The 57,671-nt window shown below is 40.9% G+C and carries 42 protein-coding genes and 1 riboswitch (1 of these 43 running past the window's edge); of the genes, 18 read left to right on the plus strand and 24 right to left on the minus strand.

The annotated features are described in order from the left end of the window. Positions 1-354: 354 nt before the first annotated feature. The 9 genes from ACTHQF_RS16760 (at position 355) to ACTHQF_RS16800 (ending at position 19,486) form a co-directional block, all read left to right on the plus strand. The gene (locus ACTHQF_RS16760) at positions 355-564 is read left to right on the plus strand and encodes a hypothetical protein (protein WP_440432034.1); all 210 of its coding nucleotides are present in this window, start codon (positions 355-357) and stop codon (positions 562-564) included. Between the two features lie 422 nt (positions 565-986). Next, positions 987-7,562 (plus strand): amino acid adenylation domain-containing protein, encoded by a 6,576-nt coding sequence (locus ACTHQF_RS16765; RefSeq protein WP_440432036.1) that lies wholly within the window; start codon positions 987-989, stop codon positions 7,560-7,562. Between the two features lie 10 nt (positions 7,563-7,572). Continuing rightward, positions 7,573-12,810 carry an amino acid adenylation domain-containing protein gene (locus ACTHQF_RS16770; RefSeq protein WP_440432038.1) on the plus strand — a complete coding sequence of 1,746 codons (5,238 nt, stop codon included), beginning with the start codon at positions 7,573-7,575 and terminating at the stop codon, positions 12,808-12,810. Between the two features lie 7 nt (positions 12,811-12,817). Continuing rightward, a complete protein-coding gene (locus ACTHQF_RS16775) occupies positions 12,818-13,525 on the plus strand; it encodes a 4'-phosphopantetheinyl transferase family protein (RefSeq protein WP_440432040.1) in 708 nt (235 codons plus the stop codon). A 138-nt stretch (positions 13,526-13,663) separates the two neighbouring features. Further along, positions 13,664-15,472 carry an ABC transporter ATP-binding protein gene (locus ACTHQF_RS16780; RefSeq protein ID WP_440432042.1) on the plus strand — a complete coding sequence of 603 codons (1,809 nt, stop codon included), beginning with the start codon at positions 13,664-13,666 and terminating at the stop codon, positions 15,470-15,472. After that, the gene (locus ACTHQF_RS16785; RefSeq protein ID WP_440432044.1) at positions 15,472-16,656 is read left to right on the plus strand and encodes a glycosyltransferase family 4 protein; all 1,185 of its coding nucleotides are present in this window, start codon (positions 15,472-15,474) and stop codon (positions 16,654-16,656) included. Before ACTHQF_RS16780 ends, ACTHQF_RS16785 begins: the two co-directional genes overlap by 1 nt. Next, positions 16,646-17,614: a glycosyltransferase family 2 protein gene (locus ACTHQF_RS16790; RefSeq protein ID WP_440432045.1), complete on the plus strand. Its 969-nt coding sequence runs from the start codon at positions 16,646-16,648 to the stop codon at positions 17,612-17,614. Before ACTHQF_RS16785 ends, ACTHQF_RS16790 begins: the two co-directional genes overlap by 11 nt. Positions 17,615-17,629: 15 nt before the next feature. Next, positions 17,630-18,634, plus strand: a complete 1,005-nt coding sequence (locus tag ACTHQF_RS16795) for a UbiA family prenyltransferase (protein ID WP_440432047.1) — start codon at positions 17,630-17,632, stop codon at positions 18,632-18,634. Continuing rightward, a complete protein-coding gene (locus ACTHQF_RS16800; protein ID WP_440432049.1) occupies positions 18,635-19,486 on the plus strand; it encodes a beta-1,6-N-acetylglucosaminyltransferase in 852 nt (283 codons plus the stop codon). It begins immediately after the preceding gene. Positions 19,487-19,505: 19 nt separating this feature from the next. Here the strand turns inward: ACTHQF_RS16800 and ACTHQF_RS16805 are convergent, their stop codons facing one another. Then, a complete protein-coding gene (locus ACTHQF_RS16805) occupies positions 19,506-20,465 on the minus strand; it encodes a hypothetical protein (RefSeq protein ID WP_440432051.1) in 960 nt (319 codons plus the stop codon). A gap of 91 nt (positions 20,466-20,556) precedes the next feature. On the opposite strand from ACTHQF_RS16805, the gene ACTHQF_RS16810 reads away from it, so the two are divergent. Then, positions 20,557-21,849, plus strand: a complete 1,293-nt coding sequence (locus ACTHQF_RS16810) for a glycosyltransferase (protein WP_440432053.1) — start codon at positions 20,557-20,559, stop codon at positions 21,847-21,849. 4 nt (positions 21,850-21,853) lie between these two features. Here ACTHQF_RS16810 and ACTHQF_RS16815 read toward each other — a convergent pair whose 3' ends face one another. The 4 genes from ACTHQF_RS16815 to ACTHQF_RS16830 are packed head-to-tail and all read right to left on the minus strand — an operon-like array spanning position 21,854 to position 26,234. Then, positions 21,854-23,026, minus strand: coding sequence for a glycosyltransferase family 2 protein (locus ACTHQF_RS16815; RefSeq protein ID WP_440432055.1), 1,173 nt, complete (start codon positions 23,024-23,026; stop codon positions 21,854-21,856). Between the two features lie 2 nt (positions 23,027-23,028). Next, positions 23,029-23,943, minus strand: a complete 915-nt coding sequence (locus ACTHQF_RS16820) for a glycosyltransferase family 2 protein (RefSeq protein ID WP_440432057.1) — start codon at positions 23,941-23,943, stop codon at positions 23,029-23,031. A 7-nt stretch (positions 23,944-23,950) separates the two neighbouring features. Next, on the minus strand, positions 23,951-25,648 hold the full coding sequence (locus ACTHQF_RS16825; protein WP_440432059.1) for a GMC oxidoreductase: 1,698 nt from the start codon (positions 25,646-25,648) through the stop codon (positions 23,951-23,953). Position 25,649: 1 nt separating this feature from the next. Continuing rightward, positions 25,650-26,234, minus strand: coding sequence for a gluconate 2-dehydrogenase subunit 3 family protein (locus ACTHQF_RS16830; RefSeq protein ID WP_440432061.1), 585 nt, complete (start codon positions 26,232-26,234; stop codon positions 25,650-25,652). 170 nt (positions 26,235-26,404) lie between these two features. Here ACTHQF_RS16830 and ACTHQF_RS16835 point away from each other — a divergent pair, with 170 nt between their 5' ends. Further along, positions 26,405-27,718 carry a hypothetical protein gene (locus ACTHQF_RS16835; protein WP_440432062.1) on the plus strand — a complete coding sequence of 438 codons (1,314 nt, stop codon included), beginning with the start codon at positions 26,405-26,407 and terminating at the stop codon, positions 27,716-27,718. Positions 27,719-28,184: 466 nt separating this feature from the next. Here the strand turns inward: ACTHQF_RS16835 and ACTHQF_RS16840 are convergent, their stop codons facing one another. The 10 genes from ACTHQF_RS16840 to ACTHQF_RS16885 all read right to left on the minus strand — a co-directional run bounded on the left by ACTHQF_RS16840 (position 28,185) and on the right by ACTHQF_RS16885 (position 39,493). After that, positions 28,185-29,549: an oligosaccharide flippase family protein gene (locus ACTHQF_RS16840; RefSeq protein WP_440432064.1), complete on the minus strand. Its 1,365-nt coding sequence runs from the start codon at positions 29,547-29,549 to the stop codon at positions 28,185-28,187. A gap of 34 nt (positions 29,550-29,583) precedes the next feature. After that, complete coding sequence (locus ACTHQF_RS16845; protein ID WP_440432066.1) at positions 29,584-30,720, minus strand: glycosyltransferase family 4 protein; 1,137 nt, start codon at positions 30,718-30,720, stop codon at positions 29,584-29,586. 11 nt (positions 30,721-30,731) lie between these two features. Continuing rightward, positions 30,732-31,901 (minus strand): glycosyltransferase, encoded by a 1,170-nt coding sequence (locus tag ACTHQF_RS16850; RefSeq protein ID WP_440432068.1) that lies wholly within the window; start codon positions 31,899-31,901, stop codon positions 30,732-30,734. Between the two features lie 31 nt (positions 31,902-31,932). After that, the gene (locus ACTHQF_RS16855) at positions 31,933-33,132 is read right to left on the minus strand and encodes a glycosyltransferase (RefSeq protein WP_440432070.1); all 1,200 of its coding nucleotides are present in this window, start codon (positions 33,130-33,132) and stop codon (positions 31,933-31,935) included. A 23-nt stretch (positions 33,133-33,155) separates the two neighbouring features. Beyond that, entirely contained in the window at positions 33,156-33,770 is a 615-nt protein-coding gene (locus ACTHQF_RS16860) for an acyltransferase (protein WP_440432072.1), read from the minus strand. Positions 33,771-33,876: 106 nt separating this feature from the next. Then, positions 33,877-35,139 (minus strand): O-antigen ligase family protein, encoded by a 1,263-nt coding sequence (locus ACTHQF_RS16865; RefSeq protein ID WP_440432074.1) that lies wholly within the window; start codon positions 35,137-35,139, stop codon positions 33,877-33,879. A gap of 8 nt (positions 35,140-35,147) precedes the next feature. Continuing rightward, the gene (locus tag ACTHQF_RS16870) at positions 35,148-37,292 is read right to left on the minus strand and encodes an exopolysaccharide transport family protein (RefSeq protein WP_440432076.1); all 2,145 of its coding nucleotides are present in this window, start codon (positions 37,290-37,292) and stop codon (positions 35,148-35,150) included. 7 nt (positions 37,293-37,299) lie between these two features. Further along, positions 37,300-37,980: a TolC family protein gene (locus ACTHQF_RS16875; protein ID WP_440432078.1), complete on the minus strand. Its 681-nt coding sequence runs from the start codon at positions 37,978-37,980 to the stop codon at positions 37,300-37,302. A 47-nt stretch (positions 37,981-38,027) separates the two neighbouring features. Continuing rightward, positions 38,028-39,053 carry a sugar transferase gene (locus tag ACTHQF_RS16880; RefSeq protein WP_440432080.1) on the minus strand — a complete coding sequence of 342 codons (1,026 nt, stop codon included), beginning with the start codon at positions 39,051-39,053 and terminating at the stop codon, positions 38,028-38,030. A gap of 53 nt (positions 39,054-39,106) precedes the next feature. Beyond that, positions 39,107-39,493: a response regulator gene (locus tag ACTHQF_RS16885; RefSeq protein WP_440432081.1), complete on the minus strand. Its 387-nt coding sequence runs from the start codon at positions 39,491-39,493 to the stop codon at positions 39,107-39,109. A gap of 388 nt (positions 39,494-39,881) precedes the next feature. On the opposite strand from ACTHQF_RS16885, the gene ACTHQF_RS16890 reads away from it, so the two are divergent. Continuing rightward, on the plus strand, positions 39,882-42,461 hold the full coding sequence (locus ACTHQF_RS16890) for a response regulator (RefSeq protein ID WP_440432083.1): 2,580 nt from the start codon (positions 39,882-39,884) through the stop codon (positions 42,459-42,461). Positions 42,462-42,537: 76 nt separating this feature from the next. On the opposite strand, the gene ACTHQF_RS16895 is transcribed toward ACTHQF_RS16890, so the two are convergent. Together ACTHQF_RS16895 and ACTHQF_RS16900 are read right to left on the minus strand one after the other, a co-directional pair. Next, positions 42,538-43,026, minus strand: a complete 489-nt coding sequence (locus ACTHQF_RS16895; protein WP_440432085.1) for a YMGG-like glycine zipper-containing protein — start codon at positions 43,024-43,026, stop codon at positions 42,538-42,540. A 62-nt stretch (positions 43,027-43,088) separates the two neighbouring features. Beyond that, a complete protein-coding gene (locus ACTHQF_RS16900) occupies positions 43,089-43,346 on the minus strand; it encodes a hypothetical protein (RefSeq protein WP_440432087.1) in 258 nt (85 codons plus the stop codon). A gap of 96 nt (positions 43,347-43,442) precedes the next feature. Here ACTHQF_RS16900 and ACTHQF_RS16905 point away from each other — a divergent pair, with 96 nt between their 5' ends. From ACTHQF_RS16905 to ACTHQF_RS16915, 3 genes are all read left to right on the plus strand, one after another. Continuing rightward, positions 43,443-43,649, plus strand: a complete 207-nt coding sequence (locus ACTHQF_RS16905; RefSeq protein ID WP_440432089.1) for a cold-shock protein — start codon at positions 43,443-43,445, stop codon at positions 43,647-43,649. Positions 43,650-43,795: 146 nt separating this feature from the next. Continuing rightward, entirely contained in the window at positions 43,796-45,190 is a 1,395-nt protein-coding gene (locus tag ACTHQF_RS16910; RefSeq protein ID WP_440432091.1) for an MBL fold metallo-hydrolase, read from the plus strand. A 240-nt stretch (positions 45,191-45,430) separates the two neighbouring features. Then, positions 45,431-46,765 carry an OmpA family protein gene (locus tag ACTHQF_RS16915; protein ID WP_440432093.1) on the plus strand — a complete coding sequence of 445 codons (1,335 nt, stop codon included), beginning with the start codon at positions 45,431-45,433 and terminating at the stop codon, positions 46,763-46,765. Between the two features lie 48 nt (positions 46,766-46,813). Here ACTHQF_RS16915 and ACTHQF_RS16920 read toward each other — a convergent pair whose 3' ends face one another. From ACTHQF_RS16920 to ACTHQF_RS16935, 4 genes are all read right to left on the minus strand, one after another. Further along, positions 46,814-47,992 carry a lycopene cyclase family protein gene (locus ACTHQF_RS16920; RefSeq protein ID WP_440432095.1) on the minus strand — a complete coding sequence of 393 codons (1,179 nt, stop codon included), beginning with the start codon at positions 47,990-47,992 and terminating at the stop codon, positions 46,814-46,816. Further along, positions 47,977-48,918, minus strand: coding sequence for an L-histidine N(alpha)-methyltransferase (locus ACTHQF_RS16925; protein ID WP_440432096.1), 942 nt, complete (start codon positions 48,916-48,918; stop codon positions 47,977-47,979). The genes ACTHQF_RS16920 and ACTHQF_RS16925 overlap by 16 nt, the downstream gene beginning before the upstream one ends. Next, positions 48,911-50,071 carry an ergothioneine biosynthesis protein EgtB gene (gene egtB, locus ACTHQF_RS16930; RefSeq protein WP_440432098.1) on the minus strand — a complete coding sequence of 387 codons (1,161 nt, stop codon included), beginning with the start codon at positions 50,069-50,071 and terminating at the stop codon, positions 48,911-48,913. Before egtB ends, ACTHQF_RS16925 begins: the two co-directional genes overlap by 8 nt. A 106-nt stretch (positions 50,072-50,177) precedes the next feature. Beyond that, positions 50,178-50,738: a pyridoxamine 5'-phosphate oxidase family protein gene (locus ACTHQF_RS16935; protein ID WP_440432100.1), complete on the minus strand. Its 561-nt coding sequence runs from the start codon at positions 50,736-50,738 to the stop codon at positions 50,178-50,180. A 112-nt stretch (positions 50,739-50,850) separates the two neighbouring features. Here ACTHQF_RS16935 and ACTHQF_RS16940 point away from each other — a divergent pair, with 112 nt between their 5' ends. Then, positions 50,851-51,141: a hypothetical protein gene (locus ACTHQF_RS16940; protein ID WP_440432102.1), complete on the plus strand. Its 291-nt coding sequence runs from the start codon at positions 50,851-50,853 to the stop codon at positions 51,139-51,141. On the opposite strand, the gene ACTHQF_RS16945 is transcribed toward ACTHQF_RS16940, so the two are convergent. The 3 genes from ACTHQF_RS16945 to ACTHQF_RS16955 form a co-directional block, all read right to left on the minus strand. Then, positions 51,138-51,827, minus strand: a complete 690-nt coding sequence (locus ACTHQF_RS16945; RefSeq protein ID WP_440432103.1) for an SIR2 family NAD-dependent protein deacylase — start codon at positions 51,825-51,827, stop codon at positions 51,138-51,140. The two genes, ACTHQF_RS16940 and ACTHQF_RS16945, sit on opposite strands and share 4 nt — an antisense overlap. A 74-nt stretch (positions 51,828-51,901) precedes the next feature. Continuing rightward, entirely contained in the window at positions 51,902-52,504 is a 603-nt protein-coding gene (locus ACTHQF_RS16950; RefSeq protein WP_440432104.1) for a DUF6580 family putative transport protein, read from the minus strand. 32 nt (positions 52,505-52,536) lie between these two features. Beyond that, entirely contained in the window at positions 52,537-54,408 is a 1,872-nt protein-coding gene (locus ACTHQF_RS16955) for a TonB-dependent receptor plug domain-containing protein (protein ID WP_440432106.1), read from the minus strand. A gap of 93 nt (positions 54,409-54,501) precedes the next feature. Then, positions 54,502-54,695: riboswitch (cobalamin riboswitch) on the minus strand. Between the two features lie 185 nt (positions 54,696-54,880). Here ACTHQF_RS16955 and ACTHQF_RS16960 point away from each other — a divergent pair. Together ACTHQF_RS16960 and ACTHQF_RS16965 are read left to right on the plus strand one after the other, a co-directional pair. Continuing rightward, positions 54,881-57,337 (plus strand): penicillin-binding protein 1A, encoded by a 2,457-nt coding sequence (locus tag ACTHQF_RS16960; protein ID WP_440432108.1) that lies wholly within the window; start codon positions 54,881-54,883, stop codon positions 57,335-57,337. Between the two features lie 13 nt (positions 57,338-57,350). Continuing rightward, positions 57,351-57,671 carry the start of a peptidase MA family metallohydrolase gene (locus ACTHQF_RS16965; protein ID WP_440432110.1) on the plus strand. The gene runs 2,814 nt beyond the window's last position, so the window shows 321 of its 3,135 coding nt (coding positions 1-321); the start codon lies at positions 57,351-57,353; its stop codon lies off the right edge, out of view.

Raw genomic sequence — 57,671 nt, forward strand, 5'->3', positions numbered from 1 at the left:
TTTGTTGGGCTTTTCGTTTTTCATATCATTTCTGTTTTTGAAAAACTCTCCATGTAAACTAAATTCAGGAATCTACAGTAACAGGTTTTGACGTAAACAGGCGCTGCTTAACCATGATATCGGCATCAAGCTTTCAAAAACGATATTTTTTACGTACCTTTGTGAAACATTAGGCTACTCTCTGGCACAATCTTGTTAACCAATTTTAATTGGCTTTCATTCTCCCGGAAAACATTTCCAACTGAGATTATAAATTTTATTCAGGTCAGTCGCATACTCAAGTGCTCATCTATTAAGATTGACTTTTACGGGAACCGCAGAGAGCAGTTATTTTTTTACTTAAACTACGTATATATGGCTAAGTCTCAAGCAACCTTCATGAAGAAGCAACTCGAAAAAAACAGACAGAAAAAGAAAGAAGACAAGTTGCAAAGAAAAGAAGAGCGTAAGCAAAACCCAGGCGGAAGCGATCTAGAAAGCATGTTAGCATACGTTAACGAATTCGGCGAAATCGTTTCTACACCGCCAGAAAAGAAACCTACCACTCCACCGGAGGACAAATAAAGATACCTGCCCTGACTGCAAAGTTCAGGGCTTTTATTTTCCTGAGCTTTTCAGCCCATTATTAACGCGATAACTATTCCTCAAATTACATCATGTGCAAGCAGCTGTGAAGCCTTGTACCTCGCATGTTCCGGTTCTTGGTTATAGCGTCTGTCCTGATTTTTATTCAGGCGATCTATGCAGGATAAACCTGAATTTCAGCACAAAAGGTAGAACTACGAACAATAAAAGCGTGTTTTAAGCAGGTTAGCACTACGTTCAAAGCTCTTTCTATTAGTTACTCGATTATAGAAAAAAGCTTTACCTTAGCTAAACTGTGTAGAAAAACGTGCTAAATATGAGCATCAGTTTCCTTTGCAACCTGACTAATTCAGCACAACTTTATTCTCGCAGCCTAATTTTAATATAACGTCTCTTAAATTATGGAAGATTGCGCAACGATTGCAGACCTGTTTTCGATCCGGGTAACCAGCACTCCCGATAGCATTGCGTTAGAACTTAACGATCAAAGGTTGAGTTATAAACAGCTCGACGAGCTGTCGGACCGGGTTGCAAGCTTTTTGTCCGACAAAGGTGTGCATGCTGATATGATCATTCCCATCTGCCTAGACAGATCATTTGATATGATTGTCGCAATACTCGGAATTATCAAGTCTGGCGCGGCATATGCACCGATAGACCCCAACTATCCGCCGGCAAGAATAAAATATATTCTCGATGACCTTCATGCTCCCTTTACGATTAGCAAGCGTAATTGCTGCCATAAAATAGATGGCGAAGTGGTTCTCGTAGATCAACTTATAACGACCAATGCTAAATTTAAAAAACATCAGTCTAAGCCTTCCGACCTGCTGTATGTAATTTATACCTCTGGATCTACAGGATCGCCAAAAGGCGTTATGGTTGAGCATCATTCACTTGTAGCTTACATTGAAGCACAATCAGAATACTTCAAGATCACGGAGAACGAAAAAATACTGCAGTTTTCCAACTACTGCTTTGATGCTTCCATTGAACAAATATTTTTGGCACTGCTAAACGGAGCCTGTCTTGTACTCATGAACGAAGAACATTTACAAGATGCGATTTTGTTCTCGAAGTACGTCAAGGAGAAGCAAATCACCCACTTACATGCCACACCTGGATTTTTAGATAACCTGCCTGCAGGCGAATACCCCGATTTAAAAAGAATTATTTCAGCTGGCGATCTCTGCAAGAAGCAGCTTTTCATGAAGTGGGCTGGTAAACTTGACTTCTATAACAAATATGGGCCGACTGAATCAACAATTTCGGTCCTGGAGTATGCTTGTAGCCGCGATGAAGTTATTTCTTCGAAAGTGCTTCCCATTGGAAAACCTATTGGAGACACTAAGGTTTATCTGCTCAACGAACAACTTCAAGAAGTTGCGGTTGGGGAAACTGGCGAAATTCATGTGAGCGGTACGCAGGTTTCCCGCGGGTATCTCAACCAACCAGCATTAACAGCGGAGAAATTTATTCCAAGCCCTTTTGATCCCTCGGATCGGCTATACAAAACGGGGGACCTTGCGCGGTATTTACCAGATGGAAACGTGACATTTCTGGGAAGGATGGATGATCAGATTAAGATCAGCGGATACCGTATAGAAATTGGCGAAATTGAAAATGTGTTGATAGAAGCACCTGGAATTTCCCAATGCGTGATTGTTGCAGACAAAACTTATATACATGGATCCCGGCTGGTTGCTTATGTAGTACCAGAGGATGTTTTCAAAAAGGATGAGGTACGAAGCTTTCTCCTCTCGAAATTGCCGGACTATATGGTTCCGCAGCTGTTCGTAACCTTAGATCAAATACCACTCACCCCAAATTTAAAGGTAGACCGAAAAGCGCTGCCGCATCCGGACGCCTCTGAGCTACTATCGAATACTTTCGTTGCGCCCAAGCATGATACTGAAAAGACGCTAGTGACCATATGGAAGTCACTACTTGGCGTGAACCGGGTAGGTATTGAAGATAACTTTTTTGAACTCGGTGGCACCTCGCTGCTTGCGCAGAAACTGGTGACCAGCCTGAAAACACATGGGCTGCAGCTCCCAGTAACCAAACTGTATGGCAACCCAACTGTTGCGGCCCTTGCCGCATATTTAGATGGCAGGAGCTTACAGCCGCAGCTAGTGAAAACGCGTAAACCGCAATCACGAACAGCGGAAGTGGCAGTGATTGGAATGTCCGGCAGATTCCCCGGAGCTGATGATATTGCTACATTCTGGGACAACCTAAAGAATGGAAAAGAAGGTATCAGCTTTTTTTCAGATGAAGAACTACACCCTTCCATATCAGCTTCGCTGAAGTCTAATCCCGACTATGTAAAGGCTCGGGGGATAATTAACGACCTGGACCAGTTTGATCCTGCGTTTTTTGGCATCAATTACAAGCAAGCGGAGCTGATGGACCCTCAGCAGCGTTTGTACCTGGAAGTTGCTTGGGAAGCACTTGAAAGTTGCGGACATGTGCCAGACAAATTCAAAGGTACGATAGGCGTATATGCTGGCTGCCGGTTTAACACCTACTACAGCAACAATGTCGCTTCCAATGATAACCTCATTGAGCAGGTAGGTTCTTTTCAGGTAGGCACGGTGAGCGACAAAGATTATATCGCTTCCCGAACTGCATATGCCCTAAATCTAAAAGGTCCTGCTGTAAATGTACAATCCGCATGTTCCACTTCCCTCCTGGCAATTGCTCAGGCGGTAGAAGCAATTCGTAATGGACACTGTGACGTTGCACTTGCGGGTGGTTCATCTGTCCTGGTGCCGGTGAAAAGCGGGCACCTATACCAAGAAGGGGCTATTCTCAGTCAAGATGGCCATTGTCGCACATTCGACGACCAGGCGACCGGAACTGTATTCAGCGACGGCGCGGGTGTGGTTGTACTTAAAGACAGGAAATTGGCTGAGGAAGATGGAGACATCATCTTCGGGATAGTAAAAGGAGTTGGTCTGAGTAATGACGGCGCGGAAAAAAGCAGCTTTACTGCGCCCAGTGCAGAAGGTCAGGCGCATGCCATAAGTATGGCCATTCAGGATGCCGGGATTGATCCTGCTGACCTCTCCTATATCGAAGCTCACGGAACAGCGACACCTATCGGCGATCCAATTGAAATTGAAGGCTTAAGCCTTGCTTTTGGAAAGCAGGAAAAGAAGCAGTATTGTGCAATTGGCTCTGTGAAGAGCAACCTTGGGCACTTAACTGCAGCTTCCGGTGTTGTTGGTTTCATCAAAACCTGCCTTGCCTTATACCACAAGCAAATTCCACCAACAATACATTACGAACGTGCAAACCGGCACATCGATTTCACCAACAGCCCCTTCTATGTGAATGATACTTTGTTACCATGGACGTCCAATAAAAAGAGAATAGCCGGGGTAAGTTCATTTGGCGTAGGCGGTACAAACGTCCATTTGATTGTTGAGGAAGCAGAAAATCTCATCGTACAAAGTACGAAAAGCCGACCCGTTCAACTGCTGTGCTGGTCTGCTAAGGCACAGGAAAGTCTCGACCTTTATGGTGAGCGCTTGAGACGATATATAGATAGCAATGAAGAAGTTAATCTAGCTGATGTATCGTATACATTGAACACCAACCGTCAAGAGTTTGATTTCAGACGTTTCTATATCGCTTCCGGAAAGCAAGACTTTGGAGGCCAATTTCAGCAGCACCCTTGGTCAAAACATACCCGAAAGATAAAAAAGGGCCAGACCGCTGAGCTGGTATTTATGTATCCTGGACAGGGAGCGCAGTTTCTTCACATGGGGAAAGATCTTTACGAATCGGAGCATGTGTTCAGACAAGCGATGGATGAAGTTGCTGACCTGTTTTTAGAAGAAACCGGAGCGCATTTGCTCCACATCATCTATCCTACCAGCACTGATGAGGAAGCAGAACAAGTGCTGCGGAATACAAAGTACAGCCAGCCAGCGTTGTTTTGCATTGGCTACGCACTGACGAAGTTGTGGATGAGCTGGGGAATTTACCCAACGGCATTTATAGGCCATAGTATTGGAGAATTTGTTGCTGCCTACTTCTCTGGAATTTTTTCATTGAGGAGTGCTGTTAAATTGATTGCCACCAGGGGTAGAATGATGAGTGACTTACCGGCTGGCAAGATGCTGTCGGTACGTTGCTCGGCAGAAGCAGCAAGGGCTTTTCTTTCCGCAGAAATTGATCTTGCAGCGGCAAACAGCGATAATCTTTGCGTACTGGCAGGAACTAACGAGGCAATCGATCATTTAAGCACACAGCTTGATTCGGAAGGCATCCTCAACCGAGCACTGGCCACAAGCCACGCTTTCCACTCCCATATGATGGATCCTGTTGTTGAACCATTCAGGAAGATCGTTGCAAATATCACGCTGAATGAACCTGTTATCCCAATCCTATCTACGGTAACCGGGACCTGGTTAACGGCTGATGAAGCCATGAACCCCGACTATTGGGCAGGACACCTGCGATCCACTGTAAACTTTGGCGGAGCAATAAAGCAGCTGCTTTCTAGCTCATACGAGATATTTCTGGAAGTTGGGCCTGGTAACACCACAGCTACACTGACCAGACAGCAGGCGGGGAAAATGCCGGTTACAGTTCTCTCCTCACTCGGCAGAGATGCGAATAGTTCTTCTTATTACCCGCTCTTAAATGGTCTTGCTGAACTCTGGCTTGATGGTATAACGCCAGACTGGGCCTCCTTTTATGAAGCTGAAAGCCATGTAAAGGTAATGGACCTGCCAGGCTACGCCTATAACAAAAAGCGCTTCTGGGTAGAACCTAAAATAAACAACCCTTCTGCGGTTATAACCCAGCAAGAAATTCAATATACTCCAGTTCAAAATCATACATCAATTTATATGAGGAAAAATTTACTTACCAATCAAGTCAAAGAAATTTTAGAGAACGCTTCCGGCATTGAGTTGGCAGACGTTTCCTCAGACATGAGCTTCATCGAAATGGGGCTCGATTCTTTATTATTGACCCAGGTAGCCTTAATCTTAAAAAAGCAATTTGCTGTTCCTTTAACATTCCGGCAGCTCAATGAAGAATATGGCACCCTGGACTCGTTGGTAGATTATTTGATTCAGCAATTGCCTGAGGAGGCTCCGGCGGCATTACCCCAGCCTGCTGAGCAGGTAGCTGTAGCGCCTCCTACAATTAACAATGTTTATCCATCGCAAATGCCGCAACCCTCAGTCCAGGGAAGCAATGTAGCAATTGATCTTATTAGTCAACAGTTACAACTATTGGCCAAGCAACTTTCGCTATTGCAAGGTGGACAGATCAGCATGCCGGCCGTTGCAGCACCGGCAGTTATGGCGGCAGTATCAGAACACCGACAGCCAACTGCTCCGGCGAAGCCCCTGGTCGCAGCGGCAGATCCAAATGCTCAACTTAGCGCGGAGGAACGTGCGGAGATCAGCAAACCGTTTGGCGCCGCTGCACGAATTGAGAAGCATTCGGCCAGCCTGAATTCAAAACAGCAGGAATATCTTTCGGATTTGATCTTACGTTATAATGCGAAAACCAGCAAAAGTAAAGCATATACACAATCAAACCGGGCGCACATGGCTGACCCTAGGGTCGTTTCAGGATTTAAGCCTGCGACGAAAGAGCTGGTTTATTCTATTGTAATAAACAAGTCGAAAGGTAGCCGTTTATGGGATATAGATGGAAATGAATACATAGATGCATTAAACGGATTTGGATCGAACATGTTGGGTTATCAACCGGATTTTATCAAGGAGGCCTTGATCAATCAGATTGAACAAGGTTATGAAATCGGACCCCAACATGAGCTTTCGGGTGAGGTATCAAAACTAATTGCTGAGTTTACTGACTTCGATCGCGTTGCCCTTTGTAACACCGGTTCAGAGGCAGTACTCGGAGCAATGCGTATTGCCAGAACCGTGACAGGTCGTACGACTATTGTAGCCTTTACCGGCTCTTACCATGGTATTGCTGATGAAGTTATTGTACGTGGAAGCAAGAAGTTAAGAACCTTTCCTGCTGCGCCGGGCATTCTACCGGATGCGGTGCAAAACATGCTGATTCTGGATTACGGAACGGAAGAGTCACTGCGGATCATAGAAGAACGTGCCTCGGATATTGCGGCCGTACTTGTGGAGCCAATACAAAGTCGTCGGGCAGACTTCCAACCAATAGATTTCCTGAAAAAACTTCGAAAAATCACAGCCGACGCCGAAACGGTGTTGATCTTCGATGAGGTTATATCCGGATTTAGATTCCATCCCGGTGGAGTTCAAGCCATGTTCGGCATTAAGGCTGATATTGGCACCTACGGAAAAGTTGCCGGCGGCGGTATTTCTATCGGTATCATTGCAGGCAAAAAGAAGTACATGGATGCATTAGATGGTGGATTCTGGCAATTTGGAGATCAATCGATACCTGAAGTGGGCGTGACTTATTTCGCGGGAACTTTTGTTCGCCATCCCCTGGCACTTGCCACCGCCAAAGCTTCTTTATTATATCTAAAGGAAGCCGGTCCACAGCTACAGGAAAGGTTGAATGCCAATGGAGATTATATTGCACGCACAATTAACGCCCTTTGCCGAAGATTAAATGTTCCGATGTTCATTGCACAATACGGCTCCCTATGGCGTATAAAGTTCATTGAAGAGTACCCTTATGCAGAACTATTTTTCACTTTGATGCGCCTTAAAGGTATTCATATCCTCGAAGGCTTCGCATGCTTTCTGACTACCGCCCACTCGACAGCTGATATTCAGCAGATCATCCGGTGTTTCGAAGAGAGCCTGGTGGAATTGAAATCCGTTGGCCTGATCCCGCATTACGAGCACCCAAAGCAAACAGTGGATGTAACGGAGGATTTCATGAGTACAATGCCGGTACCGAACGCGAAGTTGGGGAAAGATCAGATGGGAAACCCGGCATGGTTTGTAAAAGATGAAAACAACCCTGGTAAATACCTGCAAGTAAGCAATTAACCTTTTTAGAATGACCAAATATATTCCAGTTGATTTTGACCCCTTTGGCGAAACAAAGGAAATTGAGAGAATTACGCCTACAAACGATTCGCAAAAAGAGATCTGGCTTGCCTGTATGTTCGGCGGCGAGGAAGCTAACCTCGCTTACAACGAGTCCATTTCACTTGACTTCGAAGGAAATCTCCAGGTCGATGATTTTAAGCGTGCTGTTAGGGGGCTCATTCTTCGCCATGAGGCACTAAGGTCAACTTTCAGTGCAGATGGGGAGTGGATTTTTACCTACAAAGATTTTCCAGTCGACTTTGTTCTGGAAGACCTTTCTCCTTTGGGAGCCTCAGCGCGCAGAGCACTGAATGAATCAATAAACAAGGAACTTGCCATTGCGCTCAATCTACAAGAAGGGCCATTGTTTAAGGTATACCTTCATAAACTTGCCGCTAATCTTCACGTATTTACGATTATCAAGCACCACGCGGTATGCGACGGCTGGTCTTCGGGCATCATTCTGGAAGATATAAGCAAGATGTACAATGCCTATACAAAGGGACTTTCAGTTGCGATGGGTAAAGCCTGGCAGATGAGTGACTACGTGAAGAATGAGCGTTTGTTTAAAACTAGCGCGGACTATCAAACCACGGAAAGCTACTGGTTAGATCTTTATAAGGGAAAAATCCCAGTTGTTGACCTGCCTACAGATTACCCGAGGGTATCACCTCGCGGATATAAAGGCATGCGGTTAGACTTTGAACTTGGTAAGGGGCTTTTAGACCAGCTGAAAGTATTGGCTGGTAAATCAGGTGCAAGCCTGGTAACAACATTGCTCACGGCGTTTGAAGTTTTCCTTCATTCAAAAACGCGGCAGCATGAGCTTGTTGTTGGACTACCCGCTTCCGGGCAGGCCGCGTCCGGTCTGAATGATGTTGTGGGGCACTGTGTGAACCTGCTGCCTATAAAGACGGTTATTGATCCGACGCGGTCGTTTAAACAGCACCTTAAAATTCGAAAGAGTGCCATACTTGATGCCTATGAACATCAACGACTAACCTTCGGAGAACTGATTAAAAAGCTTTATATCCCCAGGGATGGCGCTCGCATAACCTTAGTTCCTGTAATCTTTAATATTGATATGGGAATGGATCAGGCGGTTTCTTTTGATGGCCTTAAACATAGCCTGATCAGTAACCCCAGAGCGTATGAAACATTTGATATTTTTCTGAACGCTACAGGGTCAAAAAACAAGCTGGTATTAGAATGGTCTTTTAATACAGGCCTTTTCAAGCCTGAAACTATAGAGATTTTCCACCGGGATTTTACCGCGATCCTGGAGAAGATTGTGCTAAATAGCGATGTTATCATTTCATCCCTGGCCCAGCATGAGGAGCATGAGCTTGCGATATCGGTTGAGCAGAGTGGGTTGAAATTCAGCTCGATAAATGACCTTTTGGAACAGGTTTATAGAAGCTACCCTGCTAAAACTGCAGTTTCCTTCAATGGTCAGCACTTAAGCTACAATGCGTTAAACACAAAAGTTAATCAACTTGCAAACAAGTTAATTGTTCAGGGCGTAATGCCAGGTGATTTTGTTGCTGTCTTCATAGATAGATCTGCGGATATGTTGGTTTCGCTTTTAGCAATACTTAAAGCAAGTGCCGTTTACATCCCCTTAGACCCATCCTACCCTAAGGACAGAATTGAATTCATGCTTGAAGATTCAGGTGCAAACTTTCTGTTAATCTCAAGAAAATATCAAGGGTACTACCAAGATCGTACAACTGAAATAATAGCAGAGATTGAAGACCAAACCGATCTCTCCGTTCCCTTGCCTGATTTTACACCGGTATCAGGGTCTGATCTTGCGTATGTTCTTTACACATCCGGATCCACCGGGAAGCCAAAAGGTGTAAAGATCAGTCATGGCAACTTGTCTAATTTCTTATTGAGCATGCTCGATCAACCTGGCATCAATAAGGACGATAAACTTTTAGCGATTACAACCATATCTTTTGATATCGCTGGCTTAGAGCTTTTTTTACCGCTTATCGCGGGTGCAGAAGTCATAATTGCTGACGCAGCCTCCGCGAAAGATGGTCGAATTCTCGCAGATATGATCACTGAAAGCGGCATCACGATGATGCAGGCTACCCCATCAACCTGGCAGATGTTGATCGACTCAGGCTGGAGCGGATCATCATCCTTAAAGATTTTGGCAGGCGGTGAAGCTTTAACCGACCAAATGGCTAAACACTTACTTCCACGCAGTTCGGAATTATGGAACATGTACGGCCCTACCGAGACGACGATATGGTCCACCTTGAAACAGATAAGACAAGATGATCGGACCATTACAGTTGGTCATCCAATTCGAAACACACGGATATTCATTCTTGATGAACACGGCCGTGAGGTACCGAAGGGGATTGTTGGCGAGGTTTGCATTGCCGGCGATGGCGTAAGTCAGGGCTATTTGCACCGGCCAGAACTTACCCAGGAGAAGTTCATTATTGAACCTGGAAGATCAGTATCGGGTAAACGGATGTACAGAACAGGTGATCTAGGTACCATACTTCCCAATGGAGAACTACAATGCCTGGGGAGAATGGACCAGCAGGTAAAAATTCGAGGCCACCGGATTGAACTCGGTGAGATTGAATCAATACTCTCCACTGCACCTGGCATAAAACAAACCGTTGTTGCGGTAAGTGAAAACGATAAAAAGGAAAAAAGCCTTGTAGCATACGTGACACTTGAGCAGGAGATGGAGCAAGAACAAGCTTTATCCTGGAAGGATCGTTGGGAAACATTGTACAATATTGGTGCAGAGACGAACAAGAATGAGGCCCTGCCCGACCAGAACCTGGACGGGACGCTACTGGAATATTATGAAAACGGCAAAGAACTTGCCGCGCAGTCTGAAGAATGGCTCCGGAGCTCAGTCGAGCGAATCAAAGCCCTGCATCCACGCAGCGTATATGAGATTGGAAGCGGCGCCGGACAGATTTTATATGAACTTACGGACGATGTAGACTATTATCTGGCTACCGATTATGCGCAGACTGCAATTGACAAACTTAATGAGACGCTTTGCTCAAACCCGGAGAAATGGGGTCATGTTGAAGCAAAAGTAGCCAGTGCTGACGATTTCAGTGCCGTGGGAAACCGGAAATTTGACCTTGTTCTATTACACAGTGTGGCGCAGTACTTTCCTGGGGCCGACTACCTGATTGATGTGGTTAAAAAAGCATTAGGCGCTATTGATGGGACCGGGTGTATATTCATTGGTGACATGCAGGGACAAAACTCTTTAGAGATGTGCCATGCGATGGATCATCTTCCGAAAGCGCCAGAAAAGAACACCTTAGCTTTTTTCAAAGAAATTATAGAGAACCGCGTAAGGATTGAGGATGAACTGGTTGCTGACCCAGCGTTTTTCTATGGACTTAGGACTACTTTTCCAGAAATCAAAGCAGTCGATATCCAATTAAGGAAAGGGAAGTCCATCAACGAAATCACGAAATACCATTACGACGTCTGGATATATGTAGGCGCTGAAAAGCCATATGTTACGCCAGCGATCAGTCGAACCTGGCATTCCGATACTAAACTTTCAGATGTAGAGCAAGTTCTTCGCGATAATCCATCTTCAGTTGTGGAGTTAAAAGGTATTTACAACAGTCGAACAGCTAAGGATTGTCATTTGTTGAAATTGATGCATACTGCTAATGAGGAAACGTTGCTTGCTGACATCAAAACAGCGGTAAATGCCGTGACTGAAGGTATGCATCCGGATCTGTTTTGGGCTACAGCAGAAAGGCTCGGCATTAAGGCACACGTTCGTTGGAGTTCAGATGGGACAGATGGTCTATTCGACGTTGTATTTATTCCATCTGCCTTTGGAGCGGTGTTGCCAGATGCTCCATATGGAAGTGGACGCACAATCGATATGGCCAGTCATATCAGAACGCCCTTTTCGAAGGAGCGGATTACAATCTCAAAAGCACAGATCTTAGAATGGAAGAGGTATGCCGGTGAGTTGCTTCCGCCATTTATGGTTCCAGAACAATTTGTCGGACTGAAAAAATTCCCATTAACACCGAATGGTAAGATAGACCGGAAGATGCTTCCAAAAGTGGAGTCTAAACGTATGGAAGCAGAATCAACGGGTGAGCTCCCTTCAACGGAAAATGAGCTTCTGGTGGCTGCTATCTGGGCAGAGGCTCTGGGCTTGGAGAACCTGAAGGTTACTGACGACTTTTTCGAGCTTGGAGGGCATTCTCTTCTTGCCATGAAGGTCATGGTTGCCATAGAGAAGCGTACCGGGAAGCGTTTGCCATTGGCGACACTATTTGACAACTCTACTCTCGGCAAAATGGCGCTTCAATTGGAAGAAGACAAACCAAAGATGGCCTGGAGTGCTCTAGTACCCATCCGTACTTCTGGCAGCAAAAAGCCATTATTCCTTGTTCATGGAGGTGGGATGAATATCCTGGTCTTCAAATCACTTAGCTCCTATTTCGATAAAGACCAACCAATCTATGGTATCCAGGCGCTTGGGTTGAATTACGAGATGGATGTTCCAGATTCGATTGAAAAAATTGTAGAAAAATATCTGGAGGAAATGCTGACGGTACAAGCGGATGGTCCGTTCATGCTTGTAGGATATTCTTTGGGTGGAATCTTAGTGTATGAAATGGCTCGACAGCTGAGCGCAATGGGTAAGGAAGTTTCGATGGTCGGTGTAATCGACACCTACGCGAGCACCGGTGAGGATTTGACTGACACCAAACAGTTACTGAAAAAGGTGACCCGTCAGTTTAATAAGGTGCCTTTCTTCACAAAATCATTTTTGAATTACCCGGCTGAGACACTTTCTTACCAAAAGACAATTCTGAAGAGAAAGCTTAAAGGCGCATTAAAGGCAGAAACAACGGACAGGCAATTTGAGCTTTCTGATTATGAGGCGGAAATCTATGAGCGGTATAGTACTGCTTTGTCAAAATACAAATTGGCAGCCGATGATATTGAAGTTACGCTATTCAGAGCTAAGAAAAGGCTATATTATTTGGATGATAACCAGTATTTAGGCTGGAAGTTATATGCAAAAAAGGGCGTTAAGATCTGGGAAGTTCCCGGAGATCATAAGACGTTTTTATATCCGCCACATGATGAGGAGTTGGTTAGGGTGTTGCAGTCTGCTATTAACTCGATCAACCATTCAGGTGAAAATTCTCGAAAACAGGTTATTGCATAAGAAAATAATGCTTCAGGAATCACCGAACTGGCTGCACTTTTCGGACTTTGGATGCAAAATGCCAGCTGATCTAATCCACATATTCCGGATAGCCACTGAAGCGTGCTATCCGGGTATTGAAAGAGATTATACAAGGGTACTATCTGCGAATGAGTTAAATCGTGCATCGAGGTTCCTTCATATCAAGGATAGGATTAACTATTTAGTCCGGGCGTATTATGTGCGTCGAATTTTGTCCTGTTTTGTACCTGAAGCTCCCGAAGCGCTTCAGATCTCCAGAATTGGGAATAAAAAGCCAGCACTGGAAAACATCCATTTCAATGTAAGCCATAGCCAAGGGTATGTAGTGATCGTGGTAAATTCAAGGCCGATTGGTGTCGATCTAGAGTATATTGACCCTCGATTTGATTTTGACCTGGTGCTAGAACAATGCTTCAATGATGAAGAACAAGCATTTGTGAATGAGGGAAACCGGCGAATTAACTTTTATAGTTTATGGACTAGAAAAGAGGCTGTTTTGAAGGCTACTGGGGAGGGTTTAACAAACGTCTTACGCTCGATCAATTGTTTAGACAATAGCATTAGAAGGCATGATCATTTGTACAACGTGAATAGTTTTTACTTTGATGAACAGTATCTGCTGAGCCTAGCTGCGCTTGATGGCCCAGTGCACTATAGATACTGGGACGTTTGTAGTTTGACAACATACCCATAGCACCTCAAGTAGCTAAGGACAAGGATTGATCTTCAAGGCATTACTTTACATCTTTATACTAAAAGTCTGAGAAAGCTTTTTAGTTATCGAGAAATAATGTGTAATTTGCGACGTAATTTTACATCAATTGTAAACTGCATGATTGCAATTATCGCTCGAAAATTCAAAAACTTACAAACCAACTTAAAGCTTAAAAGAACGATCAAACTGGTATGGTCGGCTGCCAAAGGCTGGATGGTATTTTCGGTGGGTATGATCATCGTGGAAACCGCTCTTTTTCTTGGGTCGCTTTATGCGCTGAAACTATTGGTAGACGCGATTTCGAACCTAGACATTCAGGATCCAAATGCTGAATATCTAATTATAAAACATGTAATTATTGCCGGTGTATTCTCCATTTTATACTCCATTGCACGATTTGTCTCGGCATATGCAATAGAAGTACAGGCTGCCAAGGTAGCTAACTTTATCGACGACAAAATACATCAGACTGCAATTCAAATGGACCTTTCCTATTATGAGAGTCCCTCCTATTATGACATACTGAAACGAGCTAAGGATGCTGGAGCTGATCGTCCTAACCTTGTAATTACGACGCTCTTGGAGATTACTAAAAACGTACTTAATCTTTGCGCAATCGGATCGCTTTTCATTGCAATTAACTGGCTACTGCTTCCGCTTTTATTTGTATTTGCTTTGCCCACCCTTTTTGTTCGTATATATTTTTCGAATAAACAGAATGAATGGCGTATCAAGCACACCCCACTTGAACGTAAGTCAGGGTATTTGAGTAATCTCCTCACATCAGACACTTCAGCTAAAGAAATAAGAAGCTATAGCCTTGGAAACTACTTCAAGCAGCTATATCTAAGCTGCAGAATGGAGATTTTACAGGAAAAACTTAACCTGAGCTATAAGCGGACTTCAAAAGAAATAATCACCACGGGCATTGGGAGTATCGGTTTTTTCACTTGTATTGCGTACATCGCTTTAGGGACAGTAAAAGGAACTAATAGTGTCGGTGATATCGTATTGTTTTTAATGATTTTTCCTCAGTCGTTTAACTTAGTTCAGTATATATCTTCCGGAATTTCAATTCTTTATACCAACAACATTTTCATAAACTCCATTTTTGAACTTTTCGACTTAAAACGTTCGCAAGCTGATGATACGCCTACAAGAGAGATACCCTCGCGTATGAACCTGGATCTTGAAGTTAAAGGCTTGAACTTCACCTATCCTGGTAGTGAGCGTACAACTTTGAAGAACATTTCCCTCCGCATTCCATCGGGCAAAATCATCGCAGTCGTTGGACTTAATGGCGCAGGAAAATCTACCTTGATTAAGCTCCTATGTGGCTTGTATAAAGTTGACTCAGGCGAAATTTCATTAGGAAACATCAATATCAATGAATTTGACGTGTCAGCTTACCGACGACAGGTGAGCGCTGTTTTTCAGGACTTTTCCCGTTACAATTTCAGTGCTGAAGATAACATACGTTTTGGGAACATTAACAAAGAGGTTGTGTATGATGAAATCGTAACAGCATCAAAAAACGCGGGTGCAAGCACATTTGTTGAAAAGCTTCCAAACCAGTACAAAACGATGATGGGAAAGTTATTTGAAGAGGGGCATGAGGTAAGTATTGGACAATGGCAAAAGTTAGCTATTGCGAGAGCACTTTATAGTGAAGCTCGTTTTCTTATTTTAGATGAAGCCACAAGTGCATTGGATGCCTTGGCAGAAAAAGAGCTTTTCGATTCCTTCAGAAAACACATTGGAAACAGAGCTGCCATAATTATCAGTCACCGCCATTCTGCAGTGAAGCACGCAGATTACATATATGTCCTGTCTGGTGGCCAGATACTACAGGAAGGGACTGACAGCGAGTTGTTGAACATGGAAGGTGACTATGCAAGACTCTTCAAAGAAAATGTAGAAGCTTAATGAAGGTAAAAGGTAAAAGATTAGCTATTGTAACATGCTGCCAGGATGATTGGGGTGGAAGTGAAGAACTTTGGTCCAGGAGCCTTACTTACCTGAACAAATCGGATATTGAGGATATAACGTTGTTTAAGAATAAGGTGAACTTGAATCATCCAGAGTTTAAGAAGCTGCAGCATGAAAACATTACTTTCCAGGAGTTAAATCCAAATTTGAAGGGTCTCGGACGCGTGTTATCCAAATCACGTTTTCTTGCCAGACGCTTTGGAGCTCGACTTGGACTCATGGAATACTACTGGGACAAAACTGCACTACGTCTTTATAAGCTTCTAAAAACCAACCGACCTCATCTTGTTGTAATTTCACAGGGTATCAATTTTGACGGACTGGTATATGCGTATCAATGTTTAAAGCTGAACATTCCATATATAATTGTAGCACACAAAGCAGTGAGCTTCTACTGGCCTAATCATGAAGAAAGGCCTTATATGAAGAGAACACTTCTTGAGGCTAAACAGTGTTTTTTCGTATCCAAACATAATCAGAATTTGACAGAGGAACAGTTTGGAATGCGGCTAAAGAACGGTAGCATCATATTAAATCCGGTAAAAACTCAACCTAAACCACTACCCTATCCACATACGGTCGATGGTCTTAAACTTGCATGTGTGGGCAGGCTTTTTGTTATTGATAAGGGTCAGGATATCTTGCTTAGGATACTGGCACAGGATAAATGGAGAGAACGGAATATTTCAGTGACGTTTTTTGGAAGTGGGCCAGACAAAGAAGGACTGAAGGAAATGGCAGCATTGCTAAATGTTAACAGAGTTATCTTTTCTGAGTTTACCAGCGATATACATGAGATCTGGTCTACTCATCATGCCTTAATCCTGCCGTCGAGGAGTGAAGGTCTTCCGTTAACGGTGATCGAAGCCATGTCACTTGGAAGAGTTGTTATTGCTACTAATGCAGGAGGAACGAATGAGATTGTGGAAAATGGGGTGACTGGGTTTATCGGCGATGCTTCAGAGAAAGACTTTGATGAAGCTATGGAAGCTGCTTGGCACAATAGAGGTAATTGGGAGTCGATGGGCAGAGCCGCTGCTTCTCACATTGACAGCACCATACCCCAGCATCCAGAGACAGAATTTGCACACTTTATAATGAACACTTTAAATGAACGGTAAGCCATTAGTTTCTGTAATTATTCCGACGTATAATAGAGGCGATAAACTGTCTGTTGCGATTGACAGTGTGTACAATCAGTATTATGATAATATTGAGCTGATTGTTGTAGATGACGGCTCTAGTGACAATACCGCTGAAGTTCTAGAAAGGTATCCTGATGCGGTGTTTATCAGACAACAACATGGAGGGCAAGCAGCTGCCAGAAACAATGGACTGCAGAATTCAACCGGAACAATTATCGCTTCTTTGGATTCAGATGACTACTGGCATCCAGATTTCTTAACGAGATGTGTTGAGAAGTTGGAAAACGACAAGTTGGATTTTGTATTTGCTAATTGGTCACAACAGGCCAAGGTTGGGAACGATTGGGACTTTTTAAATGGAGATCCTTTTCTGATACCTTATTTCGAGAAAGTTGTAGATTCCTGGGTTGTACTTGAATATTCAGAACTGCGCAAAGTTTATATGGAGGCTTGTCCCTCACCATCTTCATCTGTAGTGATTAGAAAATCGAGCATTGTGTCTGGTTGGGACAACAGAATCAACATCGCCGATGATTGGTGTATGTATCTGGAAGTGATCCTTTCAAAGGAATGCAGGGCCGCTTTTACGCTTGATAAATTATGGAAAAAACGCATCGATGAGATCAACATTTATGATGGACGTAAACGAAATGAGGTTTTAAGACATCTTTACATCTCCGATACCCTGACCATGATGGACAAGTTCAAGAAATTGCTAACCCGGTCTGAAATGTATATCTTCAAACGGAGATATATGGCGAGTCTGGTAGAACTCGCTAAACATGAACTGATCAGAGAGTATAATATCAAAGAGTGTTTGAAGCTATTGAAAGATTCATTTACTGTAAATGTACCTTTTACCCTAAAAATGATTCCCGACGTGTTTATGCGGGGGTTAAAAGGCAAATATGATGCACTTTCCAGTAGAGCGTAGAACGCAGTCCTCGATATGAATTTACTCAAATTCACGCGGTATGTTGAATGGTGGGAATACAAGCTTCCTCCGCTTCTTTCTGTAGCCTATGCTACTGTAATCTACTATAACTATCCACTGCAAAGCGCGATAACGCAGATTTTACTGTTACTGATTGCGGTCATTGTGGGAGCAGTTTATGTGAGTGTTGTAAATGATGTAACAGACATTAAGGATGACTTGGCCGCTGGTAAAAGAAATAGCATGGCAAAGGTTCCAACTCCTATTCGAGTTGTTCTTTTAGCCGCTATACTTGCAGGAAGCTTATTTTTCAGCTGGTTGCTCTATCCTGATATAAAAAGTATATTTTTCTATAATATGGCTTACCTGGCATTCAGCCTGTATTCCATCAGACCTTTCCGTTTTAAGGAGCGTGGCTTATTAGGGGTGGCATGTGATGCAATGGGTGCTCATCTTTTTCCGGCACTGCTGATGACAGCTAGTTTGATCTATTTTATGGAGGTTGAAGGCCAGCTGTTGTGGTATTTGGCAATTGCGTTCTGGTCGTTCATTTATGGAATCCGTGGGATATTGTGGCACCAGTTTCATGATCGGGATAATGATCTGAAGTCTGGAACAAAGACGTTTGCAACCGCTACGGATCCAGCGGGCTTTAAACCCGTTGAGCTTGTGCTGTTCATCATTGAACTTGTCGCTTTTTTAACTTTCATTAGTTTCGTTATGGATGGAACAATTCTATGGAGTGTATTCATCTACGTGGGTTTAGCAGCATTGCGCCTGCTGATTTTTAAACGTAAACTCCGCATTATCCTGACCAAAGCGTCTGAGGGATATCAGCTGGTGCTTAATGAATTTTATATTGTGTATCTTCCGATAGCCTTGTTAATTCAAATTTGTTTAACGGAACCTTTCGCGTGGCTTATTCTTTGCGCTCATATTCTGATCTTCCCAATGAACATATTCAGTGCTGTTAGGGATTGTTTTATAGGTTTAAAATGCATTATTGTAAATAGATTCTAAATGCAAATTGCACATTTAATAGTAGCTCATAAAAACCCAGAGCAGTTGCTAAGGCTATTAAAACGACTGCAACATCCGAACTTTGACTTGTTCGTACATATAGATAAAAAAATTCCAATTGAGCAGTTTAGTCACATCATGCGTGATGCCAAATTCTTATTTATAAAAAACAGAACAGCTTGTAACTGGGGAGGAAACAGTGTTCTTATGAGCATCATCAAATCAGTTCGTGAAATTGTTGATTCAGGTAAAAAATATGATTTTATCAATGTAATTAGTGGCCAGGATTACCCTTTGATGTCGACTGAAAAAATGTTAGCTTTTTTTCAGTCGAATCTAGGAACAAGCTTTATTTCATATGATCACGCTTCCGATTCCCAATGGTGGCAACTTGCACGGAATCGATATGAAAAATATCACTTTACTGACCTGAACGTTCCTGGGAAGTATTTACTTCAGAACATAGTGAACACTCTATTACCAAAAAGAAAATTTCCATTTTTTAAAACACTATATGGTGGAAGTAAATCAACTTGGTGGACAATCACAGGCGATTGTGCCTTGTATCTAGTGTCAACTCTGGAGGAAAATAGGAAGCTTAACAGTTTTCTAAAGTATGCATGGTGCACTGACGAATTTGTTGTAGCTACCATTATCATGAATTCTCCATTCAGACACAAAACAGAAAACAATAATCTTAGGTATATAGATTGGTCCGAACAAAAGGCAAGCCCAAAAACGCTTACCTTTGAAGATCTAGCTGCAATGAAAGCTTCTAATATGGTATTTGCTAGAAAGTTTGACATTAAGGTTGATGTACGTATACTAGATATGATAGATCTAGGGTTGTAATAACCCAACGGGTAGCGATCTAGTTTGACACCAGAAAATCTTCTAAGATGTACTTTCTTACATCCTCTTCATTTTTAGCATGTAAAATTTTGGCTTTTGAAAGTTTCGGATACAGCGAATTATAACAATTAAAGTGGTGTTCAGGTCCTTGCTTTGATAAGATCAAATTAATACCTCCAAAATAGCTGGCAAGTACTGAGGTTCCACCATGTATTGACACAAAGTGGCTTGCATTTGCATAAACCATTAATTGAAGATGGTTGAAATTATTGGCGTTTCCTCTATTCTCTTCGTAAAGTTCTTGCAGAAATAGTACTTCCGGATGGGTGTCTTTGAACCATTCGAATTCATTGAGGTCATAAGTCTCGCTGTTATCTTCAGTGATATTTTCCGGCCGGGGACGATTATAGACTATCGTGAATTGATCCTTGAGATTACTGACAATAAAATCCAAGGTCGGTATATCAAAGTAACTAATTGGAGGTCCATTCCATTCCATGTTGTACCTATTGGCAATAATCAACAATGGTTTTGGGTAAACATAGATGTCGTTTTGATATTGTTTTTTCAACGGAACTGCAAGCCATTTGCTCATGTCATAATCATGACTATACAAGACACGTGGGACCTCAAAATTATAGTTCCCTTCATTAGTTCTGTTTTCAAATACTTCAGCATGATTCTCCGAAAAGTAATAGAATTCCTTCGTAAACTTAGAAGATTTTGTACTCAGCAGTGTACCATTTTTGTGATGCCAATAAGCAAAAGGCAATACAAACTGTAACTCCGGCCCAAACTCGCCATGAAAACTTATTTCTTTGTATTTCTTCTTGAATATGTAGTCTTTAAGAAAATACTTTGCCTGAGCAAATCTAGAATTATATGTGTCTCTGTAAAAATATCTTAGTTCAGGAGGAACTTTCGGATGTTTGATTCGTGTATATAAACTGAACAGTTTATTGGTAAGTATTGAGGGCATGTATTTGCTATGAAATTTTGAGAAAGATAACAAAAATTCCCAATACAATGCACATACATGTTAATTAGCACTCACATCGAAGTCTTTGTACTTGTTAGCTGACAAGGATAATAAAAAATATATTATCTTAGAAGCGTCAAGCCTTTCTCAACTACTGACGCCCACTGATACAATGCTCTTAAAAAACAAAGTAATTATATTCCTAGGAAATGCTCGTTTTGATGGAAACATACAATCGACATCGTTTTTTATTGCTAAAAACCTAGCAAAACACAACAAGGTGTTTTTTATTGATTATCCATTTACCCTTAAGGATTACCTTAAAACATCATTTAACACAAAGGAGCTTAAATTAAGAAAGCGAAAGTTTTCCTATTTTTCAGATGGAAGACTTAAAACCGACACCGATAATTTAGAAATCATTGTCACGCCGCCGGTACTCCCAATTAACTTCATCCCGGAAGGGATAGTCTTTCGCAGATTGCTAAACATTAATCAATTTATTGTAGCACAAAGGCTGAAAAAAATCATTTCAAAAGAGAAAATCACAGAATTCATTTATGTTAATGCCTTCAATTTCCACTATCCAGGCATAGCTGAGAGAATAAAACCAACCTTGAGTGTCTATCAATGCGTGGATCCTATGATTGTTCCATACGATATGAAGCACGGCATCTATTCGGAAAATCAACTTGTAAGAAAAAGCGACTTGGTGATTTGTACCAGCAAAGCCCTTTACCTCGAAAAGACAAGTCAAAACCGTAATACATACTTCGTTCCAAATGGAACCAACTTGAACCCGAAAAGCACATTGAGTACATCAAGTATCTTGCACGAAAAATTGAGAGACGTACCGGGTCCATTGATAGGATATTTAGGAACAATCGAGCGCAGAATTAACTATGAGCTTATCATGGATGTAATTTCGCTTAATCCTGATAAATCCTTTGTATTCGCGGGCCCCATTTCGGAAGGGTTCGTGCCAGATGCACTTTATCAATTGCAAAACGTGCACTTTCTAGGGTCAATTCCTCATCAAGAAGTGCAACAAATTATAGACAATTTTGATGTGGCGATCATACCTTTCAAAAAAGATCAGGTGAGCAAAACGATCTTTCCGATAAAGCTATTTGAATATTTAAGCGCGGGCAAAGCCGTAGTGGCAACAGACTTCAACGAAGATCTAAGGGACTATACAGATGATTATGTGGCATATTGTGAAACGCCGATTAACTTCAGTGCTGCATTGAACGACGCTTTGCAGAACGACAGTGAAGACAAAAGAGAACAGCGCAGGCAACTTGCCAAAAAGAATACATGGGAGGTAAGAGCCGCCCAGTTTGCAGAAATTCTTAACTCCCACTTGAACGCTAAAGTTCAGTAGTATTCTAAGATAACTTTCTTGCTGATTTCTCCCAGGCTGCACTTTGGGCATTTTGAAAGTACCGAACAATGCCTGCAATCACTGCATAGTTCATCATGCAAAAATAGAACGGAATAAATAAGGCCTTGATTCTAATATTTCGTCGTTCAAAGTATAATCCGAGTACGCTTAATAAATAAAATGCGAATTGTGCAAAGAGTAGCAAAATAAAAAGCGAGTCGTTATTTTTAAACACGATTATCACATTAATTATAAAAATAACTGGGAGTAAGATAGGTGTAAGCGTCCATCTTAGTACTCTATGACTTAAGTATTGGAAGGTTAATGCAGGATAAATAAATGGGTTAGCAGCCTTCTTTAGGCGCAATATCGACTGAATTCCACCAGCGGCTATTCTTATCTTACGCTTTAATTCTTCCTTTACGTTTGCAGAGGCAGTTTCAATGGCAAATGCATTCGGTTCATATGCAATTATGTACCCCTTTTCCGCAATACGCATGGCGATCATATGATCATCAATAATTGTGTCAGCCTCAACTGGCTCATAAAGCTCTGTCCTAATACTAAATAGTTCTCCAGCAGCCCCAACATTAGAATACAACTCATAATCAAGTTTTTTCAGAAAGGATTCGTATTTCCAATAGAACCCCTCACCTGCCGAGCTAGCATCTGCTGCTTCCTCTACGATTATACGTTTTTCACCGGCAACGGCACCTACACTTGCATTCTGATAATGCTTAACCAACTCTTTAACGGCGCATGAGTTTAGAAATGTATTGGCATCAGTAAATAATAGAATTTCGCCAGTAATATAGGGGATTGTTCTTTTAATTGCAGCCATTTTGCCGGCGCGTTGATCTTGATGGAGAAGAAGTACATCCTGATATTTCCTGACCTTTGAAGCGGTCGAATCAGTGGACCCGTCTGTAACTACAATGATTTGAACTTTATCTTTGGGATAGTCTAATCCGAGTGTATTAACGATCTTGTCTTCTATCAAATATTCTTCATTATAAGCCGCAATCAATATAGAAACGCTCGGGTCTGTGTAGTTTTCAACCAAAGCAACGCGACGCTTGAACAGACGTTTTAACCGCACAAGTATGTATAACAATAGGCCGTAACCGATGTATGTGTATACAATTATTAAAAGTCCAATCCAGAATGCAATGATCATATTTATTTTATTTTAAAGCCAAGAACTCCACTATCTTTTTTATTTTGGAAATTCCAAAACACACCTGCAAGAACTTGTTTGGCGAGGTCAATGCGTCCCCGGAGTAAGTAAGAGGTAATATTTATGGCTGAAACAAAGGGTACATAATATAGGCTAAACAAAATGGTTGTTAGCAAATCAGTATTTCTCCTGATAAACAACATTCGATTACGTGTCATAAAGTATGTTTTGATTGGACTCTCCTTCCCTACGCTTATTGATTCCTTATGGAATACGACTGCTTTGCCAGTGAACCAAATCTTTTTCCCTGCTTTCTTAAACTTCTCACACCAATCTAGTTCCTCGTAATATAGAAAATACGACTCTTCCATCAAACCCACGCTAGATAAATCATCCCTACGACACATCATTGCTGCTCCATGGCAATAGGCTGTTTCTCTACTTTCCTTGTCGTATTGACCTACATTTTCTACCATGTTTCCAATACCTTCATTACGGCAGGTTAAGTAGTTCATTGGTGTAAAGCCTGCATATTGAATTATTTTGGGATCATCGAAATACGCGATTAACGGAGAGACTATTCCAATTTCAATATTCGAGTCAAGCTCAGAGGTAAGGACATCTAACAAATCTGGCGTTATTTCAGTATCATTATTCAAGAATAATAAAAACGTACCACTAGCAATTTTAACACCGAGATTGTTACCCCCGGCAAATCCCAAGTTAATCGGGGAGCTTACATATTTTAATTGGGGGTAAATGGATTTGAAAAGTTGACTATGATCTTCATCACAGCCATTGTCGACTAAGATAACTTCTGTCTCATTCTGGTTAGTATTAGCCACGACGGACTTTAGAAATTCAACTGTTACTAAAGGCTGATTATAGTTGACAGTTATAATAGATGTCTTGATCATATTTGACTTACAAATTTCCACGTTTTAATTCTAGGTATGCATATGCACAAGCGCGGGCTGTCAATGCCATATAAGTCAACGATGGACTTTGACATCCAGAAGATGTCATGCAACTGCCATCCGTAATAAATACGTTTTTGACATCGTGAATCTGATTATATTTGTTTAAAACAGAGGTCTTCGGATCTAACCCCATCCGCGCAGTACCCATTTCATGGACAGTAGATCCTCCAGGTTTGTCATAAATGAAGGTTTGCACCTCTTTAAAGCCTGCTTGATCAAGCATCTCACCTGATGTTTCCCTAATATCATTCATCATTTTTTCTTCATTATCTTTGAAGGAGAAGTCAATTCGTAACTGAGGAATCCCCCATTTGTCTTTTTTTACAAGGTCTAGAGTCACTTTATTTTCGTGATATGGTAAGCACTCACCCCAGCCCCCCATCCAAACACTCCAAGGTCCAGGGACCGTAATCTGATTTTTAAAGTCTCTTCCAAAACCCTGAGTCTTGCGAGACATATCGGCCCATTCCATCCGCTCACCCCGACCCTGTATATTGTACCCCCTAATAAACCCATGATCTTCATCAGCACTCAAATTCCGATATCTTGGAATCAAAAATCCACAAGGACGGCGCCCTTTATAGTATCGATCATTAAATTCGTGGTGTATACCCTGGGCGCCCGCGGACGAATGATGATCCATTAAATTATGTCCTACCTCGCCACTGTTGTTTCCAAAACCGTCGGGAAACAAATCTGATTTAGAGTTCAATAAGATTCCCGCGGTTGCGATCGTTGAGGCGTTTACGAAAATGATTCGGGAGCTGAAATCAATGACTTCATTTGTTTCAGAATCTATAATTCTTACGCCTTTAGCTTTTCCTGTGTCTTGATTGAGAAGAATTTCAGTTACAATGGAAAATGGCCTAAGTGTTAAATTGCCGGTGGCAACAGCTGTAGGTATTGTTGAACTATTACTACTGAAATAGCCACCGTATGGGCATCCTCTTGAACAAAGATTTCGATTCAAACACGGCCCGCGATTTTGCCAGCCTCGAGTTAAGTTGGCTATTCTTGCAATTGTCAATAATCGGGTTTCATCGTTTCGCTTAATACTATCTCCCAAATGCTGCTCGATACAGTTAAGTTCCATAGGAGTCAGGAATTCCCCGTCAGGCAAATGTTTCAGATTTTCCTTACGCCCACTTACACCTACAAAAGACTCTACATAATCATACCATGTTGATAAGTCCTTGTATCGTATTGGCCAGTCAACCCCCACTCCCTCTCTTGCATTCGCTTCGAAATCTAAATCGCTTAATCGATAACACTGTCGGCCCCATGTTAACGACCTTCCACCAATCTGGTATCCCCTGAACCAATGAAATGGCTGTTCTTGAATGTACGGGTGCTCCAAATCGCTCACATAAAAATGCTTGTCTGCGGGGCTGTATCCATTACTTTGTATAGGGTCAGCGAGTCGATCCTCTAACGTATTATTTAAACCATTTTTGAAGTCCCAGGGATTCATGGTAGCAGTCGGGTAATTATCGATGTGCTTGACATCTCTCCCTCTTTCAAGAAGTAAAGTCTTGAGACCTTTTTTACATAGTTCCATTGCAGCCCATCCACCGCTTATTCCTGATCCTACAACTATAGCATCGTATGAGTGCTGTTTTTTTGCTTGGTTATTGATGTACATGTTATTTCGTAGCCCAAGATTTTTGATTGGAAGATAATGGTATGCAGGCCTTGTAAATTCCAGGTGTGGGGTCATAAGCAAGACCTTTTGTAGCTCCCAGGTGAGATATACAATATCCTTGAACGGTAAGCTCACGAAGTTTATAAAAGAATGACTTTCCAATAAACTTATTTTTAATCTTCAGTAGAAGATCTGAAGACTCAATCAAGCTGTATGAAAAATGCTTTACAATTTCCTGCTTTGAAGGGGGATCACATTCTAAAAACGTCTTACCAAAATTGCTCCTAGCAAACTCTTCCACTTCTTCAAGTCCGGATAAAAAACTTTTTTGATCTTGTTGGTTATGACATTTATTCATTACAGAAATGATATAGTTCGCCACTCCCGCTTCTTTGGCTCCTGGAGTATCGGTTTCCGGAATAATGACTTCAGATAGCTCTGATATTAAAGAGCTTTTTATCTGCCAGTCATGTAATGTTATATATGCGTGAGGTTCTGATACTTTTAACAAGTTAAAGACTGAATAGGAACCAATGCCTAGGCCGGTAAGTGCCAAAATTGATTTTAAATAGTTCCTTCTGTCCATTGAGTGCGATTTCCCCAAAGATAGTCATGTACCTTCAAGTTTTAAATTAAATATGCATAACTTCCGCTATTTTTGTAAAACTTTTAATTATCGTTGAAATTCCTTGACTCAAAAGATTTTCGTAGATTATCGGTGTTTAACTACTATCTTTAAATTAGCTACTAAAAACTATGGTACCCGTCTCCAAAATCCTTCTAACGCTTAGTATATTTCTTTTTATTTCCTGTGCATCATGTAAGAAAAGTCCAATCTCAGTTGAGACACAACCGAAGCCTGGGTACGAACAGCCCGAAGATGTCAAGCAGCAAGTCAAGGACAGTATTCCTGCAGACGCTAAATTGATCAATATTGGAGTTGGATACGGAAATCTAATGATTGATGGCAATACTTTAAATATCACAGGGAATGCGAAGATTTTGATAATGGAAGGGGCATATCAAACCGTTACATTGAAGAATTTGATTGCGCAGGATGGTTATAGAATTTACGTAAAAGGCTCTGGCGTAGTTAGCGTAACGGAATCAATGTACACAGATAATCTTAAAAATGTGACTATCTCTGGTGAGATTAACGATGACATAAAGCACGGATTTAAATTTCAAGATATTAAATATCGCGCTATTTTAATGAATGGAAGTCTTACTGGCGTTACCCTCAAAAACTTGCAGTTTAAGAACGTAAGTAATTATGTTATAGCTGGTGAACGGAGCAATGGACAAGACTTCCGCTATCTAGGCACGCCAGAAACAAGGACCCAAAAATTCAAGATCCTAAATTGTATATTTGAGAATGCTGGGACAATATCATTCGGAGGTAGCTTTGATAAGAATAAGGGTGAAGATACCGGCTTTTTTCAGGATGTTGAAATTGCATACAATACATTTCAAAACACAGATGCTGGCAGTGTGTGTTCGTTTACTAATGTGCAAAATTACAACATACACCATAACGTGGTAAATAATGTAAATTTCACAAATAATAATCATAATGGTATTTTCTTTATGGAAGGGAGCGGCAGTTTCCACGACAACAAGCTAACTAATTATCAAGGAAATGCAATTCGAATGTGGCTTTACTCTAGAGGAAACGTTCCCGAAACGAACATGATTTACAACAATATTTGCTATAATACCAGAAAGTATGGTGCATTTGAACTTCAAGCTTTTGAGCGACAGATCGCTCCCGGAAAAACCACATTCGTTAACGCCAAGGTCTTTAACAATACCGTTGGCAGAATGAACACTTCAAAAGATTGGGACGGTCAAATTTTAGATCTTTATAACACTGGTGGGAGTCTAGAATTTTACAATAACCTAGGCTTTGAACTTGTAAGTAACACAGCACAGCCTTCTAATATGATTCACAACATAAGCGGGGTAAAACCTTTAGTGGACAAAAATAATCTTTATTACAAAACCTTAAATGATGCCGTTTACGATAACGTTAACTTTAAATCCAAGGTTCCGGGGATTGGAGCGTTATAAGGTTTGGTTATAATATTTGCCCCAAACTGAGCGGGTACGCTGTGTACGACGGATTTCTTAATGCTTCCAAAGTCGAACTTTTCAATTGCGAGCTTTTCAAATTTACATAATCTACAGTGGCAGGATGAATCTTATAAAGTTCACCTGCTGCTACACGCCGCCAGCAGAGCACGTCAATCCATTAGCTCCCCTTATTAATTTATGTCTCCTAGTGTAGTTGTATCTGCATCTATTCTTCAGCCAATACCTGCACCTACATTATCTTTAAACAAGTAACGATCTGAAACTTTCTTACAAACGGCATAATTAAGCCGTTCTCTAACTTTCTGCATTGGTCTGCCCAGGGTTGTAGATATCGTAATTTGATGTTCCTTACCACGAGCTTGAGGCTACAGTACTTGCAATAACCCAACACCCGCAACAAGTTCAATTTACTTCAACTCATATTTAGGAATAGCTTAGATCACTACCTAGTCGTACCATTTTCTTTTGGAAACAGCGAATTATAGCTCTTTATTATAATTCCTTTGATTTCTCTATATCCAATAACATACATATTCCAAAAATTAAAGGCATTGTATCTATTTAATGGTACATATGCTATGAATATAGAAAGTACTATCGGAAAAATGCTTGCAATTCCGATAGCGTAGACAGATTTAAATAACATTATTCCGATGTAGTCGGCAAGTAAATTTACCGCCAGCATACACAAAATCTTATAAAAGTTAATTTTGGGCATGTGGATTACGTCAAGTGTTAAACCAAAATACCGGTCAGCGGGATACAGGACAGTCATTACCATAAAAATTCTTAGCAGATTTACAGCTTCTGTATTCAAATACTTTTCGCCACCGATGGCCAATATAATAGGTTCCGCAAAGACTATTGAAAGCAATGCTATACCGAATATTAAAATGGAAACTATCCCGATCATCTTTTTCATTACAAACATCATGTTATCCTTGTCATCATTATTGAAATACCCTGATAAGCTCGGCATGCCGGAAGATGCAAAGCTAAGTAGTGGCATTTCAACAAGTTGGATTAATTTTCCAGATAAATTATAGATGGCCAGTGCAGCCGGTCCGAGGAAATAACTGATGAAGAACGTATCAATAACTTTAAACAAATTAGAACTGACATAAGTGCCCACGCTGTACTTTCCAAAGTCAAATAACTGTTTAATCGAATTTTTGGTTGTGAACCTCAAAGAGTTAATTCTAGACCAACCGAATATCATAATGATAATACTTGCGCTTAGATTACACATAATGTAGGTCAAAATAATCGACTGCAAGTTGGCGGCCTTTAAGGTCATTAGCACGATCACCGTGCCAGTAAATAGAATTTGGTTGATTAACCTTACCCAAAGATACCGGTCAAATCTTTTATCAGCTTGTAAAACCAAACTTGACATAAACGTCGGCAATGTCGCCAAGGAAATAAGTGAAAAGTACTTTATTAACAAAAAGATACCTTCATCTGTTATTTCCAATGGTAAAATATAAACAATTCCATTAATCAAGATTAATATCGCTGTTATTACCAGAGCTATAGCCCAAGCTGATCCTGCAACTTCGCGTGCCCTCATTTCATTGGTACCCGAGTAAAACTTTATGAATGATGTTGTCAAGAAGCCGGATCTTAAAGTATCAATCAAGCCAAAAATCGCCATAAAGAATACGTATATACCGATTTCCTTCAACGATAATGCACGGTAAAGTAGTGCCATCGTTAACATGCCGAAAGCTGCCATTACACCATTTCCAATTAATGATTGTAAATGGATGTTTTTTAGCGAGAGTAAGATATTTCTTATGAGCTGCATGGGGAATAATATTCGGTAGTCAAGAACTTAGAGGCTATAATTTAAGATGACCATTCCGACGGCTCAATTCAATGTATATATTCTCGATTTGCTTGGTCATTCTCTCGTTATCGTAGTCTCTTTTAATTGTTTCTAAAGCATTTGCACCTAAACTGTTTAATAGTTCCACGTTGCCAGCAAGCATCACAATGGAATCAGCTAGTACTTGCGGTGATGACACCGGAACTAGAATTCCATTTTTCATGTGTTCTATTACTTCTTTGGTCCCATCAATTGCAGTAGCAATTACAGCTTTCTTCATAGCCATAGCTTCTAATAATCCAATAGGAAGACCCTCCCATAGAGATGGCAGACAGTAGATGTCTATTGCCTTCAACACAGCAGGAACATCTTCCCTAAACTGTGTGAATATAATTCTATCATGAACTTTCAACTCCTTCGCCAAAGCTATAGATTGTTCTTTCAGATCCCCTTCTCCAACAAACAAAAACTTAATCTTGAGGTCTTCAGGTATCAAACTTATCGCCTTAATTAAGGTAAATGGATCCTTTTGTTTCGTTATTCTAACAACGTACCCCACGAGGATGTCTCTCTCACCAATACCGAATTCGCCCCTAAGGCCAGAAACCCCCAGTCGATAGTTAAACTTATCAAGATCAATCCCTGACCGTATTACTTTCGCTTCTGCAATCTTAAAGTGGCTTCGTCCATCCAAAAGATTGTTGTTTGAAACACAGATAGTAAAGTCAGATTTCTTTATTAATTGCGATTCACTAAACAAGCGAATTTTTTTGACAAAGAAACTCTGATCAGGATGGAATGACCAACCGTGTACAGTGTATATCAGTGGAATTCCACATTTTCGTGCGGCATAGAAAGAGTTCGAGTTAGCACGAGTTCCGTGTGCATGAACAATATCAATTTTGTTGTCTACTAGGATCTTTTCTACCTGACCCCACTTTGTAAAATCAAACGGCTTTTCTGTTTTCAATACATAAGTCTTGATACCTCTAGCCCGCATCTTGTCTACCATAGGTCCTTCGGTGAATGCTAACAAGAGACTTTCAAAATGTTCACTGTTCAATTGTTCTATTAAATTTATTACATGCGTTTCACCACCGCCAATTTTCCCCTGTCGGATTGTATGCAGAACCTTAATCTTGTTTTTCATGTATCTGTATGTTATATCGCGTTAGTGCGGTCATGTCTTGTAGCAACAGAGAGCTTATTGGCTCTTTTGGCATTCACCAGAGCAAATATTTGTAATAAAACGAACTTAGGAATCGATATAAGCGCGCGATAAATGCTTTTATCTGCCGTAAAAAAGAATAATGATCTAAAGAAAACAAATAGAAACAGTATTCCAGCGAACACTAAAAGCAAAAGAAATTCCGGATAATAGATCACATCCACAATAGCAATCATAAATGCAAATAGAAAGAGTAAGAACAAAGGCGGACGCAACAACATAATACTAAATATGAACTTGTTCCAGCTTCGATAAAATACGGAAGATGCCATCATCTTCGCTCCCCAAGAAGCGTATTTGAACCATGTATTTATCCAGCGTGCGCGCTGTTCTACTAATTGTTTTGACTTGCTTGTTTTGGTGTCATATACCACGGCATTTTTAGCAAAGGCAATTCTCGTTTCAGAGTCAACTAATTGATACTGTAAAAGTTTATCAAACCCCGCACCACTAATTACTTGCCCACCAAGCGCTGTGACGTATAGCTGGGTAGAAAACGCCATCCCTGAACCAGCTAAAGAAGCCGAAGACCCAACTTTGAATAGCAAAAACCTATCTATATAACGATAGTAAATGTCTCCAGCCTCATCAAGGCATGCCAATTCCGAATTCAAGTTCTTGGCCTTCCTTACGCCCTGGACTGCATCAAATCCGGCATCAAAATATCTATTTAATTCACGAAAATATTCTGGATCAACTATATTATCACTGTCAATTATAGTTATTCTATCATGATTTCGCTTAAAGTTCTGAATTGCATAAAAGTGCGACCTTATGTTATTAGCGAGTACCATTTCCGGCCTAAGGACATATACCCTCGGGTCTTCAAACACTAGAGATGAAATGTCACAGTTGTCAGCCACAACGTAAATGCAAAAGTTACTATAACTACACTCCAAAATCGAGTTAACTACGTCAGGGATCAATTGTACTTGCTCGTAAGCTGTCACAATTACAGCATAATCAGCCTCTTCCACCATCACATCTTTTAATACATGCCTTTTAGACTTAAACAAAAGTAATACAGTTAATACTGCTGGATAAATACAAAAACCAACAACGTATAAATGGAAGAAAACTAAGATGAAATCTATAATACTCATGGAGAGTTCTACTAGGTAATGCAAATTTAATTTAAAAAAAAGTATGTTTGATATGGGTAAACATTTCCCCAACTGATTTCTCCCAGGTATGTGTCCGTGCGAATATTATTCGCTGCTCTTGTAGGTTTTGATCATCTGACGATATAGCTTTGCTTATTAATTCGACATACTCCTCCTTAGTTTCGGCCAGGAACACGTAATCTTTGAAAATTTCCATTGACACAGTCTTAGTGGCTATGACAGGTTTTCCAAAAAGCAGATATTCATCGATCTTCCGAGGGTAATTTCCAAGAGTAATTTCGTTAACTAGTTGGGGATTTATACAGACATCGAAGTATCTGATATATGTCGAAATAAGATAGGTCGGCTTTTGCCCTAAAAAGAAAACATTGGAGATACTATGAAGCCTACTATGTCTGAATTCATTGTCTTCATAACCTACAAGTACTAACGAGTACGAAGGAAAACTTAAAGCAATATGCACAATAATATCGATGTCGAGTCTTGCACTACTCAAAGCACCAACATAACCGATTATTTTACCGGTAACATGTTCAAGATCTTCAGGCTTACTGGGTTTTAAGGTGGGTTGATCATCAATTTCGGCCCCTTGCCCGATATTGTATGAATTCGGATTGTATTTTCGACAGTAAAGTGTCAAGTATTGAGAATTGCAAAGACAGAGATCAGAGTTTTGAATCAACAATGGTTCAAGCCTTGATCCATGTTTTTTCCAATATGGCACCCCAATTAAAAAGTCCCTTAGATAGTAAATACTTATTGTTGGTTTTAGAAGTTTGGCCACATAAAAACCCTTAAAGATTTCACCATCATTAAACAAAACATATTTTTCGAAATTTAGAACTGATAAAGCTGTTGCTATCGATTTTGCAAACTTCCTATTGTTTCTTTTGTTAAAAAAATCAAATATAATATCACTGTTAATCCAATTGATTGATTCTACCATACAATCAGGATAGTAAATCCAGAGATTATGTTGAACTTCAACAAGCGCTTCTTCCTTGTGATTGATCACTCTAAGACGTCTTATTACATCAACATCACCTCTTCCTTTCAATCTTGTAATTCTATCTAAAGGGGAATTCACATAAAGCACGCGGTTAGTTTTACTTAGTTCTAGTGCAATGTTTTTGCAATTGCTACCTATACCAGTATCCCAAGATTGCTGACCAATTATCAAAATATCAAGTGTGGTAATAAGTTCGTTCATAATCTAAGATACCGTAATATGACCTAAGCTAATTCCCATCGACCATCATTAATGTTGTATTTTTTAATCACTTTTGCGGGATTACCAACTGCAACAGTAAATTCGGGAACATCTTTCGTAACTACACTGCCTGCACCAATTACACAGTGGCGTCCAAGCCTCACTCCAGCCGTTACCACGCAATTTGCACCGATCCAGACCTCGTCTTCGATGATTATTTCTTTACAGGTAACAGGTTGCTTCGAGGTTGGAATACTTACATCCTCATAACCATGATTTAAACCTGAAACCACTATATTTTGGGCCAGCATAACATCGTTCCCAATGCTTACCGGCCCAATTACTACGCAGCCAAGGCCTACAATTGTATTTTTACCGATAATAACATTCCCGACACCGTTGTTAATTGTAGCAAAATCCTCTATTATCGATCTGTCCCCCAGTAAAAACGCATTAAATGGGAACACATCCATTCTGGAACTATTCCGAATAACTGAGTTTCTACCCTTTTTATGCTTAAAGGGATTCAAGAACAACCTGACCCAAATTCTTGGACTATGTTCATTTTCAGGAATTAGTAACCTTAAGGCAAGTCGCTTCAAGCGTGGATCGGCCTTTATTTTAGAAATAATCGACATATTCTTAATTTCGTGCTAGTCAGGTTTACGTTTCAATCCGCTTCTCAAACCGATAATAAAGCAAATTAACACTGGTAAGGCAAATACTTCAAATGGCATAAGTAGTTTAAAAAATTAATCCTTCCTCTTTCTTTTCTAGTTCCGGGCTTTTATAGATGAATACCCATGATAGGTATACGACAATTGAAGAAGGCATCGAATTAATCACCTCGTTGCCATAACTACAAAATAATATACCAGCAAATCCGGAGGTTAGTGCAATCATCTTTATCTTAACGCTCTTATTTTCTAGTCGCCATACAATTCCACAACACTTGCCGAAGATATACAACATAATTGACAGCCAAATTGTAAATCCTACAATTCCATACATCGCCCAGACTTTCACAAAATAGCTGTCAGGAGGGACTGTTGACAAAAATTTATCGGAGTTATACAAAATTCCATTATGCCCTGTTACCCCTAAGCCACCCCCAAATGGTCGAGTACTCATATATTCACGTAAAAGCTTCTGAGTATTAAACCTAACGTTCAATGAAGGGTCGTCAGGGTTTACAGCAGATCTCAACCTATAAATCTGATAATTACTATTTCCAATATAAGTGAATTTCAGGAACGACAAAAAGAGTAGGCCAATCAATCCCCCTAAAAGGAGTACCTTAAGATTCTTACTTAAGATTAGTGCAACAAATCCCCCAACAACTAAGGCGAATAGTGCCCCCCGCGTGCCTGATATGAGCATTCCATATAGCATTAAAACCGAACAACATAGAAAAACAACTTTGATCCATCTTCTAAAAGGTCCAAATCCCAAAATTAAAGAGATAAGTCCCAACTGTGCCTGTGAAGCACCGAATTGCCCAGCGTCACTATAGAATGAAAATACCCGCAACCGGCCAAACAAAATGTGTGTTATTGCCCCACCCTCATTTAAGAACGCTTGTTCCCCTGATGAGGGACCAAAATATAGTTGTTTGATTCCATTTAATGATGCTAGTGTCGAGAGGCCAACTATGACTAAAAGGAAGACATCTAAATGGCGATTATCCCGAAATATTAATAACCCTAACATAACCATTGAAAGAGGATATAAGGCTGTAGAACGAATTTCAGAGATCCAACCCATGAAAGAAGCACCAGGGTTTAGGACTTCAAGGATACTTATTACAAACCAGAGCAACAATAAATATAGTAGGTCGTGGTTGATACTAGTATATTCTTTAGGTGGAGTTTTTATCAAGACCGCTACAAGTGAAACTAAAATCAAGCCCTCAATCAATAATCCGTATTGAAATCCACCAATCTCTCTATCAAAAATTCCATAGATAAAACAATAAGTTAGCAAGATAAATAAAAGTACAACCCTCATCCTACAACTTATGCTACCTGATCACCCTTATACTTGTTCAGTACCCAACCTATAAAGCCAGGATGTTCACTAATTACCTTGATGAGATTTTTATCAGCATCATTTAGAACTCTACCCGACTCATATACGCAAAGAGTCTGTTCAGTGAACATTAGCCACTCTTTAGTAATATTCATCTCATTTAGACTATTGATATCAATGATGATGAGATCGAATTCGCGACGAAGAATGTCAAATCCAGCTTTTAGGTTCTTTACATTCTGAATCTCAAAGAGCGAATTTTTTTCCGTTGTCTTATTCATTATAGTGATCAGGTCTTCAACATGAATTTCTTTTTTAACGAGAAACTTTTGGAAGTTTTGGTTTATTGAAAGTTCTTTACTCCCGGAGGAGGTAATAGGCTGATCATCTGCAATCAAAAGTATTTTTTTTCCGGTCATTGCGAATGCATAGGCAAGGCCATACGAAAGAAAAGTCTTTCCTTCTCCATTATCAAGGCTGGTCACTCCAAGGATCTTGGTGGCGCGTTCATCCATCTTAGTATTGATCTCAAACCGAAGGGATCTTAACAAATCTTTAAAAATTTTGAAATCATTATTCTCGCCTTTATTCGCCCAAATGCTTCTAATTTCGCGATCGGATCCCCCAAGCATGTTAATCATTCCAATACACTTGGATCCGGTAATCTGCTCAAGCTGGCTAGCCGTTATAACGGACCTATTCGTTATAAACAACAACACCAAAAATGAGAAACACAAGAAGATACTTGAAAGACCTGCACCAGCGACATATAGCCCTCCTTTGGATGGCTCAGGACTGCCAGGTAATCCATATTGCTCGATCTGTAGTTGAAGGCCTAATTTTTGCTTTGCGGTACTAGTATTATAGATCTCCAAAGCCGCCGTGTACTCTTTAGTTGCTAACTCTGCTTCCCTTTGATAGTTTTGTATATCGGCGTCGAAAGGAACCATACTCTGATATCTAGCTCTCAAAATAGATAATTGATTATCCAATGTTCTAATACTGCTTTTAGCTTGTTGCAAGGCAATTTCCAAAGCCAATTTTTGCTGCACCAAGCTTTGTTTTGAGGTTCTCGGATCTAATATATTTTCATCAATGTTTTTAGAACTCTTTTCACTAATGATTTTTGTTAAAGAATCAACTTTCTTTTGGTCTTTCGCATTAAAATTATTGTCGATGTAGCTGGCATTCGCTATTTCCAATTGCCTTTTCAATCTAACTATCTCTTGGTTATCATTTCTGCTGCTTCCTCTAACATATGGATCGTTGCCCTTCAATTTCGCCTCTATTACGGAGATTGCTCCAGAATTAGATTGAATTTCTTTCAAAGCTTGTGCTCTTTCAACTTCATACCGCGATATTTGCGTGTATACTGTTGCGGACTGTTCATCTAAATTCAATACGCCTTTCGACCTCTTAAATTCAGAAAGCGCATTGTTCTTTTCATTCATAATGATTTCCTTACGTCTTAACAAAGAATCAAGCACCGCAAGAGAAACATTCTGGTTAGTATTCATTTCGGAACTGTGATTCAGGATGAATTCGGAAGCAAGCGTATTAACAACGAAAGCTGATAATTCAGCATGTTCAGACACAAAATCTATATTGATGAAGTCACTATTTTCTACATGGGAAATCTCAACTTTTTCAGCTAAATCTTCCTCCCCATACCCCATAGAAGTGACGATGTCATACAGACGATATTTGGCCTTGTTATCAGCTAGAGTAAGAAGCGATTTATTTGAAAGTCTCGTTTTAAAAATCTCTAGTAGCTCTACTTTCTGTTCCTGATTTAAAGAATCAAGCTGCTTACTATAGCTTCTAAATGGGCTCTTTGAGTTCTGCAGATCATGAATCATAAGGTGGTAGGACAGCAGATCCGAGATCTTTTTAGCCTTTAACTTCTCAATAATACCATTAAACTGTAGACTTACTGCAAAGAAATCAGTTGTCTCACTAGAAACTAATTTCTTTGAGGGATCAAGAATACCTGTCGATATACGTGCCTCGGAACGATATTTCTTAGGCAGATTTTTCGTTAAAAAATAAGTAACTGTAGCAGCAATTATAGGCACTATGATCAAAAGCCACTTATATCTGTTAACGAGTTTTAGAAATGATTTTATATCCATCAATGTGTTATTTAACGTCAGAAAGCTTCACCCCAATAATTTCTTCAAGTAAATCCTTAGCTTTCAAATATTCAATCTCCGTTGCTACTTTTTCCGACTCCGAAGCAGACTGATTTAGCCTGGATTGGTTGTAAGCATCAAGTGTGATCTCACCTTTTTCGAACTTGTTGCGCAGACTTTCGCTAACACCTTTATTATCCTGCGCTATTTTTGTCGCGATCTTAAGTTGGCTAATCTGCTGTACGTAATCGTAATATCTTCTTTTAACCTCCATCTCGACAGCTTTGTCATTCTGTTGAGCTTCTAAAACAGCAATCTTGTAATCTGCTTTCGCTCGTTTAACCTGATAAGGCTTGGCCAAAAGGTTTCCAACATTGACACTCACACCTAACTGAATACCATTGAAGTTGTATGGATTCACGGGATCAAGAACAGACTTATTTTCCGGTCGATAGAAATAAGAACCATTTAAAATGTCGAGATATGATGCTTGTGCAATAGAGATACCTGTTTTTACGAGTTCCTTTTTCGCTTCAGCAATCTTCATCTGTGGGAAGTTTGTTTTTGCCAAGTCAATATACTTTTGAAGATCAGAGTAATTGATATCTTTCAATATTGATTCCTGTGCATTACTTTCCACACTTCCAAGTAAGAAAATAGATAAGGTAATTTGTAGTAGTTTTTTCATTGAGAACTAAGAGTTAAGATGGTTGTTTTATTTAAGATCGGAAAAGACTAAACGTTTTCCTTTTGAATCAAAGCAGGTATGGTCTTTAAGATAATTTTCAAATCCAGCAAGATTGAATAGTTTGCTGCATAAAAATTATCAAGTTCCTTGCGCTCCTGATCAGACATATCTTTTTGACCACGCTTACTGATTTGCCAAAGGCCAGTAAGTCCGGCAGGGCCCAAAAAGCGGGTCGACCATTCATTAGTCGTTAATTGCTCGGCTTCATAGAGCGGTAAAGGTCTATTTCCAACCAGCGACATATCTCCGATTAACACATTTACAAGCTGAGGAAGCTCGTCAATACTCGTCTTTCGCAAAAATTTTCCAACCTTGGTGACGCGGGGATCATTTTTAAACTTCACAAAGGCAGATTTCGCCTTTGTATCGCTTGATTGTACATCACCGGAATATTGGTTAAGATCAGAAATGGTGTCAAGCATTTTGTCTGCATCACTGCGCATTGATCTAAACTTGTAAAAGTTAAAGATTTTATAGCCAGCACCTACTCGCTTGCTTTTATAAATCACAGGGCCTGGCGATTCTAACTTCACACAAATGGCTGTCACCAGTAACAACGGAGAAAGCACCAAAAGTCCAATGCCTGATGCGACAATGTCAAAAGCACGTTTTACCATCGGCACCTGATATTCGACATCCATCTGCTTTGACAGTTCCAATAACCGCGGCTTTATTAGCTTGAACTTGATAAGAAAATTCAAGCGCTCAAAAAAGTCTTCTAACGGGAAGGGATAAGTATAATAGTCGTTTACCTTTAGCTTTAGCGCTTTTTTCCTCCAAGCCTTATCTTCTTTTATTCCAGCTAAAACAACGATCAAACCTTGTAGAAGTGGATTACTCTTGATGTAAGCAACCTGCTCAAAACAATCCTTATTATCATCAACCTCAATGATCAAAATATCTGGCAGGGACAACAAAGACCTATTATCCAGATACACCTTAAATTTCAAGGGATGGTCAAAATGTTCCAGACTGTAATTTGACCTATCATCAAATATTGTCGTTTTTAACAAATTCCCATAGTACACGATCTTAGCGGTTATCATCGGAATGGTAGTTGTTGAAATCATGAGGCGAGAAGTTCTGAAATGGAGGTTTTTAGAGCTGTTGGATTAAAGGGCTTTTGGAGATAGCACTCGACATTAAAGGACATGTCTTCAACTCTCTGAGCCAAGTCGTCAGCGCCGGACAATATAATTACCGGCGTATTCCTATAAAAGCCACTCAATTTTAGATTTTTTATTAATGAACTGCCATCGAAATATGGCATCATAAGATCAGAAATGATCAAATCAGGATCATTTCCTTCCTCTAACCACGCTATTGCTTCTATCCCACTGGTCTTGATAACCAGGTCGTACGTCGAAGATAAGATGAAGTTGAGCAATTTAAGGATACTAGGTTCGTCATCTATAATAAGAATCACATTCCTAGAATTCATACTATTGTCCATAAGTGATTAAAAGTATTAAGAGGTTAATTACCAATATTTCACAAACTTAAGAATAATTTTTAACCGTTTTTGCACGCTTGTCTTTAAAAATTAAATATTTTTATTTCTAAATGTGGAGATATCCCCCAACGACCCTCGACTATAAATATAAATACATGTTAGTCCGAAGTCGTCTCCGCATTGATCTAGTCTCCTTGAAGGCTATATTGAACTCTAAAACAGCTATTTACCTTCGATCATTTGGATCATATTTAAAATAAATTTGTAAATTGGCGACAACACACCCACATTGGGTATAATATCCACACAATATTTCTTCATGATGTGAAGAATTTCACAGTGGATGAGCATCGGTATCATATATTAGGTTACAGAATCTTAAAACTCTATGGATAATAACACGCTCTCACAAATTACTTACCTGGAAAATTGCGCTAAAGCCACCAGATCAAACTACAAAGAATTTGAGAAAGGGCTTGAGCTCGCTTCGTTTTTATGCGACACCTCGGGTGCAAGTTTAACATTACTGCCCGAAAAAAGAAGGTGGCAGAAAGTTGAAAACATTCATACCTCCGGTACCTTCTCGTACAATGACGACCCATACTTCCGGCACGTCTTGGAATGTCCGACAATAACCGAATTGTTTGAACCTGTCGTGGATATTACATCGTTAACGCCCAACGATTTCTATGACACACTAAATTATTACGCAGGTGTCCCCTTGTTTAGCTCAAAAGGTGAAAGGATTGGCAGCCTTGCCGTTTTTAACCGCAGTCTGAAGCCCCCTTTAAATGGGCATCAGCGAAAGCTAATGACCTTACTTGGCAGCCAGCTGGTTGCGCTATACGAAGCAAGCGAGAAAAAACAAAAGTTCAATCAACCGTCAAGAGAATCTAAGGCCAGGGATTTTATTTTCGAACCAGAAGATTTTCAAACAAATTCTTTTGAACAAGGTTCTGAACTGACAACAGACACTGAAATAATTAAGCAAGTTCAGTATTTGAAATCTAAAATACGCGAAATTGAGCAAACAAGATGCCTGTCCTCCATCGGAAGTTGGGTTCTTGACCTCAGCACATCTACATGTTTATGGTCGGAAATGATGCTAAAGATATTTCAGCTCGAAAAGGCCACACAACCTTCCATCGAAGATGAATTATCATTTTATACGCCACAAAGTAAAGCATTAAGAATAGCCGCCTTCCACGCTGCCATACAAGAAGGTATCAGCTGGAATTTAGAACTACAGATAAAAAGAAAGGATGGCAGCAGTGCTTGGATAAGATCCTACGGCATTCCAGATATACAGGATGGAATCTGCAAAAGAGTTTTCGGAACTGCCCAAGACATTACCGCGGTTAAGAATATAGAAGCCGGACTTGTAGCAGCAAAAGAAGAAGCTGAACTGGCTAATAAAGCTAAGTCTGAATTCCTCGCAAACATGAGCCATGAAATTCGGACACCTTTGAATGGAATAATAGGGTTTACTGATTTGCTCACAAAGACTGACCTAAATGAAACACAACAAGAGTACTTGAACATTGTCGCGCAATCCAGCAATGCACTGCTTAACACAATCAATGATATTTTAGATTTCTCGAAAATAGAAGCTGGAAAGCTGGAGATACATCAAACGAAAAGCAGTCTCCATGAATTAATCGGAGAATCAGCGGATGTTGTAAAGTACCAGGTCCAAAGCAAACAGCTCGAGTTGATCGTGGACATATCAACCAATGCTGCGAAAATCGTTTGGGTAGACGAGATCCGACTAAAACAAATTCTGATAAATCTACTCAGCAATGCAGTGAAATTTACCGAGGTCGGCGAGATTTCACTGAGACTGCATCCAACAACCTCAGAAGATTCTAATGGGGAGGTAACCTATCGCTTCTCTGTAACTGACACTGGCATTGGGATCCAGCCTGATAAATTACTTAAGATTTTCGAGGCTTTCTCCCAGGAAGATGCATCAACTACAAAAAAATACGGGGGAACGGGTCTTGGATTAACCATTTCCAACAAGCTGTTAGAATTGATGGGCAGCAAGCTGGAAGTTTTGAGCCTTCCTGGAAAAGGCAGTTTATTTTTCTTTGATTTAAACTTAAAAACTGAATCCTCTGAGATGGTCCGGGTGCAGAGTTATCAGGGTATTAACAAAGTACTGATTGTAGATAACAATTCAAATAACCGAACGATCATTAACAGAATGCTACTTCTTAACCAAATTGAGTCCCAAGAAGCTAGTAGTGGCATGGAAGCCATTAACTTGATTGCAGAGGGTGGGAAATATGATGTTATTCTGATGGACTATCACATGCCCAACATGGACGGTCTTGAAACCATCAGAAGGATTAAAAAGATCTACGGCAATCCACGAATTGAACCTGCTTTTATACTGCTCCATAGCTCCTCAGACGAGGTGATTCTCCGGGAATGCGGCAGACTTCAGATCACGCATCGATTGCTGAAGCCTATCAAAATTAAAGATTTAAATAATGTGCTTAACAACCTGATATCAAACGCAGAGACAATTCAACACATCAAATCGCAACGCGCCGAAGCAATCGCCGAATCTTTTAACATTATCATAGCTGAAGATAATGCTGTAAATATGCTATTAGCTAAGACCATCGTCAAAAGAATTGCTCCAAATGCGACTATTTTCGAGGCCACTAACGGTGTTGAAGCTGTTGAAATTTACAGCAAGGAAAGCATCGACATCATCCTTATGGATGTTCAAATGCCGGACATGAATGGCTATATTGCTACCAAAGAGATCCGCAAAATTCCTAGTCAGCGACAAATACCAATCATCGCATTCACCGCCGGGAATGTCAAAGGGGAGAAAGAAAAATGCCTTTCATCAGGAATGAACGATTTCATCACAAAACCTGTTGTTGCAAGCACGATTGAGGCTTCCCTAAAGAAATGGTTGAAGCCAACGGATGGTATACATTCACAAAAATGAGGCATTAAAAAAGCCCAGCTTCCGCTGGGCTTTTCTTGCATAAATATTAGTAAAGCAAGTTGCTAAATTTCTGAGCTTAATTCGCTCTCCCTGATTTTTTATCTTTATCTCTACCGATGATATAGCCGGTACCCGCACCAACTACGCCACCAATAATAGCACCTCTACCCTTTTTCTTATCAATCAAAGCTCCACCAAGCGCTCCGGCACCAGCGCCAATGGCAGTACCTTTAGCTGCAGAACTCCAGCCTTTTTTCTGAGTAGTAGTAGTAGTCGTAGTTGTTGCTGAATTTTGAGAAGTTACTGCAGGCGCATTTGCCGCACTACGCTCTTCTGCCAACATCATCAAGCGCTTTTCTTCTGCTTGCTTTGCCTCTTCAGCCTTCTTTTTCTCTAGCTCCGCAAGCTTAGCTTTATTTTCAGCGTCCGCCCGTTTAAAGCTATCTAATCTGATGCTGTCCTTAACTGCAGCAATAGCAGCTTGTTTTGCGGCCTCTTCCTTTTCCTTATTGGAACAAGATGACATCGCCAGGGCAATAAACAATATGGCAAATAAATTTTTCATAATTTTAATATTATTGTGTGCAATTTACATTATAGAAAATATAGTGCCAAAGTGCACCTCTATTATTTATCCATCAAAGGAGACGAGCCCCGCGTCTCTGTTGAGTCCCTATTATCATCTTCGCCATCAGGGTTGTGCGATATTACATCGTTATCAATATTATACCGACGGGAAAGTGTTTGATTGTCGGACGACCGGTCAGCATCTAGGCCTAAGTTGTCCTGCTCGTCATGCCTCAACTCCCGTCCTTGCTCAGGCAACAACTGCTCTCCAGCGGATGGGTTTTTATCTTCTTCCTGATTTGATCCTTTCGTTTCCATAATCATCATTTTAATTAGAAGAACAATCTTTCGCCCCCCAGGTTTGCATTACTGATGTCAATTCTCTATTTTCACCGGAAATATAGATAATACAATATGCGTACAACAGGAAAAGTAAAATGGTTTAATTCAGCGAAAGGTTTCGGTTTCATCACTCCTGAACAAGGAGGAAAAGACATTTTCGTGCATTTTTCAGCAATCGCAGGAGACTCATTCAGAGAACTTAATGAAGGAGATAATGTGGAATTTGAATTAAACGATGGAAAAAAAGGCCCGGAGGCCTCCAATGTAACAGTACTCTAACCTGTTAAACACATCCAAGATCTTAAAGGGTTTGCGCAAGCATGCCCTTTTTTGTTTAGTAGAGATACCTTCAATTTTGCGTATGTGACGCTATTTAAAAATTCAAGGCGTTAAACATTAATAGCAATAGCTGATATATTTGATTTATGGAATTAACCATTTGGGGTGCTGCAGAACAGGTTACGGGCAGCATGCACCTGCTAACATTTGACAATTATAAAGTCTTAATAGATTGCGGACTTGATTATGAGAGAGACACTTATCAGGAAGAAAATCAAAACTTCCCCTTTGATCCTTCTACATTAGACCTTGTTATTCTTACCCATGCACATATTGATCATACTGGTAACCTGCCAACTTTGGTTAGACTTGGATTCCAGGGTCAAGTGTTGTGCACGCCAGCAACTGCGGATCTCACGGAGTTGCTTTTGATGGATGCCGTTAACATCTTTCTATCCAAACAAAAGAAATCCGGGCGGGGAAGAGGCCGCAGGCAACATTCCTCAGGTCCTCCTCCCCTCTATCTCCAGAAACATGTGAACGATACCATGGAACGATTCATTACAATCGGTTTTCACAAGAAGTTTCAATTTCATGAACAAGCATCTTTAACCTTTGTCCCTATCGGGCATCTTCTTGGTGCAGCAGCTGTAATCCTTGAAATCAACGATGGAGGTACAATCAAGAAAATTGGCTTTACAGGAGATGTGGGCAGAAAGAACTATCCAGTACTGGTAGATCCAGAAGTATTGCCGCCACTCGACTATCTTGTGCTTGAATCCACATACGGCGGGAAATTCCACACCAAAGATGAATCCCTTGAAGAGAAGCTCGTCCAGACCATCCAGGAAGCATGTATAAAGTACCCTGGCCGACTAATTATTCCGGCTTTCAGCATCGGAAGAACCCAGGCCCTTGTATTTACGTTGAACAAGATCTTCAGTAAAGGACTGCTACCAAGGGTCCAGATATTTGTCGATAGTCCAATGGCTAACTTTGCGACGGACATCTATAGAAAACATCATGACCTCGTCAATGATGATGCGAAGGAGTTTTACCGTACCAAAGGCGATGAGTTTGACTTTGAGGCCCTATCGTATGTCACAGATAAAAAGGAAAGTGTAACGATATCCAACTATCACGAACCATGCATCATCATCTCCTCAGCAGGTATGCTGGAAGGCGGAAGAATACAGGATCACCTTTTCCACAACATCCAGAACTACTACTGCACGATATTATTCATTGGGTACTGTGCACCAGGAACATTAGGTAATCGTCTGCTACGGGGCGACCCGATTGTACGGTTGAGGGGCAGAGATTTAATGGTATATGCAAGTATTAAGCAAACAGATCTTTTAAGCGGACATGGTGACCACCAGGATCTGATTGATACTTTAATTACCCAGGATCCAGGAAAACTGAAGAATATCTTTTTAGTACACGGTGAAAGAAAAAGCATGGAGCATCTCCGGGATGCCCTTACCGAACTACAGTATAATGCGACAATTGCTGTTAAGGGCACCACTTATCGTATTTAGTATTGTTTATATAGGATTTTTCCAGGAAACATGCAAATTTTACAGGCGACTGTACTAAAATTTATACACAAATCCGAATGCCAGTTCAAACTTGCGATTTCGCGTCTTTTTGAAATTTTACAAGTTAACACGCTGCATATTAGGAGTTTAATTTTATAAAAAAACTTGCTTTTTATTTGGCAGGGTTATTACATATAGCAGAACAGTAAAGATTATTAATGCACATCTAACTGTTAAAACATGAATTCAAAAATTACAAAATCGGCAATGATTTTATCCTTGGTTGGATTATCGTCCGGATTATTCGCTCAGGAATCAACTCCTGAAACTACTGATAGATTTTCTAAGAAAGATTTCCGCACTTGGTCTATTGGTCTTCATGGCGGTATGCTAACCCCTCATACAATCTTCCGCGGAAAGAATAACGACTTCAGTACACCTACTGAAAACTGGGGATACGGTGGTTATATCAAAAAACAAATAATACCTTCATTCGGCATACAAGCAGATTTCCTCGCTGGTCATGTTGAAGGACTAAGAGCCACCACACCATCAACCACTGTAAATACAGGAACTGAAATTGCGGATTCAAGATTTAAATCGCATGTTGAATGGGCTGCAAGCGTAAGCGGTAACTTTACAATTGCGAATTTAAGCATGAACCAGAAGCGCAGCGTAATCTCGCCTTACCTAACCGGTGGTATCGGATATATGTCTTCTAATGCAGAGACTACAAATGTACCGGGCGGCGGTAAAGGATATTCCGAAGATTGGTTTGTACCGGTTGGTGCAGGTATCAAGTTTGGATTAACCAAAGCGGTTAACCTTGATCTTGGCTATACGGTTAACTTTGTTAAAGATGACAACTTTGATGGATATGTCGCAGGAAGTCGCAACGACAACTTCTCCTACGCACATGCTGGTATTGAGATAGCGCTTGGTAAAAAGGGTTCGTCCCAATTATCAAACTATAGTGCCGTAGCTGCACTTCGTGAGGCATCTGAAGCAGAAAGCGCCGAACTAAGAAGAGCATTATCCACTCAGGAACAAAATGCAGCCAGAGACAGAGAAGCTTTGATGCAGGATCTTGCAGATGATGATAACGATGGCGTAGCAAACAAATTTGACAAGTGCCCAAATACAGCCGCAGGTACTGTGGTTGACGGATCAGGTTGCCCACTAAAAGCTCCTGCTCAGGTCGTAAGAGAGCGTGTTATCGTAACTGAAGCTGATCGCAAAGTCGTTGACGAAGCCATTAAGAATCTTGAATTCGACTTAGGAAAAGCAACTATCCGTTCTAAATCCTTCTCTACGCTAGACAAGGTAGCCGCACTTTTAGTAGAGAAGAACTTTAGCTTGAAGTTAGCTGGCCATACTGATAATAGTGGGTCAATGGCGCTGAACCTTAGATTGTCTAAGGAACGTGCTGAGGCCGTTAAAGCCTACCTGGTTAATAAAGGCGCAAATGCTTCACGTATTGAAGCGACAGGTTACGGTCCGAATCAGCCGATTGCATCCAATGCAACTGCGGAAGGCCGCCAACAGAACAGACGCGTTGAGTTCACGTTGTTCTAAATTAAAATCGAATCTACCAAAAAAGGGCGCTTACATAAGCGCCCTTTTTTATTGCATTAGCTTTGAGTACGCGACCTTAACTAATGCTTTGACAAAGGGCAAGGGTTTCAGGCTTAGAATGATTCTGAGGTCTTCTGATAATGAACTTTCCGCATCCAGGAACTTAAAGATGTAGTCGGCAGGGGCATTTCTGAAAAGATCACAAAACAACTCATGTCCCTTATACCTTTCATCATCTAGCACATTCAATAATATTGCGTCGTACATTCTTTGCTTCGCGTTAATTCCTTCCTTAATGGGTAATGGCTTTTCCGAAGCCTTCCAGCTACTAAGAATTCTTGAAATTGTTTTTTGAACATTGGTGAAAGTATATCCCGTGGCACCTCTGGTGTCTCCTCCTATTGTTCCAATGTTTATTATATTTCCATGTTTTCTTTCAAACTGATGATCTGTCATTGGAATTATGCCAAACTCCGTATGCGTGATTTTATATTTCTTGAGCTTTAGAATATCCTTTATATAGGTAGAGATCGCTTGGTCATAAGAAACCTGATCGAGTAAAGATTTAGAGAATAACGTATATTCAACAAAGAGTTTACCTGAGCCCAGTGGAAGCGTGTAAAAAAACGTGGTTCCATGCTCCTGGCTTGTTCTATAGTCCATGAGATACGCCACATCCTTGTTCATCGTGACCTCGGAGGATTCTATCACCACCCCTTTGAAATGTTGTAAGAAATACTGTGCTGTATTAGTGAGTTTTGGCTTCTTATAGATGGAATTGAAAGCAAAAACAGACTTTATGGTATGATATTCCGTATCAGCGCGACAGCAATCATGGTCCGAAGTAAGGGTTACAATTCGCTCATTTAAAAACTGAACATTCTCAAGGCTAGTCAGATAGGCAAGCACATGTTCGTAAAAATCCACACTCCTGATGGAATGATAACAATATGAACCCGTGTTCAAGGGAATCTCCTCTCCTGAGTTAGAAAAAACCAGCAGCCGGGGCCAACTCTTATATATTAGATCATCAAAATCGCCACTTGTTTTCTGCCAAAACGACCAGGTTTTATCGTTTTCCCTTTTAACGATTGGATCAACAATAATGATTCTTTCACGCTGCCATATGCCCTTTTTTAACGCACGATAAGCCAAGCTTAAGCCGGCCAGACCAGCACCGCAAATTAGTATATCGCAGTTAAGTTGTTCTTTTACTTTACCTCCCATAGAATATCGAGAAACCAGCGCTTTGAATCAAAAAAGGTTTCTACAACACCAAAGTTAGTCTGATTCGCCAATTCCAGAATTTCTTCAAGCGAATATTTCTGTGAAATCTCCATATCTACCACTTCAGCGGCATCCATTTGGAAACGCTGGCCGGCAATCTTAAATTCCTGGGCCTGCAAGCTAAAGAGATAACTCTTGCAGGCACCAGTGAGTGGATCATAGCTATTATAATGTTCAAAATTTGAAATCTCGATGTCACCACCAAGCTCATCATTAATGCGCCGGAGTAAATTCAAGTTGAATGCCTTGGTATAACCTTCTGAATCATTGTATGCTTTAAAGATGGCATGAGGATTTTTCCTAAGATCAAAGCCGATCATCACGTAATCACCCTTGTTTAAGGCCCCATGGAGCTTGTTGCAAAAAGATAGCGCCTCACTGGGGTTCATATTACCAATATTCCCTCCGAGAAATAATACGGCCTTGCGTCGACTGGAGATCTCCTTCGCCTTCTCTACCATTGGAAAATACTCTCCGTTTAAGCCATGTATATGTAGTCCAGGCACCTTTTCCGGAAGTGTTACTTTCAAGTAGTCTATTATAGAGGCTGAAATATCAATTGGCATATAGGTAAACGGAGTTTGTTTGTCTACTAATGCTTGTAAAAGATAGCTGGATTTCGACGCGTCCCCAGCGCCAAGTTCCAGCAGGTCAAATTCATGTAGTTTACTCTTGAACAGCGCTGCAATTTCGGGTCCACGCGCTTTGAAAATTTCAAACTCGCAATTGGTGAGATAATACTCATCACTTTGCATAATTTTCTGAAAAAGGGCATCGCCTTCTGCATTATAAAAGTATTTGGAATCTAACTTTTTGGGAATGGCACTTAAGCCTGAGATCACATCATTTAAAAATTGTTCATTCATTTTTTGCTAGTCTAATTCCGCTATACATCCAGCGTAGCTGCGGGTGAAAGAAATTCCTGTAAGTTGCTCTGCTATGCCCCGGAGCCGTTGCAATTGATGCACCCCGGAGTACTTTTTGGTTAATCATGAATTTGCCGTTATACTCTCCTATTGGTCCAGGTACCCGCTTAAACCCCGGATACGGTAAGTAGGCACTCTCCGTCCACTCCCACAATTTACCCCAATTAAAATGACGAGCCGCAATCTCCCACTCAAATTCTGTGGGCAATCTCATACCCTTCCACTGCGCGAAAGCCCAAGCTTCATAGAAGGAGATATGCATAACCGGTTCATCAGGCTCCAGTGCTTTCAGCCCACTCAAATTGTACCTATACCAAGTTCCATCGATCTCATACCAGTATAGCGGTGCATGAATTCCATTCACCTTCATCCAGTCCCAACCTTCAGCATGCCAGAATTCGAAGCGTTTATACCCCCCGTCGTTTATGAATGCAAGGTACTCTTGGTTTGTCACCAATGATTTTGCAATTGCAGCTTCCTCCAGGAATACACGATGACGGCCCTTCTCATTATCAAAATGAAAGCCATTGCCAGCATAACCGACTTCATACAGCCCGGCATCAATATTATGCCATCCGGAATCCAAACCGGCAAGATCGTTTTCGATGGTATCCTCCTGATATGGTGGGAACAGTGGATTGTGACCCAATATATATTTGATGTCGTACCATAGAAGTTCCTGATGTTGTTCTTCATGATTAAGCCCAAGTTCAACAAGTTCAGCAATAGGTCCAACCACCATTGTAGCGCCCAGGAACTTCATCATTGCTGCATCAACATGATCGCGATATCGATAAACCTCATCCACAGTCGGACGGCTTAAATTGCCCCTATCGGTTCGTATTACACGAGCACCCAAAGACTCATAATAGCTATTAAAAACAAAGTGGTATTCAGGATGGTATACTTTGTACTCAGGTACGTTTGGAAGCAACACAAGCGTTTCAAAAAACCATGTCGTATGGCCAAGATGCCACTTGGGTGGACTAACATCAACAATTGGTTGAACCACGTAATCTTCTTTCTCCAATCTGGAACAAATTTCAACACTTCTGGCTCGTACTGTTCTGTACTGCTCTGAAATCAAGTTCATTTTACAAGTTAATACATCTATTAAAAATAAACAAGGCATATAGTTGCTTGTGCCAAGCAGCTATATGCCTTTCTATATACAATTTTCGACGGCTTGGGAAGCTCGTTTAAAAATCAAGATTACCCTCAATAGAATCGTCCATTGTTTTGCCGGTAATCACTGAAGCCGCCATTTTAGCAAACGCAACAACGTCACCATGTTTATTATCCCAGTAGTAAACATTCGTAGGTACCACTTTCAACAACGTGATGTTTGGATCTTCCTTGCCACCCTGAAACCAGGTTTTTAGCAGTGGCTTCCATAGTTCATCTATCTTGGCCTGATCGGTGCTAATCTCCGTGATGCCATATACGTTCAGAAAACCTGAATTCGTACTTTCCTGAAAAAGAACATGCGTGAAGGGATCACTAGAAATTTCGCCGTTTTTAGTACTGTCTTTCATGCTCATAAACCAAAGACTTCCTTCATCGTCAACCTGCAGCACATTCATTGGCCGGATAGAAACGGGTAGTCCGGTTTTAATATTCGTACAGAAAAAGCAATTCTCCGCCTTGGTTGCAATAGCTTTCAACTTTTCCAGCGCTTCGTGACCTTTTAATGTTTTGATATGCTCATCATTGGGTTGGGTGTTATTTGAGCTATCCCTTGATTGATCGTTATTTTCCATATTCTGATGTTTTATGCTATTAACACCATCGAAATGGGATTGTTTAAACCCTATCTGAAATTTAACCTGTCAGCGGCTGCAAACATTTTAAAGACCCCGTGGTTATTTGCGCATGATTCCATTTAACATTCGAATTACCAATACCGGACAAAATCTGACACTAACCGTTTTACCTACTGAAGCCGGGTATTACAAAATAATCTACTATGCAGCAGTACTAACCGCAGTGCAAAAGACCCAGAACGGTGACTGGATACTTGTAACAAAAGATGACATTGAAGCAGGAGATCTTCCCTTTTACCTACCGAGCGCTGATGGTGATCGTCTGGAACCTAGCTTAGATAAAACCTTTGCAAGCGCAGTTGGCTCCGCAATTGAGTTGGAACTTGACCAGAAGGCCTAATGCACTTTTAATAACTCAACAAACTTAGTCATACCTTCAACCGCTTTCTCTTCTATCCTTATGATATTTTGATAGCCCTGAATGAACGGAATCTTTGGGTCTATGATATACTTTGCGGTTTCCCTCGGCACAAAATCTATAAGACCTGCGGCTGGGTAAACAGCCAATGAACTACCAACAAGTAAAAAAATATCAGCTTTTGTACAAAGTTCAGCAGCAACCGAAATCATTGGAACTTCTTCACCAAACCACACTACATGAGGACGCAACTGACTGCCCTTCTCGCATTTATCCCCCATTCTGATTTCGGCACCGGCAACAGGATAGGTCAAACTCGGATCAAGAGATGATTGTGCCTTTGTGATCACCCCATGAAGATGTAGAACCGAGGTCGACCCCGCACGCTCATGCAAATCATCTACATTCTGCGTAATGATATCAACCTGAAATTCCGACGCTAAAGCTGCCAGGATGAGGTGTGCAGCATTAGGCTGTGCCTCCAGGACTTGCCTGCGTCGCTCATTATAAAACTGCTGCACCAAGGTCGGGTTCCGCTTCCAGGCTTCCGGAGTAGCAACATCCATAATATTATAACCTTCCCATAGGCCGTCGGCATCACGGAAGGTTTGAAGGCCACTTTCTGCGCTGATCCCCGCACCGGTTAAAACAACAAGTCGTTTTTTCATATTCAAATATAACAGGTACAAAAAAGAAAACCCCTTTTGATTGAACAAAAGGGGCTTCCAGTATACTAAGTGATTTAAACTGTTATCGCACGCTGACCTGCATTGAAGTTCAATACAGGGAACTTTGCTTTTAAAACTTCAAATGCGCCGAACATAATAACTCCATATCCGATTGTACCATACAAGAAACGGTACTCAAACGGAATAGCAGCAGCCAATACACTCCAGAAACCAGCAAGTGTTTGCGGATAGAAGGCAGATCCATACCAGATTCCGAAATCAGTCACAATCCAGTGAATCATTACGGTTGCTAACGTCGCTGCAAGAAAGCTAAGCACGTTTACATTTTTCATAATGAATTTGCTGGTTAATACCATTAGCGCAAACGCAGCATAAACCCAGTACCAGCCTTCATATAAAAAGCCGTTACTTGCCGATTTATAAACCGTAAGTGAAAGAAGAACATCACTCAACAGCAATGTTAAAATTGGAAAGCTGAAAGATTTCAGGTTATTGTTAAAATAAGCACCCCCGAACATCGCCAATGCGCCAACAGCTGAATAATTAGCTATTGCCTCCAAATCGCCAAACATTGGAAGTAGCACTCTTGAAAGGCCAATAATCACTATGAAAAGGATTAAGGTTAGTGTACGTGGATTGAATTTGATATCTGCCATGATTGATTATTGTTTATACAAAATTATCAATTTTATCTGAAATTAAAAGCAATGCCTGCATTCATGTTAAAGCCCATACTGCTGTACCCGTAATATTCGGTATACTGCTCGTCAAAGACATTTTTAAGATCAGCAAATAACCGTAGCTGCGTTTTTGGTAGTTTATATTCCCCGTAAATATCTACCAGGTTGAAGGCCGGCATTGTCACGATGTGTGGATTGTTAAAGTCAAAATCACCATCAGTACGTTTACCTAGCCGCTTCAGATTGGTACTTACAAAAAATCTGGAAGTAGCCTGCAGTCCCAGGTTCAGGCCGAAAGTGTGTTTAGGTCTGCGAAAAAGGGTGTTCTCCGTTTGATTGTTCACAAAATTGAACTCATTGCCTTCAACATAGGCATAGAATCCCGTGGCACTGAACGGGCCGATTTTTAGCCGGGGTTCAACCTCAAAGCCTTTTGCTTTCTGACTTAATTGGTTAACGTATCCCCGGTTGCCATAAACAATAGCATCGGTAAGATCGCGGTGAAAAGCACTGATCCTTAAACTTAGATTATTGTCATTGCTCCTGACGTTTATCCCTGCTTCATAATTCTGTGAGCTTTCTGGTTTGAGGTCTACATTCGCGCCATATAAACCAAATAACATATCCAGTGTTGGTGCTTTGAAGTTTGTAGATACGGTTCCAAATAATTTAACATACCTCGTCAGATCATATGAGGGTGTAATGCTGTAGGTGTAATTGTCCCCATATTCTTCATGATTATTATATCGCCCCCCGACCTCTAAATTAAATCCCTTAAGATCATGTAAAAACAACGAGGTGTAAGTGCTGAAAAGATTAGCATGCGCACGATAGCTACCTTCAAGCTTTGTCAACCGATTATCTACACCTACAAGCAAGGTCAAGTTACCTCCGAGTTGCTGGCTATAATATAAATCAAGTAAGTTCATCTTACCTTGCGACTGACTCACTCCATACTGGTTTCTGGTATCGTTCCAGGTAGTTTCGTAGCTATAGTTGAAGTTCAACTTGCCTGTACCGAACTCGTATTTTGTATTTAACCCTGCGTTGTAGTGTTTTGTCTTGTACCTGTTATCCGGATTATCTAAAAAGGCACCACCATCAAAATCATAACGCCCATAAAAATATCGGAAAAATGGACTGATACTCAGTTCCTTTGTCGCTTGCAGCGAAAAATTCGCGTTTAAAGCAGCAGTCCGGTTTCCATCTTTTTCAAACGGGACTCCAGTGCCTACCGAATCAGCGGCTTCCGATATGCCAGCGGTTTTTGCCTGCGTATATCCAATATTGTAAGAAAAGCCTGAAACGTTACTGTTTATGCCGATAGTTCCTTTATAGGTGTCGAAAGAACCAATGGACCCGTTACCAAAAACGCTACTCACATCTGAACTCCCCTTTTTAGTGATGATATTAATCACTCCAGCAACCGCGTCAGAGCCATAAATGGTTGACTGTCCACCTTTAATGATCTCTATATGATCAATTTGATCAATTCCAAACATCCGCAGGTCAAAAGCAGAACCAGCTCCGGAGGGATTTGCGACAGGAATGCCATCGATAAGCACAACAGCGTAAGCACTCCCTGCACCGCGGATAAATAATCCTTTGTTCAAGCCCTGGTTACTTGTTGCGCCACCCACAATCACGCCAGCCTGCTCACTAAGCAACTCTGGCAACGTTTTACCTGCACTACGTTCCAGTTGCTCAGCGCTGATGATGTTTACCACCTTACCTGTCTGATTTTGTTTTTGATCGTTTTTGGTGGCCATGATCACCACCTCCTCCAATGATTTCACCTCCTGCGCAACAGCAGAGTTTAAAGCCAAAAGTTGTGCAAGCCCAAGACCTGCAAGTGCATAAAGTTTTTGTTTCTTGTTCATTTCTGTGGTTTAAGCACAGCAAACAGTAGAATAAAAAGAAATGAGCAGTCTGTACACTACGAACCCATCTCCAGCTTCAATCCCCGAAAGCTATGAAATAATATGCTGGTGGCAGGTCTTCTGACTTACTCCCAAAACAACCGCCTTCCCATTTTGCAACAGTGGCATGGATGGCTGTTTTGTTTACAGAGCTTACAGCTGCGGGACAGTTACGGAATTACACCGTATTCCCTTTTAATCCACATGAGATCGAAATTCCATGCAGAACCAAAAGCGCTGCAAATGTATCAATATTCTCTTGTGAAGCAAATAATTCTAGGTAGCTGCAGCAACTTCAATACCTAAATTGATAACAGGCAGATGTTCCTCAACCTGCTATTATTTAGTTCTTCCTTAAAATTTTAGTAATTTAATTACGTTAATTTGCAACCATATATAACCTTTACTACTATTTTATACTGACCTTAAACCTATGTTTAGAGAAATCGGGAATAAATTCATCCGTTATACGCTCATATTAATTTTTGCTATTATCCTTTTCTTCTGCGCCCTACAACTCAATTTCCTCTGGTTGTTTGGATATTCACCTTCTTACACTGACATAAAAGCACCTACTCAAAGGGTAGGTTCTGAACTTTATACGGCCGACGGAAAACTCATCGGCCGCTACTTCAAAGAAAACCGAACTCCAGTCGATTTTAAGGAGATTGCACCAAGTGTGATCAACGCCCTGATCGCAACAGAGGATGTCCGTTTTTATGATCATATGGGCATAGACTTTCGTTCCCTATTATCAAGTAGTATCTCAACAGCCACTGGAGACAAACGTGGTGGAAGCACAATCACTCAGCAACTTGCCAAGAATCTTTATCGTACACGTTATAACAAATCTCAGGGCTTCACGGGTAAAATCCCTTTGGTCAGGACAATTGTTTCAAAGCTGAAAGAGTGGATGACAGCAGTAAAGCTTGAATCCAATTACTCAAAAAACGATATCATTACCATGTACCTAAATACGGTTTCATTTGGAAACAATGCATATGGTATCAAAACTGCAGCAAGAACCTACTTCGACCGGGAAACCGACCAGTTAACTGTTCCTGAATCAGCCATGCTGGTGGGTATGCTTAAAGGCACAACATTATACAACCCGATCCGGAATCCAAAAAATGCGCTCGACCGCAGAAACGTTGCCCTGGCGCAGATGGCCAAATACAACTATATCACTGCGGCGGAGTTTAAATCTTTTAAAGAGACGCCTATTACCCTGAAAGCTGGTGACCTTGAAGAAAGCAGCGACGGTGACTCCTATCTACGCACAGCCGTTGCCAAATACCTGGAGAAATGGTGTGAGGAAAACAACTATGACCTTTATGAGGACGGGCTAAAGATCTATACGACCATCGATTCCCGGTTACAGCAGTATGCTGAAGAGGCTGTAGCAGATCAAATGAAGACACTGCAAAAACGATTCTACAACGCCTGGGGAAAGGAAGATCCATGGTATGATTCTGAAAAACAAAAGGTAGACTATCCGGACAGGGCTATGCGCAACCTGAGAATCTATAGTTTATTGCAAAAGAAATATCCAAATGACCCGGATTCCATAACGGCATACTTCAATAAAAAGAAAAAGATGAAAGTGTTCTCCTGGAATGGAAACAGGGATACACTATTCTCTACCCTGGACTCCATTCGATATTATGGAAAGATCCTGAATACAGGAATGATGACACTAGATCCTTTCAGTGGGAAAATTAAGGTATGGGTCGGTGGTATAAATCACAGGTTCTTCAAATATGATCACGTGAACCAAGCGAAACGTCAGGCAGGCTCGACCTTTAAGCCCTTTGCTTACCTGGCTGCACTGGAAAGCGGCATGAATCCTTGCGATACCTACGTAGATAAGCCTGTAAAGATAACCTATGATGAAAAGGGTAAGAAGGAAACCTGGGAACCGAAAAACGCAAGCTGGGGAACAACCTATCAAACCATGTCACTAAGGCTGGCCATGGCAAGATCTGTAAACACCATCACCGCACAGGTTACTGAAGATGTCGGTTGGGACAAGGTCGTTCAATGGGCACATAAAGCGGGGATTGAAAGCCCGCTTCAATCTGTCCCATCGGTGAGCCTAGGTCCAAATGATGTAAGCGTGTTCGAAATGGTCCGGGCTTACGGAACCTTCCTGAATAAAGGGGTAAAAACCGACCCGATACTAATTGAAAAGATCACGGATCTGGATGACAACCTGATTGAAGATTTCAAGCCAAAAACCGAGCGTGTGTTATCAGAAGAAATTGCATGGCTAATGCTATATATGTTGAGGGGCGGTATGGAAGAACCGGGGGGAACATCACAAGCATTATGGGAATGGGATCTTTGGAAGAAAAACAATCAGATTGGTGGAAAGACAGGTACCTCTTCAGACTATGTAGATGGCTGGTATATGGGCATTACTAAGGATCTTGTAACTGGCGTATGGGTCGGTTGCGACGAACGTACCGCCCACTTCAAAAACAGTCAGACCGGTGAAGGATCCAGAACCGCACTGCCGATCTTCGCCAAGTTCATGGAGAAAGTTTATAAAGACCCGAATTCCGGCTATACCTTCGGCCAGTTTCCAAAACCAACCGTGGAGATCACCAGGAATTATAATTGCCCAACCCCGCGCTATGTGCCCGACACAACGGCAACAGATACCACAATTGTTGACTCCCTTGACGTAGAACCATTTCCTGTGGAAGACCCGGTTTTTGAACCAGTACAAGAAACCGTAAAATCAGAAACTAAAAAGCCTAACGAGCCTGCACAGCAGAAACCAGTAGCGTCGGAAGAACCACTTACCAGAAAAGAAGAAAGAGAATTAAGACGAAAACAGCGTCAAGCAGAAAAAGAAGCTAAAAAGAAATCGAACGGAGATACATAACCTTAGAGCGTGTATGAAAATAACAGGTACCTTTTCTAAAATTGCTACTGCAGCAATTATGATCAGCTTTATCGGGTCCACTGGACTTAAAGCACAAAGCTTTGGACAAAACCGGGTAAGGTATAAAAATGAAGATTTCAAGGTGCTTCAGACACCAAATTTTGAGATCTACTATTACCTTAAAAATGAAAAGTTCATCAGGAAGTATGCGCAGGACGCTGAAACCTGGTACAAAATGCACCAGTCCGTATTTAGAGACACTTTCCAAAAAAAGAATCCGATCATCCTTTATAACAACCATCCGGACTTCCAGCAAACCACAGCTTTGAACGGC

It is taken from the genome of Pedobacter sp. SAFR-022, assembly GCF_051965375.1.
In the GTDB taxonomy this organism is placed as follows: Bacteria; Bacteroidota; Bacteroidia; order Sphingobacteriales; family Sphingobacteriaceae; genus Pedobacter.

Excerpts from the sequence above, each read along its gene's own strand:
- ACTHQF_RS16760 (WP_440432034.1), top strand. The coding sequence starts at position 355 with ATGGCTAAGTCTCAAGCAACCTTCATGAAGAAGCAACTCGAAAAAAAC.
- ACTHQF_RS16765 (WP_440432036.1), top strand. The coding sequence starts at position 987 with ATGGAAGATTGCGCAACGATTGCAGACCTGTTTTCGATCCGGGTAACC.
- ACTHQF_RS16770 (WP_440432038.1), top strand. The coding sequence starts at position 7,573 with ATGACCAAATATATTCCAGTTGATTTTGACCCCTTTGGCGAAACAAAG.
- ACTHQF_RS16775 (WP_440432040.1), top strand. The coding sequence starts at position 12,818 with ATGCTTCAGGAATCACCGAACTGGCTGCACTTTTCGGACTTTGGATGC.
- ACTHQF_RS16780 (WP_440432042.1), top strand. The coding sequence starts at position 13,664 with ATGATTGCAATTATCGCTCGAAAATTCAAAAACTTACAAACCAACTTA.
- ACTHQF_RS16785 (WP_440432044.1), top strand. The coding sequence starts at position 15,472 with ATGAAGGTAAAAGGTAAAAGATTAGCTATTGTAACATGCTGCCAGGAT.
- ACTHQF_RS16790 (WP_440432045.1), top strand. The coding sequence starts at position 16,646 with ATGAACGGTAAGCCATTAGTTTCTGTAATTATTCCGACGTATAATAGA.
- ACTHQF_RS16795 (WP_440432047.1), top strand. The coding sequence starts at position 17,630 with ATGAATTTACTCAAATTCACGCGGTATGTTGAATGGTGGGAATACAAG.
- ACTHQF_RS16800 (WP_440432049.1), top strand. The coding sequence starts at position 18,635 with ATGCAAATTGCACATTTAATAGTAGCTCATAAAAACCCAGAGCAGTTG.
- ACTHQF_RS16805 (WP_440432051.1), bottom strand. The coding sequence starts at position 20,465 with ATGCCCTCAATACTTACCAATAAACTGTTCAGTTTATATACACGAATC.
- ACTHQF_RS16815 (WP_440432055.1), bottom strand. The coding sequence starts at position 23,026 with ATGATCATTGCATTCTGGATTGGACTTTTAATAATTGTATACACATAC.
- ACTHQF_RS16820 (WP_440432057.1), bottom strand. The coding sequence starts at position 23,943 with ATGATCAAGACATCTATTATAACTGTCAACTATAATCAGCCTTTAGTA.
- ACTHQF_RS16825 (WP_440432059.1), bottom strand. The coding sequence starts at position 25,648 with ATGTACATCAATAACCAAGCAAAAAAACAGCACTCATACGATGCTATA.
- ACTHQF_RS16830 (WP_440432061.1), bottom strand. The coding sequence starts at position 26,234 with ATGGACAGAAGGAACTATTTAAAATCAATTTTGGCACTTACCGGCCTA.
- ACTHQF_RS16835 (WP_440432062.1), top strand. The coding sequence starts at position 26,405 with ATGGTACCCGTCTCCAAAATCCTTCTAACGCTTAGTATATTTCTTTTT.
- ACTHQF_RS16840 (WP_440432064.1), bottom strand. The coding sequence starts at position 29,549 with ATGCAGCTCATAAGAAATATCTTACTCTCGCTAAAAAACATCCATTTA.
- ACTHQF_RS16845 (WP_440432066.1), bottom strand. The coding sequence starts at position 30,720 with ATGAAAAACAAGATTAAGGTTCTGCATACAATCCGACAGGGGAAAATT.
- ACTHQF_RS16850 (WP_440432068.1), bottom strand. The coding sequence starts at position 31,901 with ATGAGTATTATAGATTTCATCTTAGTTTTCTTCCATTTATACGTTGTT.
- ACTHQF_RS16855 (WP_440432070.1), bottom strand. The coding sequence starts at position 33,132 with ATGAACGAACTTATTACCACACTTGATATTTTGATAATTGGTCAGCAA.
- ACTHQF_RS16860 (WP_440432072.1), bottom strand. The coding sequence starts at position 33,770 with ATGTCGATTATTTCTAAAATAAAGGCCGATCCACGCTTGAAGCGACTT.
- ACTHQF_RS16865 (WP_440432074.1), bottom strand. The coding sequence starts at position 35,139 with ATGAGGGTTGTACTTTTATTTATCTTGCTAACTTATTGTTTTATCTAT.
- ACTHQF_RS16870 (WP_440432076.1), bottom strand. The coding sequence starts at position 37,292 with ATGGATATAAAATCATTTCTAAAACTCGTTAACAGATATAAGTGGCTT.
- ACTHQF_RS16875 (WP_440432078.1), bottom strand. The coding sequence starts at position 37,980 with ATGAAAAAACTACTACAAATTACCTTATCTATTTTCTTACTTGGAAGT.
- ACTHQF_RS16885 (WP_440432081.1), bottom strand. The coding sequence starts at position 39,493 with ATGGACAATAGTATGAATTCTAGGAATGTGATTCTTATTATAGATGAC.
- ACTHQF_RS16890 (WP_440432083.1), top strand. The coding sequence starts at position 39,882 with ATGGATAATAACACGCTCTCACAAATTACTTACCTGGAAAATTGCGCT.
- ACTHQF_RS16895 (WP_440432085.1), bottom strand. The coding sequence starts at position 43,026 with ATGAAAAATTTATTTGCCATATTGTTTATTGCCCTGGCGATGTCATCT.
- ACTHQF_RS16900 (WP_440432087.1), bottom strand. The coding sequence starts at position 43,346 with ATGGAAACGAAAGGATCAAATCAGGAAGAAGATAAAAACCCATCCGCT.
- ACTHQF_RS16905 (WP_440432089.1), top strand. The coding sequence starts at position 43,443 with ATGCGTACAACAGGAAAAGTAAAATGGTTTAATTCAGCGAAAGGTTTC.
- ACTHQF_RS16910 (WP_440432091.1), top strand. The coding sequence starts at position 43,796 with ATGGAATTAACCATTTGGGGTGCTGCAGAACAGGTTACGGGCAGCATG.
- ACTHQF_RS16915 (WP_440432093.1), top strand. The coding sequence starts at position 45,431 with ATGAATTCAAAAATTACAAAATCGGCAATGATTTTATCCTTGGTTGGA.
- ACTHQF_RS16920 (WP_440432095.1), bottom strand. The coding sequence starts at position 47,992 with ATGGGAGGTAAAGTAAAAGAACAACTTAACTGCGATATACTAATTTGC.
- ACTHQF_RS16925 (WP_440432096.1), bottom strand. The coding sequence starts at position 48,918 with ATGAATGAACAATTTTTAAATGATGTGATCTCAGGCTTAAGTGCCATT.
- egtB (WP_440432098.1), bottom strand. The coding sequence starts at position 50,071 with ATGAACTTGATTTCAGAGCAGTACAGAACAGTACGAGCCAGAAGTGTT.
- ACTHQF_RS16935 (WP_440432100.1), bottom strand. The coding sequence starts at position 50,738 with ATGGAAAATAACGATCAATCAAGGGATAGCTCAAATAACACCCAACCC.
- ACTHQF_RS16940 (WP_440432102.1), top strand. The coding sequence starts at position 50,851 with ATGATTCCATTTAACATTCGAATTACCAATACCGGACAAAATCTGACA.
- ACTHQF_RS16945 (WP_440432103.1), bottom strand. The coding sequence starts at position 51,827 with ATGAAAAAACGACTTGTTGTTTTAACCGGTGCGGGGATCAGCGCAGAA.
- ACTHQF_RS16950 (WP_440432104.1), bottom strand. The coding sequence starts at position 52,504 with ATGGCAGATATCAAATTCAATCCACGTACACTAACCTTAATCCTTTTC.
- ACTHQF_RS16955 (WP_440432106.1), bottom strand. The coding sequence starts at position 54,408 with ATGAACAAGAAACAAAAACTTTATGCACTTGCAGGTCTTGGGCTTGCA.
- ACTHQF_RS16960 (WP_440432108.1), top strand. The coding sequence starts at position 54,881 with ATGTTTAGAGAAATCGGGAATAAATTCATCCGTTATACGCTCATATTA.